Genomic DNA, 41501 nt, shown 5'->3' on the forward strand with positions numbered 1-41501 from the left:
CATCCACTGGCAGTTCACTGCAAAGGATGCACGCCACCGACTTCGCCATCTTTACCCTTCAATTTCAGCGTGACTGAGTACTAGCGCGGGTTCCAGTATTCTCCCCGTAGTCTCCAGCTTATCCATCGTATCGCCCCATACAGTCTCAAACGTGCTGTTGTAGGGTCGAACGATTACACCTTTGGGAAGAGGATGGAGAGCAATTCGACTCAATAGGTGATCGTAACGGTCTTTGCGTTCCTCAATGAGGTATCATCAAAAAGTGTGTAAATGAGTGAAGGCGGCGAGTATCCTTCCTGCTAGCAAGCAACACGAGGAAGGAGGAACTCACCGCTGTGGGAAAGCTAAGCACGGAAAGCCAAGGCGCGTCAAGGGTCACCTGGGACCACTTGGAGGAATGGGTGCGTGAGAAGGTACAGGAGTTGATGCAAGCCCTGCTGGAGGAGGAGGTCACCGAGCTGTTGGGACGCGGCAAATCAGCGCGGCGCCAGGCAGTGGATCCCGACGAGTCGGGCCCAGGCTACCGCAATAGCTATGGCAAAGAGCGGAGGCTGACCTTGAGCTGCGGCGCCATCAAGGTGCGCCGGCCCAGAGTCAGGGGCCTGGAACAGCGCTTTGAGAGCCGGGTGCTGCTCCTCTCCGCCCGGCGCACCCGGGAAGTGGACCAGCTTATCCCGGAGCTTTACCTGCACGGTCTGGCCGCCGGGGACTTCGACCTGGCGCTGCGGGGCCTCCTTGGGGAAGATGCCCCGATATCCGCCAGTACGGTGGCCCGCCTCAAGGAGAAGTGGCAGGGGGAATTGAAGGAGTGGAAGGGAAGGAGCCTGGCTGAGCTGGAGGTGGCCTATCTGTGGGTGGACGGGGTGTACGTGAAGGCCGGGCTGGAAAAGGAGAAGGCAGTCCTGCTGGTGGTGCTGGGGGGACTGAGCGATGGGCGGAAGGTGCTCCTTGCCCTGGAGTCCGGCTATCGGGAGTCCACCGAGAGTTGGCTGGGGGTGCTCAGAGACCTGAAAGGCCGGGGGATGGACCGCCCCAAGTTGGTGGTAGGTGATGGGAACTTAGGGCTGTGGGGGGCCTTGGGGCAAGTATTCCCAGAAGCTTGTGAGCAACGGTGCTGGAACCACAAGATGGTCAATGTGCTGGATAAGCTGCCCAAGAAGGTGCAGTGGGAAGCTAAAGGACAGCTCCAGAAGGTCGCCTATGCTCCAACCCTGGCCCAGGCAGAACAGGGGCGGAAGCAGTTTGTCCAGTGGTGTGCTAAGGGGGACTATAAAGGGGCGGCCGCAACCCTGGAGCGGGACTGGGGGAAAATGGTCAGCTTCTACCAGTTCCCCAAAGACCACTGGAGGCGCCTGAGGACCACCAACCCCATCGAGTCGCCCTTTGCCACCCTGCGGCTAAGGACGGATGCCGCCAAGTGGTTCAAGAAGGTGGAGAACGCTACGGCAGTGATCTTCAAGATGCTGTTGCTGGCGGAGGGCCGGTTCCGCAGGCTTAATGCCCCGGAGCGGATGAAGCAGGTCTACTTGGGGGCCCAGTTCCAGGGCGGGATCGAGGTCAAACAGGAAGTGCTACAGGAGCTCGCTGCCTGAACACGTTTACACACCTACTGACGGAACCTCAAAAATAGTTCCGTCAGTACAAAGCCTTGACATCAACGGATGGCAGTGGTAGTTTTGCGTACGCACCGTATTATGGCATGCAAAATGTTCGATGGTGTCCTTTGCCGCACTCTTGCGCTACCGAAGACTGAATCAGCCTGGCTGCGGTTCTCAGTACCACGGTGCCAGGACGCGGCAAATGTACTCGTCGAAACGACCATCATGGGATAGGGCAAGGCGTGGCGGAATGACTATAATGGCGGCAGACCCCACAGCCCATTGGGCGGCCTGACACCCCAGGAATTCGCGGAAGGTATCGGCCTTGACGCGCCGTAAGGCAGGTTGATAGTATGATGCCGACACACGATCCGCACAAAAGATACTGTTCGCCCGACCGCTTGCGGCGGTCGAACACGCGGATGCAGCAGCCGCCCCGTTAAGGGGCGTTACGTCTCATCGCATAACAGGGAATTCAGAAGATGGATACCAGAAAAGCAATATCGCGAATCGCTGCGTATAGTTTTACCGGTGCTCTACTCTTTTATGTGCTCGTTCACGACCAGCTACTAGCACAGGTTACTACAAATCCATGGTGGGCCAAACTAATTGTTGAGTTCCTTGCCGCCCTAAGCGTTTACTCCATTGCCTTTTCGGTCCTTTTTTCGCTCTATGCAAGATACTTTTTTAGGATATTTGACCGGCGCCTCATGATGGACGGAGATTGGTACCAAATTTTCGCGATAAATGAATGCGATTCCTCGCTTGAAGCTATCAGGCACGGCCCTTGTAGGGTTGTTTCGTCTTACGAAGGGGTGACGATATCAGGAGAAAGCTATCGGGCAAACCAAGAGTTTAGTTCAAGCTGGCAATCACAGGTCTCCATAATCATTGGAGACAGATTAACCCTCATGTATGTAACAAACGGTATTAGGAGGAAAAACTCCATTACAAGGGGAACAATGTCCTATCACATCTCCGGTTCGCCTCCGACTAGATTGGTTGGAAGTTTTGCAGATTCGACACCGGCAACACATTCGGGTCCTATTACTCTTTTCAGAGTCAAATCGGAGTATGAAGCACAACTAGTATCTCTGATCAAGTTGGCTAAAGAGAGAAAAAATACGACCTTACTTGCAGAGGCATTGAAAGATGAAAGCTCTTCTATTTAAACTTTCGAAGCGCATTTACCAAACAAGAATACCCTTATCAGTCACACTCATAGGTGTTTCCAACATCCATGTTGGGAATAATTGCTGGATTGATCCCCTCTGCTATCTCAAGAGTGAAGGACCCGACGGAGTATTACGAATTGGGAATAATGTAGCTGTTAAGAGATATTCGCATATTAGCGCAAAAGGCTCCAAGGTTGAAATAAAGGACTTTAGTTATGTGGGATACAACAACTGGATTGGTGGTCAGGGAAATATCACTATTGGAAGAAACTTCATGTCGGGAATGAACGTTGTTATCATCTCATCCAATCATGATTATTACAACATAAACGTACCTTATCATATGGGAGACGAAATCAAAGGAGATATTCTCATTGGAGCAAACGTTTGGATAGGCGCAAATTCAGTAGTTTTGCCTGGCACTTCGATAGGTGATGGAGCAGTTATCGGAGCTGGCTCTATTGTGACACAGGATATTCCACAATATGTGCTCGTAACTGGCAACCCAGCGATGGTGATAAAGCAAATTCACCGAAAGTCGGGAGAGAGTGCCACCTAACCAGCATGTGCACAGACAATACCTGCACGCCGCTCGTCCCGCTGTGAAGAACTACGCGGGGCCGGGGACCCTCTACTCCAATTTGAAGTGGACCAACGTCTGGTTGGACAAATAAGCCGAAGCCATACACCAGGCTACCAGTGTTGCACGAGTAAAGCACACAATAGCCACCCGTGGCGGAACGGTGGCATGGGAAGAAGGAGTTGGTGTCCACCCGTGCTATGGTGCGGGTGATTCACGGGTTTCCTGTCACGCGGCACGCCCATAAACTGCTTACGGAGGATTGATCCCGCATGGAGTACGCGTCTGTCAGCCGCCAGCTAGCCCGTTTCGTTGACAAGCTCTCGTACAAGGACCTTTCCGTTGGCGTCATGGACCGCGTCAAAGGACGCATTCTTCATGGCGTTTGCACTGCGTTCGCCGGTTATGAACACCCTATGGTGCAGGCGGGCAAGCGTCTTATCCTCAACGAAGAGAAAGGTACGCCTGGCAACACCACCATATTAGGAGCGAACGCGAAGGCGTCCAAGCTCGGCGCTGCCTTCGTCAACAGCATGATGTTTTCCTGTCGAAATCAGCACGACTCTTACCGCATGCTCATCCACCCGAGCGCACAGGTGCTCCCTTCCACTTTCGCCGTGGCGGAGAACAATGGCGTGGCGGGTAAGGACGTGCTCGTGGCGCTGGCCGCCGGCTATGAGGTCCTGACGCGTCTCGCCAGCAACGAAGAGTACGTCCTGGACGCCCATGCCCACGGCTTTCGCGCAAGTCCGCTCTTCGGCGTTTTCGGCGCGGCCGCTGCGACGGGGAAGCTCATGGGCCTGAACGAGGACCAACTGCGGGACGCTCTGGGCTTCGCCGCGACGTTCGCCGCGGGCACGGCGGAGGGACCGCGCAGCGGCTCGGGAGAGAGCATGTTCCAGGACGCGCACGCGACGCGCAGCGGCATCATGGCGAGCCTGATGGCCCGGGAGGGCTTCACGACGACCGAACAGGCGATTGAAGGGGAGGCCGGTTTTTACAACGCGTTCACCGGCAAGTACCAATGGGACTATGGCACGGTCGTGGGGGACTTGGGCAAGCGCTTTGAGCTTCTGAACATTACCTCGAAGAGATATCCCTGCGCTGGTTTCAACCAGCTTCCCATTATGCTGATGGCCCGCCTCGTGAAGGAGCACAAGTTCACCCCAGACCAGATCACGCGGATTGACATCGAGATGAGTCCCTATGAGACTCGCTATCCGCACCCGCAGTTCGCCCGCCGCTGGACGGTCGTGGGCTTGATAGAGTACTTCGTCTCCATCGCCGCCGTCGCCGGAGACTTTCCCCAGGCGCGGCCCTGGCAAAACTATATCATTGGCTCCGTGGTCGCCGGAGGGGGCACGGACGCCGCCGCGTCGCAGGACCTGGCGGTATTCAACACCCTCAAGAAAGTGCAGCTTCACTCCAACATCCATCGCCCTATCTATCATCCCAAGATTACCGTCCGGCTCAAGAACGGCAAGGTCATCGAAGGAGAGAGCGATAAGAAGGAGCTCTTCTGGGGAGTCAAGGAGGAGGAGGAACTCGCCATACGGCTCAAGCCGTTGATGGGCATGAGCGAGAAGCAGTTGGGCAGCGTTCAGGGCGCAGTCCGCGGATTTGAAAAACTGAAGGGCGCCGGAGACTTCCTGGGACTGGTCGCAAGGCGGGAAGCTGCCCGGAAGACATAACCTGGGAGCACATCCGTGAAAGCCGTAGTGCACGCTTCCCTCGTCCAGTTCAACCCCCGATGGCTCGACCGGGAGCGCAACGCTGACCGGATGCGCGCCTTCGCGGAGGACGAAGCGCGCGAGGGCGCCGACCTTATCCTGTTCCCGGAGCTTGCCAACATTGGCTACATTCCGCCGCGCCCTCGCGCCTCCGGAGCGACCGCGGAGGAGGTGGACGCCGCCGTCCAGTACGTCCGCGCCGCGGAGACCATACCTGGCCCGACCACCCTGGCTCTGTCCGACGTGGCGGCTCGTTTCCATACCCACATAGTAGTGGGCATAGCGGAGCGCCATCCGACTATTCCGGGCACGCTGTACAACTCGGCGGCGTTGATAGGCCCGTCGGGTATCGTGGGCGTCCATCGCAAGGTGCACCTCGGCAGGGACGAGAAGCAGTACTTTTACGCGGGCAACAGCGCACAGGTCTTTGATACGGATATCGGTCGGCTTGGCCTGCTCATCTGCTATGACAGTCGCTTTCCCGAGATCGTCCGCGCCCAGGCGCTCAAAGGGGCGGAGATCGTCTGCTCTGTCTGGGCCAATCCGCGCATAGGCAACAGCAAGGGGCCGCACCGCTTGCACATGTTCTCCTATGTGCGCGCCCTGGAGAACGCCAACTTCTTCCTCTCTTGCGGACGCGTGGGAGAGGAAGGCGGCGTCCATTTCAGCGGGCACAGCGCGGCCGGATCACCGGGCGGCGAGTTGCTGGCGGCGTCTGATACGGAAGACGAGGAAGTCGTGCGGGTGACGCTTCAGGAGAAAGACTTACTGAAGGCGCGGACCATCTTTCCGTACTTTCGGGACCGCAGGCCGGATGTCTATGGCATCCTGGTGGAGCCTCTCGCGCCCGAAGAGCCTCGACGGGCTGCGGCGGAAGGCGCTGTGTTCCGCCCGCCTACGCGCGGCGAAGGCGTGGGTCCAGGACGTCCCGCAGGGCATCCCCCAGCAGGCTGAACCCAAATACGGTGAGGCTCAGCGCGACGCCGGGAGAGATGGCAATCCACGGTGACGTCTCCAGATGCTGGCGTCCGGCGCCGGAGAGCATGGCCCCCCAGGACGGGGTCGGCGGCGGCGCGCCCACTCCCAGGAAGTTGAGAGTGGCCTCCACCGTAATCGCCCAGCCAATGGCCGCCGTCGCCACGATGATGTAAGGCGCCATGCACTGGGGCAGCACATGGCGGAGCAGGACGCGCGTATTGCTGCACCCGATGGCGCGCGCCGCCTCGATGTACGGGTTCTCCTTCACCGACAGCGCCGCGGAGCGGAGCACCCGTGCGCCACGTGGGATGAGCACCACGGATACAGCGATCACGACGTTGTTCAGGGACGGTCCCAGGACGGCCACTATGGCCAGCGCCAGAATGAGCGTGGGGAACGCCATCACCGTATCAATAATGCGCTGCAGCAAGATGTCAACTTTCTTGCCCATGTAGCCGCTGACAACTCCCACACCTGCCCCAATCGTGGTGCCCAGTAACACCGACACAAGCCCCACGTAGAGGGAGAGGCGGGTTCCGTAGAGGACGCGACTGAGCACGTCGCGGCCCAGCTCGTCGGCGCCCAGCCAGAACCGCAGGCTGGGCGGAGCGAAAGACACGCCTCGATGGGTCTCCAGCGGACTGTACGGCGCAATGACCTCCGCGAACACCGCGACCAGGACCATGAGCAGCACGAGCGCGGCGCCAATGACGCCCAGCGGCTGGTCGCGCCAGAACTTGGACGCCATGCCCCAGAAGCCGCGACGCCCTTGCCGGACGGTCGCCGTTCCCCGCGCTAATGCCGACCCTTGCGCGCTCATTTTGGTCCCTGGTCTCCCCGGTCACGCATACCGGATTCGAGGGTCAAGCCATGCATAGCACAGGTCAACAACAAGGTTGATAACCAGGTACGAGAGGGCCATCATCAGGATGATGGCCTGCAGCACGGGATAGTCGCGGGCGCGAATGGACTCCACGATGTAGCTGCCGACGCCCGGCAACACGAAAATCGTCTCCATCACAACGGTGCCCCCCAACAGCACGCCGAACTCAAGCCCCGCAATGGTCACTACCGGCAACAGAGCGTTCTGCAGCGCGTGGCGGACTACTACAAGGCGCTCTTCCAGGCCCTTGGCCCATGCCGTCCTTACGTAGTCCTGACGCAGTACCTCAAGCATCTGAGACCGGGTCATGCGGCTGATGACCGCCCCGTGGTAGAAGGCCAGCATCACGGCGGGCCAGATAAGTTGTGTCAGGTTCTCGACAGGGTTGTTGAACAGTCCCACCAGCTCAATGGGCGGCAGCCAGCGGAAAGAGGTGACCAGCCAGAGGATAAGCAGCGTGGCGGTGAAGAACGTCGGGATGGTCAACCCCGCCACGCTGACGACGCGCAAGAGATAGTCCAGCCATGTATTCTGACGAATGGCGGACACGACGCCCGCGGGCACGGCGATCAGCATCGTCATGATAATAGCGAGGAACGCAAGCTCGACGGTGATGGGCAGGCGCTGGGAAAGCTCCGTAACGACTGTCCGGCTGCTGGCGTACGAAGTCCCCAGATTCAGTTGGACGACGTCCTTCAGCCACGCGACGTACTGGACAAAGAGAGGCTGGTCAAGGCCCAGGTCCGCGCGCAGTTTGGCGAGGGCCTCCGGCGACGCCTGGCCCTCACCGCCCGGGCCCACCAGAATCATGACGGCTACGTCGCCGGGAAGCACCCGCATCAGCGCGAAGATGAGCACCGACGCCGCCATGAGCACGGGAACGAACATCAGGAGCCGGCGGAGGATGTACGCGCGCACGAGCACCTACCTCCAGTCCGGCGGCACAGGCCTGTCCCCGCGGGCGTACCGGCGCCTTACTGGTCCAGCCATGCCCAGTCAAGACGGTGGGAGTTGTACACGTCGTGCGGGAAGTAGCCCTGGACTTCTTTCCACATCCCGACAATGTATTTGCCCGGAGAGACCTCGAATCCCGCCACCTTGTCTATAAGAATGCGTTCGGCTTTCTGCACCAACTCAAGCCGCTTCGGCTGGGACAACTCAGCGGACTGGGCGTCCAGCAGCTTGTCCACCTCTGGGTCGCTGAACTTGCCATAGTTGCGGGAGCCGTTTGTCTTCCAGTAGGGCAGGAGCAGCATGTTGGGGTCGCCAACAGCCTCGGAGATGGAGAGGAAGCCCAGGCCCCAGTCGCGGCGCTCCATGGAATCGTAAAAGGCGGCGTCGTCCATGGGTCGGAGCTGCGCGTCCACACCGATGCGCGCTAGCTGCTGCTGGAGCACCTGGCTTATCTTGATCTCTATTTCAAAGGAGCGCAGGGGCATGACGGTCTTGATGCCGTCCTTGTACCCCGCCTCGGCCAGAAGCCTCTTCGCTTCTGTCAGGTCCGCCGGGGATGGCTTGCGGTAACCGGGCAGCTTCATCAGCTCAGCGCGGGGCATGCCCCATTCGTCCACTGACATGACGCCAATGACCTTGCCCTGTCCTTCCACAGCGGTGTCTATGACTTCCTGGGGGTCCATCGCCAGCGCCAGCGCCTTGCGGACCCGCAGGTCATTGAAGGGAGGTTGCGTGTGATTAATGACAACGCCTTGCCCCCGCGTGGAGAAATAGTAGAAAAGTTTAATGGGGAGTTTCTCTCGATTGATCACTTGCTCTTCGGCGGGCGACAGGCCGCGGCTCCCCTGGCCGGTGATTAAGACGCGCTTGGTCCGGAGCGCCGCGAACTGCGTCGCCGAGTCTCGAATGGTCAGGAACTTCGCCCCGTCCAGGTAAGGCAAGCCCTTGACGAAATAGTCGGGGTTCTTCACCGACTCGGTCACGACGCCGGGCTCGTACTTGATGACCTTGAAAGGTCCTGTGCCAACAGCCTTTGTCTTCAGAGCGCCCGGGTCCTTCTCCAGGATATGCTTGGGCATCAGCTTGAAGAAGCCGCTTGCGATGATGGGGATGAAGGCGGCGTTCACGGACGAGAGGGTGACCTTCAGGGTGTTCGGGTCGGGCGTGTCCATCTTCTGGATGCCTTCGATGGAGCTGGCGCGCGGGCTGGCGATGCCCTTCGGCGGGTTGGCAATGCGGTCCAGCGTGAACTTGGCGTCCTCGGCTGTGAAGGGAACGCCGTCATGCCACTTGACGCCCTTGGCGAAGGTGAAGGTGAACGTCTTGCCGTCCGGAGTGACCTCCCACTTCTCCGCCATGTCCGGCACGATTTGCCAGCTCCCCTGGTAGTCGTACTGCAGCATCTGGTTGTAGGAGCTGCCCGCGATGGAAAGCACCTGCAGGGACGACGCCGAGTGCATGTCTATGTTCTGGATAACGGTCTGGTGATAGCCGGTAAGGACGCCGCCGCGCTTGATCTGCTGGGCCTGCGGCGTCGGCGTGGGCGCCGTCCCTGGCGCCAGGACAGGTGGCGCAACTGGCGCTCTGCCGGGAAGGGGCGTCGGACGCGCCTGCTCTGGGGTGGGTGACGCGGGTGGGGAGGTGACGCCCGCGGCAGGCGCGGGCGCGGAAGGTGGTGGGGGAGCCGCTGGCGCGCACGCTGCCGCAATCAACACGAAGGCTGCTGAGACCGAGATGAGCAGGCGACCAATCGAACGGATCATGGCACTCTCCTTCGGCTCCTTTGGCCAGCTTAGTAATAGGCGCAGGGCACGGCCCCTCCGTCGACAGCGATGGTCTGTCCGGTTATGGCGGACGCTTGCCGGGACGCCAGGAAGACGACCAGCGCCGCTATATCCTCCGGCTGAATAAACCGCCCGATGGGTATGTCTTCCAGCATATGTTTTCGGATGGCGTCCTCGCTTGTCTTCGCCGCCCGCGCTCGCGCTGCAATGTTCAAGCCGAGGCGCTTGGTTGCGGTAGCCCCTGGATGGATTGCGTTGACCGTGACTCCGTATGGCGCGGCTGTTGTGGACAGCACCTTCGTAAAGTTGACCAGCGCAGCGTTGAACGCGCCATTCAATAAAGAGGTGGCCCTGGGCAGGCGCGCCGCCACGCCCGCGATATTGACAATGCGACCCCATCCCTGGGCCTGCATCAGCGGCAGAACAAGGCGGCAGCACCGGACGTAGCCCATGACCTTCACGTCGAAGTATCGACACCAGTCGTCGTCATGCAAGGTCTCAAACGTACCGTACAGAGGGATGGTCGCGTTGTTCACCAGCACAGCCGGAGGGCCAAGCTGGTCCCGAGCGGCCTGTACGTAACGCTCCACATCCTCTGGCTTCGTCACGTCGGCCACCCAGGGCAAGACCTTCGCGCCGGTGCTTTTCGCAATAGCGTCAGCGGCTTCTTCGAGCTTTGACAGAGTGCGTCCACAGATTGCGACCTTCGCGCCCTCCGCAGCGAGAGCGTGCGCCACCGCTCTGCCGATGCCCTCGCCGGCGCCTGTCACCAGGGCAACCTTCCCGTCTAACGCTAGATTCATGCTCATAGTATTTTAGGCTGTTGTTGCACTTTGACTCCGCACTGAAATGGCCGTGGAGAGCGCGCGACCACATGACCCTTGATGCCAAGCCAAGAACGACGCCAGCCAGACGCCCGTACTTGTAGTGACGCCACTATACCCTGCATGTTCGCGGTCGTCAAGGCAGCGGATATCGCTCCCAGACTCCGAATAATGATGGCAAAAGGATTGCTGCTGTCGTTAGCAGTGTATCCGCGTCGCCCAGCCACGCCTCCAGGCCCTGGTTGCAACTTGTTCAGCCGCGCCTGGTCACTGTCAGGGGTTCTCTTGCCCTTGGGTTGATCGTCCGCCATATGCGTAGGGGAAAGGATGACCATTCAACCAGAACGCAAGCCGCTTCGTCCCATGCGACGGCACGGGAACGCCGAGACGTACGAGCCTCAGGAAAGCAGCCGTGCCCGCCCGTGGTTGACAAACGCTTAGATGCCTGCTAAAAGTAACGCAGTAGAGCAGGCATCTAAGAAGAAAGACCGCGGAGGTGCGCCATGGCTTTGCGGGTGGACGTGCGGATTCCTGCGTGTCGGCCAATACCTCAGGTAGTGGATTTCGTACGTCAGTGCGACAGCGCTGGGCTGGACGGCATCGGCCTGCTTGACTCTCAACTGATTGTCCGCGACACCTTTGTCACTATGGGCGTCCTGGCTCGTGAGACTCACCGCATCAAGCTCACCGCGTCCGTCACCAACCCGGTGACCCGCCATCCGTCCGTCCTCGCGTCGGCGATGGCCACCGTCGCGGAACTGGCCCCGGGCCGCGTGGAGTTCGTCCTGGGAACGGGGTACAGCGCGGTACGCACCATAGGACTTCCCCTCGCTACCAGCGCCCATATGCGTGAGACCGTGCTCACTATCCGCCGCCTCTTGCGTGGCGAAAAAGTGCAATGGGGCGGCTCCACAAGCCATCTCGCCTTTGCCCCCTCATTCCCTGTCCCGGTGTACATAGCGGCTACAAGCCCTCGCATGATTGAAGTCGCTGCGGAAGTGGCCGACGGCGTGCTCTTGCATATTGGGATGAGTCCCGGCATCCTGGCCACGGCGTACCACCATATCGAGGAGGGCGCGCGCCGTGCCAAACGCAACCCTGCTGACCTGCACGTGGCGGTCTGTCTGCGCACGGCCCTGGCGACAGACGAAAAAGTTGCCCTGGAGCAAAGCCGTCCTGTCTGCGCCAACTGGGTGCTGGAGAAGCATCGGGCGCGCTGGCTCAAGGCCGGAGGTCTCCGTATACCGGAGTTCGCCGAAATCCCGCCAGAGGTGCGCGCCATTTATCCCGACCTGTCGCATCCCGAGGACCCCGTGGCTGCCCGCAAGGCTACATCCTTTCTCAGCGACGACTTGCTGCGGTCTGTCTGCAACGTTCTGGGCGTGCTGGGCCCTCATGAGGCCCTGTTCCGTAAACTTAAGGAGGCCGAAGAGTGGGGTGTCCGCCATGCTTATCTGATGACGTCAGCCACCTACGACTTTCCTCACGAGGTGCTGGAGGCGTTCAAACGCCGGGCCCCGGCAACGTAGCCTCCGTCGTCTCCTGTGAGTCGCATGGCTAAGCGCGAGGAAAACAAGCGTATGGGTTTAGACGGGCTGAAAGAGAAGGTAGCTATCGTCACCGGCGGTGGCCGGGGCATAGGCCGGGAGATAGCGCTGCGCCTCGCGGCGGAAAAGGCGTGCGTGGTCCTTTCCGCGCGCACACGCAAGGAGATTGAATCAGTAGCAGGCGAGATACGCGCTGCCGGCGGCGTGGCCCTGGCGGCGCCCGCGGACGTGGGCTATGGCAAAGAGGTGGATGCGCTGTTTCGGCAGGCCGTCTCCACATTCGGTAAGGTGGACATCCTGGTCAACAATGCAGGAGCCTACCCTATTGGTCCGGTCGCGGACTTCCTGGAAGACGCATGGGACGCGGCAATGCGGGTGAACCTGAAGTCCTTTTATCTCTGCTCCCGGGCCGCCCTCACCATCGGGAAGATGCTAGAGCGTCGGAGCGGACATATCATCAACATAGCGTCCATCATGGTCCGCCGCGAGGCCCCCAATCTGGCCGTCCACGCTTCCTTTAAGCACGGCGTCCTCGGCTTCTCGGAATCTCTGCGCCGCGAGGTGTCGCCCGCCGGCGTTCGCGTGTCGCTCGTGTGCCCCGGCCCCGTAGACACGGCGCTATTGCGCTCCGCGGAGGCCCGGGAGATGGTGCAGCGGCGCGAGCGCTGGATTATGCCCGGAGACGTGGCCGACCTGGTCTTGCACGTTGCCACGCTGCCGGAAAACATCAATATCAGCGAGGTCCATGTCATGGGGACGTGAGCCGCATTTCCGGAGAGGCGCCGAGAAAACCTCCCCGCCTTGACGGGCATCGTTTTCCGGCGCTAGACTGATGCTGGTTTCGTCGAGATAACCCCCCGGCGGTTTTCAGAGCGACCTCCACCACCCTTCGACGAGCACCAGGAAGGCGACATGACGTACGAAACGCTCCTCTATGCCAGGGACAAAGGCGTCGGCCTCGTCACCCTGAGCCGCCCCAAGGCCCTGAACGCCCTCTCATCCCAGCTTCTTGCCGAGTTGGACAATCTGCTTACCGCCGTCGAGTCCGACGAGGAGACGCGCGTCCTGGTGATTACCGGCGCGCGCCGGCCCGACAACCGGCCCTGCTTCTCCGCGGGTGCCGACCTCAAGGAAATCGCGGAGAAGGGTCCGCTCACCCTCAAGCGGAAAGGCATGGTCGCGGCGGTGGAGGCGATGGCGACGCTGGACCCGGTGGAGAATCAGGTCCAGTCCCTCTGCGACCGCGTGGAGAGCTTCGGCAAGCCCGTCATCGCCGCCATTGACGGCGTGTGCACGGCGGGCGGCCTTGAGCTGGCGCTCTCCTGCGATATCCTCATCGCCGCGGAGACCGCCCAGATAAGCGACCTGCACATCAAGAACCTGGGCGTCCTGGGCGGCGCCGGCGTCACCACGCGCCTGGCGCGGGCCGTGGGTCCCGCCAAGGCGAAGGAGATCGTTTTCACCGGCGACCCCATAGACGGCCGGGAGGCGTGGCGTATCGGCTTGGTCAACCGCGTCGTGCCGCAGGCGCAACTCCTGCCGGAGGCTACGGCCCTGGGCCAGAAGCTGGCGACCATGCGCGCGGACGCCCTGCGGCTGGCGAAGGCGTCCATCAACGCGACCATGGACATGGACTTCCGCCAGGCGCTGCGCTATTCTTACCTTTGCTGGACCGCTCTGGGCGACACGTCGGCGGGGGCGAAGGCTTTCGCCGAGCGAAGCGGAAAGGGCCCCAGCCGGTAGGCTTCGGCGCCCGTCAGACAACACTTTGCGAATTGCTCCGCCGCCTCAGTCGAGGCGGCGGCACGACACAGGAGGTCGCAACCGATGGCGAACGGCATGGGCAAAAGCCCGACCCCCCCGGCGACCAACGAGGTCCTTGTCCTGGAAGGTCTCTTCCACCGCTCCTCCGGGCCCGGCGACAAGGCCTATCTCATAGGGAGCACGTGCAGCGCGTGCGGGTACGTGGCATTCCCGAAGCGAGTCGTGTGTCCCGCGTGCGTCCGCGAGAATACCATGAAGGAGACCCCTCTCAGCACCCGCGCCAGGGTATTCAGCTTCACCGTCGCGCGCGTCGCGCCTCCCGGCTTCACCGCCCCTTATCTTCAGGCGTGGGTGGATGTGGAGAAGGGGCCTCGCATCTTCTCACTCATCGCGGGCGTGGAGCCGAAGGACGACGCTCTGGTTGAAGGACAAGATGTCGAGCTGGTCATCGAGAAGATACGCACAGACGAGGGCGGGAACGACGTCATCGGGTACAAGTTCCGGCCCGTCAGCAAGGGAGGCAAGCCATGAGAGACGTGGTTGTCGTCGGCGTCGGCATGCATCCTTTCGGCAAGTTCCTGGACAAGAGTCTCAAGGAGCTTGCTCGCACCGCCATTTGGAACGCACTGAAGGACGCGGGCATGGGGCCCAAAGACATCCAGGTGGCCTATATTGGTAACTCGCTGGCTGGCCTGATCACCGGTCAGGAGGGCGTGCGGGGCCAGACGGTCATGCGGGACGCAGGATTCAGCGGCATCCCGGTCATCAACGTAGAGAACGCCTGCGCCAGCGCCACCACGGCCTTCCGTGGCGCCTGGCTGGAGGTGGCGTCCGGCAACGCGGACGTGGCCCTGGCCGTGGGCATGGAAAAGATGTTCCTGAACGACACCTCCAAGTCCCTCCAGGCCCTCATCGCGGACTCGGAGGTCGAGCTCGCCAAGATGGGCATCCAGTTCACGGCCTACTATGCCATCTCTCCGGAATATAATCTGAAAAAATATATGAAGGACTATGATGTGACCGCCGAACATTTCGCCAAGGTGACGGTCAAGAACAGCCACAACGGCTCATTGAATCCCTACGCCCAGCACCGGAAGCCCCTGACCGTGCAGGACGTGCTGAATTCCAGGATGATCGCCTATCCGCTCACGCTCTACATGTGCTCGTCCATGGGAGACGGCGCCGCCGCCGCCATCCTCTGCACCCCAGAGGTGGCGCGGCGCTTTTCCTCCAAGCCGCAGGTCCACGTGGCCGCCTGCGCCCTGCGCTCCGGGATGTTCCGGCGCCCCGACGACGTGGAGACGCCCAGCTCGGTGTCGCTGGTATCCCGCCAGGCGTACGAGAAGGCGGGCATCGGGCCGGAAGACGTGGACGTGGCGGAGGTCCACGACGCCATGGCCCCCGCCGAGCTTCTTATCTACGAGGAGCTGGGCTTCTGCAAGAAGGGCGAAGCCAAACACCTGATTGATACAGGCGTCACCGCTCTGCATGGTTCGAAGCCGGTGAACCCGAGCGGCGGCCTCGCCGCCAAGGGCCATCCCGTCGGCGCGACCGGCCTCGCCCAGATCAGCGAGATCGTCTGGCAACTGCGCGGAGAAGCAGGCCCCCGGCAGGTGGCGAACCCCAAGGTCGGGTTGACGGAGAACGTGGGGGGCGTTGTTGACAATGAGTCGGCGGCCTTCACGACTACCATCCTCAAGCGATAGAACTTCAGAGCGTATGGACTGGAGGGAAGAGTACCGCCGCAAGACGGTCACTCCGGAGCAGGCGGTCGGCCACGTCAAGTCGGGTGACCGCGTGGTCTTTCCCGTGGGCCGCGAGCCGCTGGCGCTTGGCATGGCTCTCATGGCCCGCAAGGACGACCTGCGCGACGTCCGCGTCTTCCTCCAGACGCCGCACCGCGACTTCCCCTGGTACGAGCCCGGATGGGAGGACTCCTTCCTCATCTCCATCGGCTTCGTGATGCCCGTCGTGAGCCAGATGATGCAGGAGCGGCGCTGCGACTTCACCGTGGGCTTCCTGGACTTCTCCTTCGGCCCCGGCGCCCAGGAGATTGACGTGCTCATGATGGAGGTCTCCCCTCCCGACGAGCATGGCTTCTGCAGCCTGGGCGTCTCCATCTGGAACAAGAAGCAGCAGGCGGAGCGGGCCAAGCTCGTGCTCGCTGAGGTCAACAAGAACGTCATCCGCACGTTCGGCGACAACTTCATCCATGTCTCCCAGATAGACTATTTCGTCGAGCACACGCCCTCCGGCAGGCAGGTGCAGAGCCATGACCTGCTGGGCCGGGGCGAAGAGGGCAACGCCGTTGACGACAGGATGAAGCGCATGGCCGGCTACGTGAACGCCTTCGTGCGCGACGGCGACACGGTGCAGGTGGGAGCGGGGCGCTTCTCGGAAGGCCTGGTCATGGGCGGCGTCTTCGACGGCAAGAGCGACCTGGGCTGGCACTCGGAAGCGACGCCGCGCGGGGTCATTCCCCTCATCCGCCAGGGAGTCATCAACGGCTCCCGCAAGACGCTGCACCGGGGCAAGGCCGTCGCCACCGCCTTCGGCGGAGGCTCGCCGGAGGACATCCAGTTCATTCACATGAACCCCATCTTCGAGCTTTACAGCGTGGAGTACGTGGACAGCGTCCTCACCATCGCCGCTCACGACAACATGCTGGCGATGAACCAGGCGCTCATGGTGGACCTGACGGGGCAGGTGAACTCGGAGTCGTTCGGCCCCGCCATGTACAGTGGGGCTGGCGGCCAGACCGCCTTCGCCATCGGCGCGGTGCTCGCGAAGGGCGGGCGCAACGTGACGGTGCTGCCGTCCACGGCCAAGGGGGACAAGGTGTCCCGCATCGTCCCCATGCTGCCGGAAGGCTCCATCGTCACGGTCCCGCGCAATGCCGTGGACATCGTGGTCACGGAGTGGGGCGCCGTCCAGTTGCGCGGCAAGACCCAGCGCCAGCGCGCCGAGGAGCTGATAGCCGTCGCGCACCCGGACTTCCGCGCGGAGCTTCGCAAGGCGGCGCGAAAGCTCTACTGGCCGTAGCGCGGAGCGCCCGCTCCGCCATTCTGTGCGAACGAGAACGAGGCAGACATGAAGATTCCCCACGTTGGCACGCGCACCCGCGCGGAGCGTCGCGCGCCCGCCGCGAGAGCCGGGGCTACTTTCCCAGGAGGTGCCTGCTGATCACCATCCGCAGCACCTCGTTGGGGCCCTCGCCAATCCTCCGGATTCGGGACTCCCTGTACCAGCGCTCCAGGGGAAGCTCCCTGCTCACCCCGTAGGCGCCGTATATCTGAATAGCCCTGTCCACCACGCGGCCCAACATTTCCGAAGAGTAGATTTTGGCCACCGCCGCCGCGTGGGTGAAGTCCTCCCCCCTGTCGAACACCCAGGCCGCATCCCACACCAGCCAGCGGCACGCGCGCATCTCAATGTCCGAGTCCACCAGCATCCATTGGATGGCCTGGCGTTGAGACAAAGGCAGCCCGAACGTGTTCCGCTGAGGGGCGTAGGCCAGGGCCAGCTTCTGGGCGGCGACGGACACGCCGAGGCTCGCCGCCGAGTAGGGGATGCGCTCGCGGGCCAGAAACTTGTTCGCCAGGATGCTCCAGCCGCCGTTGACCTCTCCCAGAACGTTGCGGGCGGGCACACGCACGTCCTGGAGCAAAAGGTGGGCCGGATAAAAGGGGCGCAGGACGGGCATCGGCTGGACTGACACCCCCTTCGAGGACTTCTCCACGATGAAGCACGTCAGGCCCTGGCGGCCCCGCGCCGGGTCCGTCCGCGCGAAGACGAGGCCGTAGTCGGCCTGCAGCCCGCTCGTCACGAACACCTTCTCGCCGTTCAACACCCAGTCGTCCCCGTCGCGGCGCGCCGACGTCTGGATGGCGCGAGCGGGGTCCGAGCCGCCCGAAGGCTCCGTGATGGCGATGAAGGAGCGGCGAGTCCCCGCGACGGTCGGTCTCGCATAGCGCTCAATCTGGTCGGGAGTCCCCTCGTAGAGAACGGGAGGCGGCGGCAGGCCGAACGTGCCGTAGCCAGAGCCGTACAGCCCGCTCCGGTGCTGGACCATCTCCTCGTGCGCCACGGTGTAGCTGAAACAGTCCAGTCCGCCCCCGCCAAGCTCACGGGGGGAATCCATGCACCAGAGGCCGTTCTTGCGCGTGAACGCGCTGAGACGCTCGTAGTGCGCGCGGGGCAACTCGAAGGCGTCCGTCTCGAGCTCCCGCTCCAGCGGGACGATATGCTGCTGAACGTAGTCGCGCACCGTGGCCTGAAGCAGACGCAGGTGGTCGGGAATCTGGTAACCGGAGGGAAGCATGCCGCACCTCCAGCACGAAAGTCGCCGCCATTCTAGCGCGGGGGACGACGTTGCGCCACTCCCCGCGGTGTTTGACATGCGCTTCTTTCGCTCCTACACTGGGGCCATCTCGGGTTGGGAGCGTCCGCATGGACAGCGCCGCCACAGCGGAGTTGGGCCAGCTTGTGGCGCGCGTGCGCCGGTTTGTCGCCGAAGAGGTGTTGCCCGTAGCCAGCGCCTTTGAGAAGCGGGATGAATATCCCACCCACCTCGTCCAGCGCATGCGCGAGCTAGGCCTCTTCGCCATGACCATTCCCCGTGAATACGGCGGGCTGGGCATCAACACGACGACATACGCAACGGTCGTGGAAGAGCTTTGCCGCGGCTGGATGAGCCTGAGCGGCATGCTCCACTCGCCGGGATGCACTCACCTCCTGATTCACTACGGCACGGAGGACCAGAAGCGGCGTTGGCTTCCCCGCATGGCCGCCGGGGAGATTATCGGTGTGCTGGCGCTTACAGAGCCCAACGCGGGGAGCGATGTCCAGGCCCTGCAGGCCACCGCCGTTCGACACGGTGATTCCTACACCATGAACGGCACCAAGCAATTCATAACTAACGCCGTTCATGGAGGACTCTTCGCCACGCTGGTCAAGACGGATACCGCGGCTCGACCTCCGTACAGGGGGATCAGTTGCTTCATGCTGGAAAAGGACACGCCCGGTTTCACGGTGGGGCGCAGCCTTCAGAAGCTGGGGTACAAGGGAGTGAGCACGTGCGAGCTCCACTTCCAGGACGCGCAGGTTGCAGTCAAAAACCTCCTGGGCGACAAGGAGGGTGAGGGCTTCCTGCAACTCATGAGCGGCCTTGAGCTGTCGCGCATCCACGTCTCGGCGCGGGCGCTTGGCGAGGCGCAGGCGGCGCTGGAGGCGGCGCTCCGGTTTGCGTCCCAGCGTCAGGCGTTCGGGAAACCCATCGCTCAGCATCAGGCAATTCTGGTCAAACTAGCGGACATGGCGACTCGACTGCAGGCGGCGCGCTATCTGGTCTCCGCCGCGGCGGCCAAAAAGGACATGGGAGAGCGGTGCGACCTGGAGGCGGGAATGGCCAAGCTGTTCGCCACCGAGGCCTGCGCGGAGATCGCCATCGAGTCCATGCGCATCCACGGGGGCCGTGGCTATCTCACGGAGTATCCCGTTGAGCGCTTCTACAGGGACGCCCCCTTCATGGTGATCGCCGATGGAACAAGCGATGTCCTGAAGCTAGTCATTGCACGCAACCTGTATAAGAAGTATCCTGTCTGACCAATGGTTCCAGGGTTCGCCCCAAGCTCGCGCACGCAGTAGGCACAGTACAACTTTCGACTTCGACAAGGAGGAGCCGCATGATCCTGGGGACTGCTTCAACATTGACTCCGGTGGACTATCACCTTCCTTCCAAACAGTGGCGCGCTGCTTTCCGCTGGGACTGGAACGAGCAGTGGGAGCAGAACATGCATCGCGACTACGCCAAGCAGTTCGGTTACAAGGGCGGGTTGGTTGAGGGCGACGTCGTCTTCGAGCACATCATTGACATCCTCATCCAGTTCTTCGGCGAGCCCTGGTACGGAGAAGGCGAGATTGAGGTCAAGGTGCTGCCTATCTACGAGGGCGAACTCCTGACCACGGGGGCCGTCGTCAAAGAGCGCACGGAGGAAGAACGCGGCGTGCGCCTCGGCCTCGAAGTATGGATGGCGAAGGAGGACGGAAAGCCTGGCGTCATCGGCAAGGCGAGCTGCCTCGTCCCACGGCCGTCCGCGCCCGCGCACAAGGTCCCGTCCGTGAAGTTGAGTCACGACGGCATCTGGACGCGCAAGGAGCCCAAGTACGGTCCCGGCCGGCTGCCGGAGGAATACACGCCTATCACCTATGACGCCGCGGTCGTGGGCGAGATCATGGGGCCCATTGACTTCACCATCAGCGAGGCGAGCCACAAGAAGCACACAGCGTTCCAGGGGATATACCACCGCTGGTTCACCGAGGAATCACCCTGGGGAGGGCCACTGCTGTACCCCTTCGAGACGTGGTGCCAGGCCCGTGTCCACTCGCGATGGAAGTATGGCCGCATCAATGAGGCCCTTTACGCCTTCGCCAAATGGAAGTTCTACAAACCCATTGAACTCGGCCAACCTCTCTCCGGCTGGATGCGCGTGGTGGACAAGTACATGAAGCGCGGCAAGCCCTATATCCTGACCGATAGCTGGACGGAGGACGCGGAAGGAAACGTCATCATGCACGCGCGGGAGGAGCTTGTGCTGATGCATGAAATCAAGGGGATGAAGATTCGATAGTCCGGCGCGCCTTGCGCCGCGCTACCCCCACGAGAGGAGGCCTGACGAAACAACCTATGATTGTTCGCATGCCGGAACGCTTCTACTTCGCGCTCGCCAACTGCACGGACCCCGCGCGGGAGGCCGAGTTCAACGCGTGGTACGACAGGACGCTGATCCCCACAATCATGGCCGTCCCCGGCGTCCGCGCCGCCTGGCGCTATGCCAGCGCCCACCAGCGTCCCGGGGAGCCCAAGTACGTCGCCATGTACGACATTGACCAGGACATCCGCCAGGTCGTTCTCAACCTTCGGGCCAACAGGGAGCGCGTCGGGCGGGAAGGGAAGTGGATTGACTGCATTGACATCCCCTTCACCAGCACGTTCCGGCGCATCCGCACAGACGTGCCTGCCGGGCAGCAGGCGCCGGCCCAGTCCGGCCCCGCTATGATGCCCCACGCCATCCTGCTCGTCCTGTCGCGGTGCACCGACCCCGCGCGGGAGGCCGAATTCAACCAGTGGTACAACGACACGCACATTCCAGATATCTTGCAGGCGCCGGGTATTCTCTCGTGCTTTCGCTATGAGAACACCCACCGTAAAGAGGGGGAGCCCGACTACATGGCGCTGTATGAGTTCGCATCGGACGATACCAGGACAATCATGAGGGGCCTCAATGGAATAATGGAGGCAAAGCGCCGTGAAGGGCGGATCAGCGGCTGCTATGAGCGATGGCTGAATAATACGTTCGCGCGCATCTATCCCCGGTGAGGGCCTTGACGGGGGGTAGGAAATCTGGCATTATCAGGCCACCTCGCGGGTATGCGACCCGTATATGACTTGACGGCTTTCGTCCCAAGAAAGGGCACATTAGCAGGACGGCGCTATAGCACGCTCTTTTGATTCGGGGATTGGCTTCAGGCGGTGGAAGTAGTGAGGACACGCGGTTTCAGGCACAACGCGAAGGAGGAAGCTATGGTCATCACACGACCCCGGTATTTCCTGGCCCTGCCGCTTGCAGCAATCCTGGTGCTGGCGAGTTGCGCGCCCGCGGCGGCGCCGGCGCCCGCGCCCCAGGCTCCAGCCGTGGCACAACCCACCGCGCCCGCTCCTCGAGCTCCAGCGCCGGCGCAACCCACCGCGGCGCCCGCCCGTCCGGCGGCGACGCCCGCCCCCGCGCCCGCAGCAGCCGCGCCTGCGCAGCCCGCAGAGCAGCCGCAGGCAGGCGGGACGCTCGTCTCCTGGATATCTGGAGAGCCCAGCACATTGGACCCTCATCAGGAGACCTCTTTTATCGGCATTCAGATGGCCACGCCTCCCCGCAGCACGCTGATGCAGTGGGACTCCAATGAACCGGCCGACCAGAAGATCATCCCGGACCTGGCGGAGAAATGGGACTCCTCCGGAGATGGGCTGACGTGGACGTTCACCCTGCGGAAGGGAGTCAAGTTCCACGACGGCCAGCCCGTGACGTCCGCGGACGTCAAATTCAGCTTTGAGCGGATCATGAGTCCCCCTGAGGGCATCACGACCCCGTGGAAGATCCTGTGGACGGGCGTCAAGAGCGTAGAGGCGCCGGACCCCAACACGGTGCGCGTCACCCTGTCCCAGCCAAAGCCGCTCTTTGCCAAGCTGGTGACCTGGTACTACAGCGGGATTCTACCAAAACACATCGTGGAGAAAGACCCCCAGTCCGCGACTTCCAAGCCCGTCGGAAGCGGCCCGTGGGTCTTCGGCGAATGGCGCAAGGGCGTGTCCATTGAGTTCAAAAAGAACAAGGACTACTACCGGCAGGGCCGGCCCTACATGGACAGCATGAAGTTCCTCGTCATCAGGGACGCCACCACGGCTTTTGCGGCTATGCGGACGCATCAGGTCACCATCGCGGGCCTGGGTACCCTGGGCATCACCAAGAGCCAGGCGGATACCCTCAAGCAGCAGGAACCGAAGATGCAGGTCTGGCGGTACGATTGCGGCTGCATGGGGCGGCTCGTCTTCAACACCCAGAGAAAGCCTTTTGACGATGAGCGCGTGCGGCGCGCCGCGGCCCTGGTAGTGGACACCCAGAAGGTCATTGACCTGGGCTACGAGGGCGTGGGGCGTAAGGGCGGGTTCATGGCTCCCGGCCCGTGGAGCGTCCCGGACGCCGAGCTTACGGAGAAGTGGCCGCCCTTCCGGGGCCCCACTGATAAAGATATTGAAGCGGCCAAGAAGATCCTGGCGGACGCGGGGTATGGCGGCGGTATCAAGGCTACCTTCCTCCAGGCCACCCTCGCCCGCTACGAGGAGCAGCAGATCGCCATCACGTCTCAGTTGCGCAAGATTGGCATTGAGTCAACGATACGCGTCCTCAATTACCCGGCTACCTTCTTCGACGCTGGCCGCCGCGGTGATTTCGACCTGATGGACATGCCCACGGTCTCCCCTATCGACGACCCGGATGTGTATCTGTCCTTCTACGTGACCGGGAACTCGGAAAACTACGGCAAGTTCAGCGACAAGCAGGTAGACGATCTGTATGCCCGGCAGTCGCGGGAAGTGGACACTGTCAAGCGCAAGGATTTGGCCTTCCAGCTCCAGCGAAGACTTATGGAATTGGCGCCCGCAGTGGTGCATTTGCACCGCCAATACCCGGGCGCGGCATGGCCCGAGTTGCGCGGTTACAAAGGGCCAGGCAAGCTGTATGACAACTACAAGTACGAGGATGTCTGGCTGGCTCGCTAGACCATGTGTGTAGTCCCGTCCTCACGCGCGGCGCCACGCGTGAGGACGGGACTTTCTTACTGAGGGCACGTTATGCGGCTGTACGTCATTCGACGGCTCCTCCAGTTCGTCCCCGTCATGATCGCCGTCTCGATTATCATCTTCGCCATCATGCGGGTGCTTCCTGGAGACGTGGCCTCGCTGGTCATCTCGGGACCGGGTGGAACTGCCGCGGGCGCTACGCCAGCGGACATTGAGCGGGTCCGAAAGGAGTTGGGGCTGGACAGACCCTTGCCGGAGCAATACTTGACCTGGATTTCCGGCTTCGTGCGGCTGGACGCGGGGAACTCGATATGGACACACAGCCCCGTCTTCGATGAAATCAGCCGCCGGTTGCCGCTGACCCTGGAGTTGGCGGTCCTCACCCTTTTGTTCTCCCTTCTATTCGCATTGCCCGCGGGTATTCTTTCCGCCATGCGCCAGGATACATGGGTGGACTACTTCTTCCGCTTTTTCAGCGTGGGGGGGCTTACCTTACCCACCTTCTGGACGGGCACTCTGGTGATTCTGGCGCTGGTGCTCGTGTTTCGGTGGATACCTCCCATTGGCTTTGTGAATTTCTGGGAGGACCCTTTCAAGAACCTGCAGCAGATGGTCTGGCCAGCGGCGGTATTGGGATACTACTTCTCCGCGGTGGTCAGTCGGATGACCCGCTCCAGCATGCTGGAAGTACTCCGCCAGGACTACGTCCGGACGGCGTGGGCCAAGGGGCTCAAAGAAAAAGTCGTCGTCATGCGCCACGCCATGGCCAACGCCCTGTTGCCCGTCATCACCATCAGCGGCATGCAGTTTGGGCAGCTCCTGGGGGGTACTGTCGTAACCGAGACGATCTTCTCTCTGCCAGGTATGGGCAGCCAGCTTATTGATGCCCTCGTCTTCAGGGACTACCCTATTGTCCAAACGGTGATCCTGATAATGTCTTTGTGGTTTCTTGTTGTGAACCTCGTGGTGGATCTCCTCTATGGATTGCTGGACCCTCGAATTCGCTATAGCTAAAGAGGTCCCCGTGGCAAAGAGGTTTCCGCATCCAGGATGCACCCGATGAGCGCGTCTCAGGCGCACGTCGCGGAAGAGCAGGCTCTTCGCCCTCTCCATCGGAGGGGACTCCCCATCATGGCGCTCGTCCGCTTCGCTCAGCGCAAGCCTCTGGGCGCCCTCGGCGCCTTGCTGCTGCTGATGATGGTGTTCATTGCGGTGGCCGCACCGGTTATCTCACCCTACGACCCTATTGACGTCTTTGCGGACAAGCGTTTCACCCCCCCTGGACGAGAGTTTCTCTTGGGAACGGACCACGTGGGGAGAGACATCTTGAGCCGCATTTTCTACGGGGCGCAGGTCTCGCTTTACGTGGGTGTTCTCTCAGTCGCTATAGGCACCACCGCGGGATGCATCACTGGCCTGATCAGCGGCTACTTTGGTAAGCACGTGGACGCGATTATCCAGCGCGCCGTGGATACTATCATGGCCTTCCCCATTCTGGTTCTCGCTCTCCTGGTCGTCACAGTGCTGGGATCCTCCGCCGAAAACGTCGTCATAGCGGTGAGCGTCGTGCTCTTTCCTCAAGGCGCACGAGTAGTGCGTTCCGCGGTGCTGGCTGTCAAGGGAAGTGAGTACGTAACAGCCGCGCGAGCCGTAGGGGCCACGGACACGCGCATCATGTTCCTGCACATTCTGCCTCAGTGCGTGGCGCCTTACATCGTGCTGGCCACAGCCCAACTCGGCTGGGCCATTGTCGTGGAAGCCACGCTGAGTTTCCTGGGGGTGGGTACGCCGCCGCCCTGGCCGTCCTGGGGGAACATGCTCTCAGGCCTGGCCCGCACGTATATCGAACAGACCCCCTGGCTCGCCGTTTTTCCCGGTGTGGCCCTGAGCCTGAGCGTGTTCGGCGTGAACCTCCTGGGCGACGCCCTGCGCGACGTTCTGGACCCGCGTCTCAAGCGCGCGTGATCCCATCCGGGCGACTCACTTCACCGGCGTGGACCGCGGAATAGACATGCGTGTGCAGCACCTGCGCGCCATGGCGGCGGTGGTGGGGGTGGGCAAAAGCGTCATCGGACGCAACTTGGAAGTGGACGCCCTGACCCTGATGTCGCACGCCTTCAAGGCCGCGCTGGAGGACAGCGGGCTGAAGAAGGAAGAAGTGGACGGACTCATCGTCAACACGGGCGGCGCGGAGTGCGACCGTCTCCCGCAGCTCCTGGGCATTGACGTCCAGTGGAGCAGCCAGACCTGGTCGCACGGCCGGATGTCGGGTATCATTCTTGAGTGGGCGGCCATGGTAGTGCACGCGGGACTGGCCCGCAACGTCCTGTGCATCGCGGGCTACAGCTCGCACGCCGTCAGGACCCGCACCGTGCGCGGCGGCAGCGGCGAGGCCTACCGCGCCGGAGGAGGGCCACACTGGGAGGCCCCGGAGTACGGCATCATCCACCCGGGGACGCTGCCCGCACTGGCTTTCCAGCGCTATTGCCATCTCTACGGCTACAAACCGGAGCTGCTGGGCGCCGTGCCGGTGGCGCAGCGCAAGCATGCCTCTCTGAACCCGGACGCCGTTTATCGCCAGCGCATCACCCTGGACGACTACAAGAAGGCGCGCTTCGTGGTCGAGCCTCTGCGGCTCTACGACTTCGCGGTGGTGAACGACGGCGCGGTAGCCCTCATCGTGAGCTCGGCGGACCGGGCGGGCGCCTGCCGCAAGCCGCCGGTGTACCTCTCCGGCATGCAGGGCATGCAGGGGGGCAAGGAATGGGTGATATTCTCGCGCAGCAACATGGGCGTCGCGCAACAGTCGCTGTCCCGCGACGCGCGGCGCGTGAATCGGGCTGTCTACGAGATGGCGGGAGTTGAACCCAAAGACATAGACGTGGTGGAGATCTATGACAGCTTCTCGCCGGAAGTCATATTCGACCTCGAAGACTTCGGCTTCTGCCCGCCGGGCGAGGCGCTGGGCTGGATTCAAGGCGGGCGCATCGAGCCGGGCGGCGACCTGCCGGTGAACACGCATGGAGGTCATCTCTCCGAAGGGATGCTCGGCGGGTTCAACCACCTGGCCGAGGCGGTCAGGCAGGCGCGGGGCGAGTGTGGAGAACGCCAGGCCCCCAACGCCCGTCTGGTCCAGTACACATTGGGTCCCGGCGTATCCATCATCTTTCGCGGCGGATGAGCCAGCCGGAGAATAGCCTGTGACGAACGAACAGCCGCCACTGCCATCCATCACGCCTCTCTACGAGCCGTACTATCGCTATACACGGCAGCATGAGCTGCGGATGCAGCGTTGCCGGGACTGCGGCCACGTGCGCTATCCGTTTGCGGCGCTATGTCCCGTCTGCCACTCGGAAGGCGCCGAGTGGTCCCGCATGAGCGGCCGCGGCGCCGTCGCCTCGTTCGCCATCTGCCATCAGGCGTTCCATCCCTGGTTCCAGAGCCGCCTGCCGTACAACGTGGCGCTGGTGGACCTGGAGGAGGGGCCGCGCGTCCCCACGAACATCGTAGGCGTGCGCAACGAGGACATCCGCATCGGGATGTCGGTGGAGGCGGAGTTCGAGGACGTGACCGACGAGATCACACTGGTGAAGTTCAGACCGAGGGGGCCTGGCGGGAAACAAGATAACCCAGCGCACTAAGAATCATCCCGAAAGTGCGTCCTCACCCTTCGACAAGCTCAGGGTGAGCGGGAAATCCCGCTCGTGGTGAGCTTGTCGAACCATGAGCGGATACCAGCCGCGGGTTTTCGGGATAGCTTGTAGAAAGGGCAGCACATGAACAAGGGCACAATGAAGGCCGCGGTGCTTCGGCAGAAGGGCGGCCCCGAGATACTCCGCGTCGAGGAGTGGCCCATTCCGAAGCCGGGATTCGGCCAGGCGCTGGTGCGTGTGCGGGCATGCGGCGTCTGCAATCACGAGGTCGTCGTCCGCAGCCCGGACCTCACCCACAAGTCCTACCATCCCCCCCAGGTGCTGGGGCACGAGATAGCGGGCGAGGTGGTGGAGCTGGGCGAAAGGGCGCATGAACTGAAGGTCGGCGACCGGGTGACCTGCACGAACAAATCTAGCTGCCGCGTCTGCGAGCGCTGCCGCCGCGACGACGAGATTCACTGCCCGAACGGCGACATGAACGAGGGCGGCTACGGCGAGTTCGCCGCCATCAACGAGGAGAGCCTGGTCAAAATCCCGGAGGGGATGCCCTTCGAGCACGCCGCCATCTGCGGGTGCGCGGTGGGCATCGCGCTGCGCGGCGTCCGGTGGGCCGCCCGCGTGGCCGTCGGGGAGACGGCGCTGGTGACGGGCCCCAGCGGCGGGATAGGCGCGCACTCGGTGCAACTCGCGCGGCTGGCGGGCGCGCGCGTCATCGCCGCGACGACGTCCGAGGATAAAGCGGAGGCGCTGCGGCAACTGGGCGCCGACGAGGTGGTGGTGACCGGCGGCAAGCCCTACCACAAGCAGGTGATGGCGCTGACGGGCGGCCACGGGGTGGACGTCGTCATTGACACCGTCGGGTCGGCGGTGTTCGAGTCGGCCTTCCGCTCGATGGGCTACCATGCGCGCTATGTGCTCATCGGCGAGTTCTACGGCGACACTCTGCCCGTGAGCGCGGCGTGGATGTTCCGCAAGGAGACGACGCTTCAGGGGTCGGGGGCTGCGCACCGGTCTGAGCTGGAGGACTGCCTGTGCCTGCTCCACGAGGGCAAGATCAAGCCCGTCATCGCGAAGACATACCCGCTCGCGCAGATCGCGGACGTCCACCGGGAGATGGAGCGCAAGAAGCACGTTGGGCGGCTGGTGATTACGTACAACCAAGCCTAGTTGCGAAACCAGCCAACACATGCAAGGAAGTGTGCCCGTTGTCACTCGGAGCGTACTATGATTGGATCGAAAGGAGAACGGTCTTCTTGTACGACGGCCTCATCATGCAATAGGAGGCGGCAAAATGGCGAGCAAATGCAGCGCATGTGGTAAACCTTTGGGTTTCATCGAAGGCCGCATCTTTGCCCGTATTCTCTGTAACCAATGCGCAGCCCAAAAAGCAGCACGAGAACAAGCTCAAAAAGAACAAGAAAAGCGCCTTGTTCAAATTGCAAAAGAGAAATACAGTGCGATCCCGAAGCAACTTTGGACTGGTGAGATAGGCCGAGAGGAGGCTGCAAGCCTGCTGCGCACGTGGGCTACGGAAGCCAAACTCACTGATGGAGAGCAACGATTAATCTGCGACAGCGCCTTCCATGACTTTACCCTGCAATTATTGGCAGACGATGTTCTTACACAGGATGAGGAAAACAAGCTCTCGACTATAGCTCCTATTCTTGGAGTAACTCAGGAACGCATTGAGAAGGACTTCCGTGATCTGTTGTTTCGGTTAACGATAGGACGAATGAACGATGGGAGAATGCCCATTCTGAATAAGGCTTCGCTTCTCTTGAAAAAAGGCGAGGTCGGCCACATAGAAATGGTTGCTGCACTTTTGAAGCAAGTTGCAATCCGAGAGTATCAGGGAAGCTACTCTGGTTTTTCCTTTAGAATCGTCAAAGGCGTTCGTTACCACGTCGGTGGAACAAAGGGCAGGAGCGTCGTTGTGGGGACGGAGTGGCAGACACAAGACCAGGGCACATTGTCTGTTACTTCCCATCGCGTTGTGTTCTTAGGTTCGAAGCGCAGTGTTGAAATGCCCTACAAGAGGTTGCTCCAAGTCGAGGTCTTCTCCGATGGAATTCGGTTGCATCTGGCGAACCGCGTTAGTACGCCGACCTTCGTAGTGGAGAACGGAGACGTGGTTGCGTGCGCCATCAATACTGCAATTCAAAGGTTCTCTGAGTAGCCTTTTGCTCCAGAAGACACGCATGGACAAATAGGCCAACACTTTGCATGAGTCGCTGTTGTCCCCTTGCAATCGCATCGGGGAGCGCGAGTTCGGGCGCATCGTGGTGGGCCCGCCGCTTCGTGCGGCGGGCCTTTCCCTTTAGCGCGAAAGTCGGCTACTTGCCCTTGAGCGGCACGAAGTAGAAATCGGTCAGGCGGCCCTCGCGCTTCTCGCGGAAGACGGCGCGCACGCGCAGCCCCGGCTTCACCGCGCCGATGCGGACCGGCCCGACAAAGACGGTGTTGTAGATGCACGTATCCGCGCCGTCAAGCTGAATCAACGCCAGGACGTAGGGCATGTCCACGTGCTGGTGCAAGGAATAGTTCGAGGGCACGTAGAAGACCTCGATGGCGCCCCGCACGGTGCCCGTGCCCGGCAGGTCCACCCAGGCGGTCTTGCTGTAGCAATCGCTGCAATCAATACGCGGAGGGCACCACACCTTGCCGCACGTGGCGCAGCGCGTGCCTGTCAGCTTGGCGTCATCCTTGAGCGTTCGGAAGAAGGGAGAGATGCCCCCATAGCTATAGAGGTAGTCGTTATAGATGCGGTCCCGGACTTCAAACGGTTCCATGTTCATGGCGGGTATCACCTTTCCAGAACGATGACCGCGCCCAAAGAGGCGGATGGGCCGCCCACGCTCTCCACGACGCCCCGGCCCTTGCGTAAGCGCACCTGCCGCTTTCCCGCGTCCTCGCGCAACTGGAGCGCCACTTCGCCGACGCTGTACACCTCGGACGGCCCCGCGATGTGCCCGCAGGCCACCCGTCCGCCGCTGGGGTTCACGGGCAGCGGCCCCGTCATCTCGGTGAACCCTTCGTCCACCAGTCGCCCGCCCTCGCCCACCTTGCAGAAGCCCAATTCCTCGTACGCCAGAATCTCCAGGCCGCTGTAGAGGTCGTGGACCTCCGCCACGTCGAACTCCTGCGCCGGCTTGCGGACGCGCGCCATCCTGTACGCCTGGCGGGCGGCGCCGCTGATGGCGAGGGTGCGTCCCAAGTTGCGCGCGCTCATGTCAGGCGTGGATGCCTCATGGCTGGTGCCGACGCCCGTTATCCAGACCGGCTTCTTGGTGAGGGCGCGCGCCCTGTCCTCGCTGGCTATGACAAGAGCAGCCGCGCCTTCGCTGAACAGACAGCACATGTACATGGTGCTGGGCCAGGCGATGATGCGGGAGTTCAGCACGTCATCCACGGTCATGTGGAGCCGGAGCTGGGCGTTCGGATTGTTGAAGGCGTTCTCGTGGTTCTTGACCGAGACTTTCGCCATCTGTTCGGGCGTAGGGCCGCCGTAGCGCTTCATGTGCGCCGTCAGGATGATTCCCCACGCCGCGGGCGGCATGGGCGTATAGGGGTGCTGCCACACCACGTCGTGGGTGATGGACTCGGACATCATCACGCCCTCGCCGCGATGCATGTTCGCGGGATTGACCAGGTCCGCGGACTTCTGGACGCCCACCACCACCACCACGTCAGACAGGCCCGACGCGACCTCCGCGAAGGCCGCTCGGACGGCATAGCAGCCGGTGGAGGCGCCCGCAGTCACCCGCAGGCCCGGCTTTCCCCGCAGGCCCAGGTAGTCATGCACCATGTTGTCGCTGGTCATCTGGTGCATGAGCATGTCGCTGTAGATGCCGTAGACGGCGCTATCTATGTCCTTGGTGGTGAGCCTGGCGTCCTCCAGGGCATTCTTGGTGGCGGCGAACGCCAGCTCCTGGTAGTTGAGGTCCGGATAGCGGGCCTTGAATGGTATCTGCCCCACGCCGACAATAGCAACACGTCGCACGGCTACCTCCGGGCACGAGCCGCGAGGGCGATGCGGCTCAGGTTGATGAGTTCGATGTAGCTGCCCCGAACGACGCGCAGGTCGCCCTGCGCGATGGGATGCGTGATGTCCACCTCGCCGGAGAGCACACGAATGAGGGCGGTCCCCTGACCCGCCACGACAAAGTCAGGCTTCACATGCTGTCCCTCTCCGGCGGTCAGCTTGCCCTGGCTAACGATCAGATGCAGAGGCTGTCGCTCCCCGGCGACCTCGAACTGCACGACGGCGGACCACGTCTCGGCGGCGCGCTGCGCACGCGGGTTTGCGGCCACGGCAGCCGCCAGACCGCTAAGGGCTTGTGCGACTTTCCCCATGTGCTGGTGACCTCCTGAGAGGGCTTGCTGCTTCCGCGGCTAAGAGTGCAGGTCCTCACAAACGAATTGGGTCAGATTGTCGATCATATCGTAGAACCGGGTGTCCGCCTCTATCTCTTTCTCCTGAGGGGAGGCGAAGGCCGCCCGCAACGCATCCATGTTGTCGAACCACATCTCGCTTACGCGGTAGTAGGGGAGGGGTTTCTTCTTGGAGGGCCGTATGCGTCCGCTCTCGAACTTCCGCAGGCCGGGCAGCTTCCGCACCAGGGGGAAATGGGCCTCGTTCAGGTACTTCTCCACTTCCTCCACGGTACGGCCCTCTTTGACGTTGTACAGGGCGACAAACTTGAGCATGAACAACCTCCGTAAAATGTCGCTGGAGACGGCGCGCTGCTATTTGATTACACTGGCCTTGCGCAGCCGGGCCACCCGCGTGGGACTGAGCCCGGCCCACTCCAGGATGCTATCCGTGTGCTGGCCCAGCAGGGGCGGCGGCAGACGGATGGAACCGGGCGTGGCGTCCATATGCCACGGGATTTTGGGCATCTTGACCGCGCCGGCCTTCGGGTGCTGGACCTCCACAAAAGGATCGAGCGCCTGAATATGGGGATGGCGCATGAGGGATTCGTAGGTGTTCACCGGCACGGCCTCGCCGTTGTGGCCTCGGATAAGCGCGATCAACTCATCGTTGGTCTTGTCCTTGAAACCCCGCTCCCAGATGTGCTTCACGAGATAGGCCCACTTTCCTGTCCCCGTCGCGTTGCGCCCCGCCTGCTGGAAGCGCGGGTCCGTGAACGCCTCCTCCACGCCCAGGTCCAGCGCCAGCTTGTCGAAGTCCTCCTGGGAGCCGCGCCGGAGCATGAAGTAGATGCGACCGTCCTTGGTCTTGTAGCCCTGCTCCGGCGGCTTGATATACGTGTCGCAGTGGAAGCCGATCCACTCGTCCGGGTCGCTGATGGCGGCCCAGATGATACCGCGCATGTGCAGCAGCGCCCCCAGCATGCTGACGGAGACGCGCTGGCCCTCTCCGGTCATCTCGCGATGGTACAGGGCTGCGAGGATGGCCTCGAAGGCGAAGGTGCCGGCGTTGACGCTGGCGATGTCCGCGCCGACGCGGATGGGCGGCTGGCCGATGACCCCCAGCGATCCCCAGTAGTCGGACATGGCTTGCACGGGCAACTCGGCGCCAGCCATGCCCGCCAGGGGGCCTTCGTCGCCGAACGCCGTAATCTCGCAATAGATGACTCCCGGCTTCTTGCGCCGGAGTGACCGGTAGCTGACGCCCAGGTCCTTCGCGCTGCCCGCGCCGATGTCCTCCACCACAACGACGTCGGCCTTCTGCGCCAGGGCCTGAAGGACGCGCCGTCCCTGAGCCGCGGCGATGTCCAGGGCAATGCTCTCCTTGTTGCGGTTGAGTGAAAGGAACGCAGGGCTTTCGCCGTTCACGAACGGCGGGCCGTAGCCGCGGGCGCAGTCTCCAGAGAGAGGCTCCACCTTGATGATTTTGGCGCCCGCGTCGCCCATCTGCATCGTGCAGGAAGGGCCGCAAAGGCCCTGCGTCAGGTCAAGGACTACGAACCCGTCCAGCGCTCCCATGTAGCCTTCCTTGCTCCGGAGGATGAAGGATTCACGGTCAGGCGAGAGGCCCCTATTTGGCGGAGGTCACCCGCACCGGCTCAGCGGTAGGCGACGAGAGGTCAAATCCCAGGCTGCGCGCTACCTCTTCCGTGGCCCCGCCGGGCGTCGTGCCCTTGAAAAAGGACGCGGGCGTCTTCCCGAAGCTCCACGGAACGCCGCCCATGTACATAGTGCCCCAGGGTGTGTCCATAGGGACGATCAGCCCGTTCCGCAGCACCTGCCGATGCTCCAGCAGGGCCTGATAGTCCAGGAACTGTCCATGAGGGACTCTGGCCTCGGTGAGGCGATAGACCCACCAGGCGGTTGGCTTTGTGGCGAAGGTCTCGGCGAGCTGCGGGACCAGGACGTCGCGGTTCTGCACGCGCTGTGGATTGGTGGCGAAGCGCGGGTCCCCGGCCAGGTCCTCTCGGCCTATCGCCCGGCACAGGCGCGGCCACTGGCTGTCCTCCACCACCGCGACTGCCAGATACTTGCCCTCCTGACACCGAAAGGCCTCGCTGGGAACAATGGTCGGGCAGGCGGTGCCCATCGGCGGCGGCTGCTTGCCCGTCGCGAAGTACTCCGCCAGGCGCGTCCCCTGGAGGGCAAGGGAGCACTCCGCCATCGAAAGATGGAGACGCTGGCCCTGGCCGGTGCGCGCGCGGTGGATGAGCGCCTGGAGGATGCCGGCCACTATATGAGAACTGGTGTTGATGTCCTTATGGGCGTAGTAGCGGAGGATTTCGCCAGGCCCACCGGGAGGGCCTTGCGTAGAGGCCCAGCCTGTGAACGCTTGAGTGGTGGGATCGTTCCCTCCCCACTTCGTCATGGGGCCGATATAACCGTACGCGTTGGACGAACAGTAGATGATGCGCGGGTTCAGGCGGGATACTACCTCATAGCTGAAACCCAGTTCCGCCGCCGTGCCTTGCGTCATGTTCTCAACGAGGATGTCGCACGTCTTGACGAGCTCCAGTGCGACGGCTCGCTGGTCTTCCCGCTTGAGGTTCAGGACGACGCCCTTCTTGTTGATGTTGCATTGGGCATAGACAACACTCATCTTTTTCTTGTTCGGGAGGACGCTGCGAATCATGTCCCCCGGCTCTGGCGCCTCGATCTTGATGACCTCCGCGCCGAGAGCGCCCAAAAGCATGGTCGCCCAGGGGCCGGCCGCGGCAATGGTCATATCGAAGACGCGGACGCCTTTGAGGGGGCCGGTCGGAGTCGTTTTGCGGGCCATATCGCTTTGCCTTTACGAAACGGAATGGGCGAACGCCACGGCAAGTGTAGCTACGGGGCTGGGGATTGTCAAGACCAAGTCGAAACGTGCGCTCGTTAACGAATGGAGTGCGCTCAGGTGAGCTACGAGCTTCGTCCGCCCACGCAGAATGCCGCATTGCAATATCAGGCGCTTGGGCTATAATGTACGCGGTCTGAAGGGAGGGCGAAAGCGAGCCGGCATGTCCCTCGTTAAATACGAATCCCAAGGGCGCATGGTGCTGGTCACCCTCAACCGGCCGGACAAGCTCAACGCCATCAACCTGGCGATGCTGGAGGAGATGGCCGCCACGTGGACGCGGCTTGACCAGGACATGGAGGCGCGGGTCGCGGTGCTCACCGGCGCCGGGCGCGCATTCTGCGTGGGCCTGGATATGAAGGAGATGGTGGAGGGAAAGATAGCCCCCACGACCCTCCAGACCATGGTCCCCAACCGCTTCTCTCCGCGTGCGCAGTCGAAGCCTGTGGTAGCCGCCATCAACGGCCCAGCCGTGGGCGCGGGCCTCGACTTTGTCGCGATGGACTGTGACATTCTCGTAGCGGCGGAGAGCGCCACCTTCGGGATGCCGGAGGTGATCGTAGGCATGGCGTCGCTGGGTTCGCCTTTCGCCGCGGCCAATGTCCCCCGCGCCATAGCGATGGAGATGTTTCTCACCGGCGACCCGATCACGGCGCGGCGGGCGTACGAGACCGGTTTTGTCAACCGCGTCGTGCCGGACGACCAGGTGCTGGAGGCAGCGATGGAAATCGCAGGTCGGATTGCCCAGAACGCGCCCAACGCCGTACAACAGTCGCGGAGGAACCTCCTTGACGCCTGCCAGGCCAGCGAGGCATCCCGCATCAGCGAGACCTTCGCCGCCCACCGTTCTGACATGCGCCAGTCCGCCGCTCGTGGGGTGGACGCCTTCTCCAAGAAGCAGCGTCCCTCCTGGTAGCTTTGACGCTCTACCGCTGGTGTAGTGCTTCCTAACGCTTCGTTACGGAAGAGGTTCGTCTGGAATCTCCAGCACGAGGGAGCCCAGTCCTTCCCTGGAAGGATTGACGGGGGCACTGGGGGTCACCCCCAGCATCCCTTATTCCCCTTCCAGGAAAGGAAGGGGGACCGAGGGGGATAGTCGTAAGTCTCAGTAGCGCGTCTCACCTTTTGCGGCTATACTCTGCCGCAGTCCCACCGCAGGAGGCGCTCCATGCCTGACGCCTGTCCCCATCTCTGCACTTGCGCGGCACGTCGTCGCGACGCGCTACGACGCCATCCCGCGCGCCGCCCGGTTCGCCCAGCCGATCTCCACTGCCTCCCGGCCCGATATGATCGTCCCGGTGCGATAGCATAGCTCGGCAGCCTTTTTCGGCCCGACACGCCACGCCCACGCCGCTTCCGTTAGCGGTTTATCCGCGAGCGGCCCTCCGGGCTATTTTCTCGTATCCTCGAACGCCTTCCAGAGCTGGTCCTTCTTATGGAAGGCGTCTCGGGCGCCCGTCTCGCGCCGGGACTTGAAGTAGTTCCACTCGCCCTCTTCGAAACGGAGGTTTGTGAACATGGTGTGCATGATGTACCCCTGGGACAGTCCGCTGGTCACGCCCAGGCTGTCATAGATCATATGGAGATGCGCTTTGCCGATGGCGATGCCGTCTTTGGGCAGTGTGCAGAGGGCGTTTACAACGGTGTCCACACGCTCCTGCAGCTTGTCTCGCTTGACGACCTCCTGCACCAGGCCCATCTGCAGTGCCTCGTCGGCGCCGAAACGGTAGCCCGTCAGCATCATGTAGCGCATGCGCTTCAACCCTATCGTGAGCGCCAGGAATTGTATGTCCGGCTCGCCGCTGCCCGCGAAGCCGAGCCGCTGGCCCGGAAAACCGAAGATGGAATCATCCGCCGCGATAGTGACGTCGCAGAACATGGCGAGGACGAGGCCGGCCTCCAGACAATACCCGTGCACCTGGGCCACGGTCAGCTTGGGGTGCAGCAGGATGCGGAACAGCCCCTCAAATCCCTTGCGGTCCAGCCGCAGCCGCGCCCTTTGGCTGGGCCGCCGCTCCCCCGCCTTGCCCGTGCCGAAGCCGTACACGAAGCCCACCTGCGAGAGGTCCTGACCCGAGCAGAACGCGCGGCCCGCGCCCTTGAGGACCACAACCTTTACGTCGTCGTCCTCCGCCGCCTCGTCCAGGGCCCGCATCAGGTCCTGATAGTCCTCGCCGTAGCCAAGCATCACGATGGCGTTGAGCTTTTCCGGACGGTTCAACGTGATGGTGGCGACGTTCCCTTCCTTCTCGTAGATGACGTACTTGTACTTGCCCATGAGTCCTCCTTCACATTGTCCTGTATCCGCAGCGTTCGCTGAGCAGTTTACACGTGTCTACCGGTGCGCGCCTCCACGGGCGTCATGACGCTACGTCAGCACCTTTTGCTCCGCCAATTGTTGGACCGCGTCGCCGCCCATGCCCAGGATTTCTCCGAACACATACCCGTTGTGCTGACCCAGCAATGGCGCGGGTGTCCGGACGTCCGTCGGCGCGCCGCTCATTTTCCAGGGGATGCCGTAGATGATATCCGTGCCCGTGGCGGGGTGCTCAACCTCCACGTGGACGCCCCGCGCCTGGAGCTGAGGGTCGAAGTAGCGCTCGCCGGTATCCAGCACGGGACTCGCGGCCACGCCGGCGCGCTGGAGTATTTCCGTCACTTCGTACGGTTCCCTGTCGCGCGTCCACGCGGCGATTATGGCGTCGAGTTCACCGCGGTGGCGCAGTCGCTGGAAGGGGTCCGCAAAGCGCTTGTCCGCCGCCAGGTCAGGCTGGCCGATGGTCTCGCACAGTCGCCGCCATTCGTGGTCAGATGCTACCACAATGGCGACCCACTTGTCATCGCCCTTGCACCGGTACGTGTTGTGCGGCGCCATACGGGGATGGAGGTTCCCCAGCGCCGTCGGGCTGCGGCCCGTCATCGTGTATTCCATGATGGCCTCGCCAGTCACGCTTATCGACGTCTCCCACTGCGCCAGGTCAATGTACTGGCCCTGGCCGGTGCGGTTGCGGTGCCGGAGCGCCGCGAGGACCGCGAAGGCCGCGTGAGCGGCTGCGCTGGGGTCGCAGTAGACGCCCTGGGTGCCGAGCGCCCGCTCGCCTGGATAGCCCGCCAGAGCGTCCAGCCCCGCAAGCGCGCCCACGGTCGGCCCATACGTCGGCAGGTCGCGCAGCGGACCGTATTGGCCTGCGCCGGACAGGGAGATCATGACAAGGTCTGGCCGGTAGCGCCGCAGAGCCAGGTAGTCCAGGCCGAGCCTGGACAGGACTCGAGGCGAGAAGTTCTCGATGACGACGTCGCTCACAGCCACGAGGTGACGAAGGATGTCCTGTCCCCTTGGATTCGCCATGTCCACCGTGACGCACATCTTGTTGCGGTTGATGGTGTGGTACATGGGGTCTTTTTCCGGATCTTTCGCGACGTTGTCCGCGCTCATCCGGAGGGCGTCCAGACGGCTGGAGGTCTCCACTTTGACGACCTCCGCGCCCATGTCTCCGAGGATGCGCGCGGCCAGAGGCCCGGCGATGACCGTGCCGAAGTCTATGACCCGGAATCGCTTCAAGGGGTACTTATCCGCGGACAACCTTCTGGTCTCTCCTTTTGCTAGATGACACCGGCGCGACGGAGTCCCACCAGGTCTGGCGGGGACAGGCCGATTTCGCCGAATACCTCGGCGTTGTGCTCGCCGAGCTGGGGGGCAGGGCGCGTGTACGCGCAGGGAGTTTCCGACAGCTTGTACGGCGCGCCCGGGTAGATGAGAGGGCCTGTATCTTCCCTCGACATCTTAACAAAATAGCGACGGGCTTGCAGATGGGAGTGGTTGACTACCTCATCAACGGTGTACAACGGAGCGAACGGGATGCGGCGCTCAAGACACATCTGAAAGAGCTCTTCCTTGGTGTGCTCCATGAGAAATGGCGCCTGTAGCTGATCCATCTCGTCGGCGTACTTTCGGCTGATTTCCAGGCGGTCCTGGAAGCGCGGGTCACGGGCGTACCAGTCCGGCACGCTCCCGCCGCCCATGAGCTCCAGAAAACGCTTCCACTGGTAGCCCTGGACGGCGATCTCGCTGATGAAGCCGTCTTTGCACGGGAGGACGCACCAGGGATAGAAGCCCATTGTGCGGTGGCCGGTGCGCATCTTGACGCGGCCCTCGTACAGGAAAGCCATGAGGCCGCCGCCGCCGTGATAGCTGGCCCATACGTCAGCCTCAGCGATGTCAACGTGCTGGCCGCCGCCTTCGAAGTCGCGCTGCAGCACAGCGACCAGCGTCGCCGCCGCCGCGTGGACCGCGGCCTGATAGTGTCCTTGAAACAGCGGATAGGCGAGAGGCTCCCGGTCCGGCTCGCCGACGGTGCAGACACCGCCCACCGCGGAGGCGTTGAGGTGGTAGGCCACATAGCCGCTGTAAGGACCGGTCTGGCCGAAGGGGCTGATGGAGGTCATGATGAGTTCGGGGTTGAGCTTCCGCAGCCGCTCATAGTCCAGGCCACGCCCCACAAGGAACCCGGGCCGCCAGTTCTCCACCAGGATATCGGCTTTGCCGACCAACTCACCCAGGAGCGTCCGGCCTGTGGGCGTCGCGGTGTCGAGGGTCACGCTCCGCTTGTTCAGATTGAGGTACAGGAAGAGGCCGCTGCGCTCCGGGTGCGGCTGGTCCTGAAGAAAGGGGCCATGTCGCCGCGCCTCGTCGCCACCGTCGGGGTGCTCAATCTTGACGACGTCAGCGCCCAGGTCCGCCATCAGCTTGCAGCAATATGCCGCGGATATGAAGGAACCGTATTCGATAACGCGGAGTCCTTCCAGGGCTTTTCTCGTCATCTTTCTCTGTCGCTGCGCGCGGGCACGCTAGTGTCCCGTTTCTGAAATACGCTTATGATTTGTCATTGCGAGGACTCCGGCAAGCCGGAGGACGAAGCAATCTGGAGGAAGGGTGTGCCCCGCAGCCAGATTGCCACGGCCCTCCTTCGTCGGGCCTCGCAATGACATTGACGGCGAATTTTGGGAACACCACACCAGGGGCCAGAACTCCGCCGCTTCACAGGCCCAGAAAGCGCCGGGGGTTGTCCTCCCTGATTTTCTTCTTGACCTCCGGTTTCAGCGGCAGCTCCTCGAACTCCTTGACCATCTTGGCGGTAGGGAACACGGGATAGTCGTGGGCGAAGAGGACTTTGTCCTGAATCACCGTGTTCATCATGGTGACCACCGCCGGCGACAGGTACTTGAGGCGGATGGCGTTGATGTCCAGATACACGTTGGGCTTGTTCCAGGCGATGGCGGCGGCGACATCGGCCCAGGGCCAGCCCATGTGGGCTATGCAGAGGCGGAGCTTGGGGAAGTTGTAGGCGATGCGGTCAATATGCACCGGGTTCGCCTGATCAATGGGGTAACCGGGGGAGTTGCCCGTATGGAATACCACCGGGATGTCCAACTCCTGACATCGGTCATACAGAGGGAAGTATTTCGCGTCGGAGGGGATGAAGTCCTGTTTGGTGCCGTCCATTTCGCCCAGCCCCTTCAGGCCAAGCACCTTGATGCTGCGCTCCAGCTCGCGGATGGCCTCCTGGCCCATGTGGGGGTCAACGCAGCAGAAGCCAATCAGGCGATCGGGGTGCTTGCGGACTAACGCGGCAATGTGGTCGTTGGGAACGTAGCCGTCACCGGTGGAGCGCATGTCCAGGGGCAGGAGCACCGACTTCTCGATGTCAAAGGCGTCCATGTCCGCGATAACGTCTTCAATGACAATAGGCTTGAGGTAATGTGACTCGGCCCGCAGGCCGCCCGCCATCTTGTGCAACGACTTGGCGATTCCCTCAATGAACTCCTTGGTGCTCGCATGCAGGTGCGTAGTGATCGTGCCCATGGCGCCTCCTGAAGGTCTTGGTTCCAGTGTAGTGGTTTCGACATCTCGTTACCTGCGAGACTCTGCAACGCCGAGCGCTCGCCGTGCCGTGCACCGGCGCTGCGGTGCGCTGCGGCGGGGAACCCTATGACCCCGTCAAGCGGGACGTCCACGTCTCAGAGCGCCCCGACTTCTATGTCATGGGCTATTCCTACGACGCGCTCAGGAATACGACGGTGCTCACCGTTCGTATCTCCGGCTCCTACATGAGACTGCACATCGACGTGGGGGCGCCCTTCTCTCGCCTGTCCAAGAACAAGCGGAGAAAGGTATGCCGCTATGGAGCGGGTGTCCCCGTTCCTGCCCAGAAGCTGATTGGCGAGAAGGTGAAGCAAGCAGTCCAGTTGTACCGGAAAGTCTAGTTGGAGTTCATCTTCCCCCAGCTCACCCCCGCGGGTGGGCTGGGGGCTTTTCGTTTCCCTCTTGCGCTGTCGTCTTCTCCTAAGGTGCGGAGTCTCGTATGTGAGGTTTTTCTAGGGCACTCTTATAGCGGCTGCGGGGCTCCGACCTCCACAAAGCCCGTCGGCATCGGGTGGAGAGTATAGCACTTTCCCCCACGATTACCAATACTCACGCACCGGCCCACGCACCGGCCCCCGAACAAAAAACCAATGTGATTGAGTACGGTCTGGCACCAGGAGTAGGATGGTGCCATGGACCTGCAAAGCTATGAACAGCTTGTGAAGAGCGAGTCAACAGCGAAAAAGTATGTGTTGGGATTTTGCTGGAAAAACCATCAGCGGTTTTGCCCCCGATGTACGTCCAGGAGGCTGTACAGCCTCCTGGACGCGCGGCGACGCTGCGCCCGCTGTGGCTATACGTTTCACGACCGTACCGGCCGATGGATCAACACGGGGAGCCTCACCCATGGCCAATGGCTGCGCTTAGTGAAGCTCTTTGAGTTGGAGGTTTCCACCCGCAAGGCGGCCACTCAACTGGGGCTGACCTACAAGACCGTCTACAAAGCTATTGCTACCCTGCGCTTGGCCATCCTGGCCCATGCCCCTGATGGCGGCCAGTTCCTGAGTGGTGAGATAGAGTTGGACGAGGCCTATTTTGGCGGAAGGCGCAAAGGCAAGCGCGGCAGGGGCGCAGCAGGCAAAGTACCGGTCTTTGGTATCCTGGAACGGGACGGGCAGGTCTCGGTGAGTGTGGTACCCAACGTCCGCGCGGAAACCCTCCTGGACTTGACGGTCAAGAAGGTCCGCCGGGGGAGCATCGTGTACACGGACAAATACCAGGTCTATGATGCCCTCATGTTTTGTGGCTACCGGCATCTGAAGATTGACCATGGTACGCACTTCGCCCAAGGGCGGGTCTCCATCAATGGCTTGGAGGGATTCTGGAGCTACGCCAAAGAGAGGCTGGCCAAGCATCATGGGGTGTCTCCCCAACGCTTCCCTTTGTACCTCAAGGAACTGGAGTTCCGCTACAATCATCGCCAGGAGGACATCTTCCCTCGGTTAGTTCAGTACCTCTGCGATTTTGTGCCAAACCTTACCTAATCACC

General features: G+C 62.2%; 39 protein-coding genes. 24 read left to right on the top strand and 15 right to left on the bottom strand.

The window, feature by feature from the left end:
- The first annotated feature begins 335 nt into the window (after nt 1-335).
- From Q7T26_03440 to Q7T26_03460, 5 genes are all read left to right on the top strand, one after another.
- On the top strand, nt 336-1592 hold the full coding sequence (locus tag Q7T26_03440) for an IS256 family transposase (protein ID MDO8531211.1): 1257 nt from the start codon (nt 336-338) through the stop codon (nt 1590-1592).
- A gap of 488 nt (nt 1593-2080) precedes the next feature.
- Nucleotides 2081-2770 carry a hypothetical protein gene (locus Q7T26_03445; GenBank protein ID MDO8531212.1) on the top strand — a complete coding sequence of 230 codons (690 nt, stop codon included), beginning with the start codon at nt 2081-2083 and terminating at the stop codon, nt 2768-2770.
- Nucleotides 2751-3332: an acyltransferase gene (locus Q7T26_03450; protein MDO8531213.1), complete on the top strand. Its 582-nt coding sequence runs from the start codon at nt 2751-2753 to the stop codon at nt 3330-3332. The genes Q7T26_03445 and Q7T26_03450 overlap by 20 nt, the downstream gene beginning before the upstream one ends.
- A gap of 293 nt (nt 3333-3625) precedes the next feature.
- Entirely contained in the window at nt 3626-5044 is a 1419-nt protein-coding gene (locus Q7T26_03455; protein MDO8531214.1) for an MmgE/PrpD family protein, read from the top strand.
- Between the two features lie 15 nt (nt 5045-5059).
- The gene (locus Q7T26_03460; GenBank protein MDO8531215.1) at nt 5060-6037 is read left to right on the top strand and encodes a carbon-nitrogen hydrolase family protein; all 978 of its coding nucleotides are present in this window, start codon (nt 5060-5062) and stop codon (nt 6035-6037) included.
- Here the strand turns inward: Q7T26_03460 and Q7T26_03465 are convergent.
- The 4 genes from Q7T26_03465 to Q7T26_03480 are packed head-to-tail and all read right to left on the bottom strand — an operon-like array spanning nt 5979 to nt 10485.
- On the bottom strand, nt 5979-6881 hold the full coding sequence (locus Q7T26_03465) for an ABC transporter permease (GenBank protein ID MDO8531216.1): 903 nt from the start codon (nt 6879-6881) through the stop codon (nt 5979-5981). The two genes, Q7T26_03460 and Q7T26_03465, sit on opposite strands and share 59 nt — an antisense overlap.
- 21 nt (nt 6882-6902) lie before the next feature.
- Nucleotides 6903-7862: an ABC transporter permease gene (locus Q7T26_03470; GenBank protein MDO8531217.1), complete on the bottom strand. Its 960-nt coding sequence runs from the start codon at nt 7860-7862 to the stop codon at nt 6903-6905.
- A 56-nt stretch (nt 7863-7918) separates the two neighbouring features.
- Nucleotides 7919-9661: an ABC transporter substrate-binding protein gene (locus Q7T26_03475; protein MDO8531218.1), complete on the bottom strand. Its 1743-nt coding sequence runs from the start codon at nt 9659-9661 to the stop codon at nt 7919-7921.
- Between the two features lie 29 nt (nt 9662-9690).
- On the bottom strand, nt 9691-10485 hold the full coding sequence (locus Q7T26_03480) for an SDR family oxidoreductase (protein MDO8531219.1): 795 nt from the start codon (nt 10483-10485) through the stop codon (nt 9691-9693).
- A 524-nt stretch (nt 10486-11009) separates the two neighbouring features.
- On the opposite strand from Q7T26_03480, the gene Q7T26_03485 reads away from it, so the two are divergent.
- From Q7T26_03485 to Q7T26_03510, 6 genes are all read left to right on the top strand, one after another.
- Nucleotides 11010-12035 carry an LLM class flavin-dependent oxidoreductase gene (locus Q7T26_03485; GenBank protein MDO8531220.1) on the top strand — a complete coding sequence of 342 codons (1026 nt, stop codon included), beginning with the start codon at nt 11010-11012 and terminating at the stop codon, nt 12033-12035.
- Between the two features lie 51 nt (nt 12036-12086).
- Nucleotides 12087-12815: an SDR family oxidoreductase gene (locus Q7T26_03490; GenBank protein MDO8531221.1), complete on the top strand. Its 729-nt coding sequence runs from the start codon at nt 12087-12089 to the stop codon at nt 12813-12815.
- A 150-nt stretch (nt 12816-12965) separates the two neighbouring features.
- Complete coding sequence (locus Q7T26_03495; GenBank protein ID MDO8531222.1) at nt 12966-13796, top strand: enoyl-CoA hydratase/isomerase family protein; 831 nt, start codon at nt 12966-12968, stop codon at nt 13794-13796.
- Between the two features lie 84 nt (nt 13797-13880).
- Nucleotides 13881-14348 (top strand): Zn-ribbon domain-containing OB-fold protein, encoded by a 468-nt coding sequence (locus Q7T26_03500; GenBank protein MDO8531223.1) that lies wholly within the window; start codon nt 13881-13883, stop codon nt 14346-14348.
- Nucleotides 14345-15523 (top strand): beta-ketoacyl synthase N-terminal-like domain-containing protein, encoded by a 1179-nt coding sequence (locus tag Q7T26_03505; protein ID MDO8531224.1) that lies wholly within the window; start codon nt 14345-14347, stop codon nt 15521-15523. Before Q7T26_03500 ends, Q7T26_03505 begins: the two co-directional genes overlap by 4 nt.
- 13 nt (nt 15524-15536) lie before the next feature.
- Complete coding sequence (locus tag Q7T26_03510; GenBank protein MDO8531225.1) at nt 15537-16859, top strand: acetyl-CoA hydrolase/transferase C-terminal domain-containing protein; 1323 nt, start codon at nt 15537-15539, stop codon at nt 16857-16859.
- Nucleotides 16860-16974: 115 nt separating this feature from the next.
- On the opposite strand, the gene Q7T26_03515 is transcribed toward Q7T26_03510, so the two are convergent.
- On the bottom strand, nt 16975-18138 hold the full coding sequence (locus Q7T26_03515; protein MDO8531226.1) for an acyl-CoA dehydrogenase family protein: 1164 nt from the start codon (nt 18136-18138) through the stop codon (nt 16975-16977).
- A 128-nt stretch (nt 18139-18266) separates the two neighbouring features.
- Here Q7T26_03515 and Q7T26_03520 point away from each other — a divergent pair, with 128 nt between their 5' ends.
- The 10 genes from Q7T26_03520 to Q7T26_03565 all read left to right on the top strand — a co-directional run bounded on the left by Q7T26_03520 (nt 18267) and on the right by Q7T26_03565 (nt 28998).
- A complete protein-coding gene (locus tag Q7T26_03520; protein MDO8531227.1) occupies nt 18267-19421 on the top strand; it encodes an acyl-CoA dehydrogenase family protein in 1155 nt (384 codons plus the stop codon).
- 80 nt (nt 19422-19501) lie between these two features.
- Entirely contained in the window at nt 19502-20446 is a 945-nt protein-coding gene (locus Q7T26_03525) for a hypothetical protein (protein ID MDO8531228.1), read from the top strand.
- A 56-nt stretch (nt 20447-20502) separates the two neighbouring features.
- Nucleotides 20503-21195 carry a hypothetical protein gene (locus Q7T26_03530; protein MDO8531229.1) on the top strand — a complete coding sequence of 231 codons (693 nt, stop codon included), beginning with the start codon at nt 20503-20505 and terminating at the stop codon, nt 21193-21195.
- A 204-nt stretch (nt 21196-21399) separates the two neighbouring features.
- Nucleotides 21400-23148, top strand: coding sequence for an ABC transporter substrate-binding protein (locus Q7T26_03535; protein ID MDO8531230.1), 1749 nt, complete (start codon nt 21400-21402; stop codon nt 23146-23148).
- A gap of 72 nt (nt 23149-23220) precedes the next feature.
- Complete coding sequence (locus Q7T26_03540; GenBank protein ID MDO8531231.1) at nt 23221-24183, top strand: ABC transporter permease; 963 nt, start codon at nt 23221-23223, stop codon at nt 24181-24183.
- Nucleotides 24184-24228: 45 nt separating this feature from the next.
- Nucleotides 24229-25134, top strand: coding sequence for an ABC transporter permease (locus Q7T26_03545; protein ID MDO8531232.1), 906 nt, complete (start codon nt 24229-24231; stop codon nt 25132-25134).
- A 46-nt stretch (nt 25135-25180) separates the two neighbouring features.
- Nucleotides 25181-26350, top strand: a complete 1170-nt coding sequence (locus Q7T26_03550) for a thiolase family protein (GenBank protein MDO8531233.1) — start codon at nt 25181-25183, stop codon at nt 26348-26350.
- A 19-nt stretch (nt 26351-26369) separates the two neighbouring features.
- A complete protein-coding gene (locus tag Q7T26_03555) occupies nt 26370-26810 on the top strand; it encodes a Zn-ribbon domain-containing OB-fold protein (protein MDO8531234.1) in 441 nt (146 codons plus the stop codon).
- 135 nt (nt 26811-26945) lie between these two features.
- Nucleotides 26946-27989 (top strand): zinc-binding dehydrogenase, encoded by a 1044-nt coding sequence (locus tag Q7T26_03560; protein ID MDO8531235.1) that lies wholly within the window; start codon nt 26946-26948, stop codon nt 27987-27989.
- Nucleotides 27990-28113: 124 nt separating this feature from the next.
- Nucleotides 28114-28998: a hypothetical protein gene (locus tag Q7T26_03565; GenBank protein ID MDO8531236.1), complete on the top strand. Its 885-nt coding sequence runs from the start codon at nt 28114-28116 to the stop codon at nt 28996-28998.
- A 157-nt stretch (nt 28999-29155) separates the two neighbouring features.
- Here the strand turns inward: Q7T26_03565 and Q7T26_03570 are convergent, their stop codons facing one another.
- From Q7T26_03570 to Q7T26_03595, 6 genes are read right to left on the bottom strand one after another with little or no spacing between them, the layout of a single operon-like run.
- Entirely contained in the window at nt 29156-29617 is a 462-nt protein-coding gene (locus tag Q7T26_03570; protein ID MDO8531237.1) for a Zn-ribbon domain-containing OB-fold protein, read from the bottom strand.
- Between the two features lie 8 nt (nt 29618-29625).
- A complete protein-coding gene (locus tag Q7T26_03575) occupies nt 29626-30822 on the bottom strand; it encodes a thiolase family protein (GenBank protein ID MDO8531238.1) in 1197 nt (398 codons plus the stop codon).
- A 2-nt stretch (nt 30823-30824) separates the two neighbouring features.
- Complete coding sequence (locus Q7T26_03580) at nt 30825-31175, bottom strand: SCP2 sterol-binding domain-containing protein (GenBank protein MDO8531239.1); 351 nt, start codon at nt 31173-31175, stop codon at nt 30825-30827.
- A gap of 39 nt (nt 31176-31214) precedes the next feature.
- Complete coding sequence (locus Q7T26_03585) at nt 31215-31529, bottom strand: EthD family reductase (protein MDO8531240.1); 315 nt, start codon at nt 31527-31529, stop codon at nt 31215-31217.
- Between the two features lie 39 nt (nt 31530-31568).
- Complete coding sequence (locus tag Q7T26_03590; protein MDO8531241.1) at nt 31569-32771, bottom strand: CoA transferase; 1203 nt, start codon at nt 32769-32771, stop codon at nt 31569-31571.
- 52 nt (nt 32772-32823) lie between these two features.
- A complete protein-coding gene (locus Q7T26_03595; protein ID MDO8531242.1) occupies nt 32824-34032 on the bottom strand; it encodes a CoA transferase in 1209 nt (402 codons plus the stop codon).
- A 220-nt stretch (nt 34033-34252) separates the two neighbouring features.
- Between Q7T26_03595 and Q7T26_03600 the strand changes: the two genes are divergently transcribed.
- Nucleotides 34253-35005: an enoyl-CoA hydratase/isomerase family protein gene (locus tag Q7T26_03600; GenBank protein ID MDO8531243.1), complete on the top strand. Its 753-nt coding sequence runs from the start codon at nt 34253-34255 to the stop codon at nt 35003-35005.
- A gap of 474 nt (nt 35006-35479) precedes the next feature.
- On the opposite strand, the gene Q7T26_03605 is transcribed toward Q7T26_03600, so the two are convergent.
- The 4 genes from Q7T26_03605 to Q7T26_03620 all read right to left on the bottom strand — a co-directional run bounded on the left by Q7T26_03605 (nt 35480) and on the right by Q7T26_03620 (nt 39952).
- Nucleotides 35480-36367 (bottom strand): enoyl-CoA hydratase/isomerase family protein, encoded by an 888-nt coding sequence (locus tag Q7T26_03605; protein MDO8531244.1) that lies wholly within the window; start codon nt 36365-36367, stop codon nt 35480-35482.
- A gap of 90 nt (nt 36368-36457) precedes the next feature.
- Nucleotides 36458-37651 carry a CoA transferase gene (locus Q7T26_03610; GenBank protein ID MDO8531245.1) on the bottom strand — a complete coding sequence of 398 codons (1194 nt, stop codon included), beginning with the start codon at nt 37649-37651 and terminating at the stop codon, nt 36458-36460.
- A 41-nt stretch (nt 37652-37692) separates the two neighbouring features.
- Nucleotides 37693-38910, bottom strand: a complete 1218-nt coding sequence (locus Q7T26_03615) for a CoA transferase (GenBank protein ID MDO8531246.1) — start codon at nt 38908-38910, stop codon at nt 37693-37695.
- A gap of 217 nt (nt 38911-39127) precedes the next feature.
- Nucleotides 39128-39952 (bottom strand): amidohydrolase family protein, encoded by an 825-nt coding sequence (locus Q7T26_03620; GenBank protein ID MDO8531247.1) that lies wholly within the window; start codon nt 39950-39952, stop codon nt 39128-39130.
- Between the two features lie 83 nt (nt 39953-40035).
- Between Q7T26_03620 and Q7T26_03625 the strand changes: the two genes are divergently transcribed.
- Nucleotides 40036-40353: a hypothetical protein gene (locus Q7T26_03625; protein MDO8531248.1), complete on the top strand. Its 318-nt coding sequence runs from the start codon at nt 40036-40038 to the stop codon at nt 40351-40353.
- 291 nt (nt 40354-40644) lie between these two features.
- Nucleotides 40645-41496: an IS1595 family transposase gene (locus tag Q7T26_03630; GenBank protein MDO8531249.1), complete on the top strand. Its 852-nt coding sequence runs from the start codon at nt 40645-40647 to the stop codon at nt 41494-41496.
- Nucleotides 41497-41501 lie beyond the last annotated feature (5 nt).

The sequence above is a fragment of the Dehalococcoidia bacterium genome, from assembly GCA_030648205.1.
Lineage (GTDB): Bacteria > Chloroflexota > Dehalococcoidia > JAUSIH01 > JAUSIH01 > JAUSIH01.

Excerpts from the sequence above, each read along its gene's own strand:
- Q7T26_03465 (MDO8531216.1), bottom strand. The coding sequence starts at position 6,881 with ATGAGCGCGCAAGGGTCGGCATTAGCGCGGGGAACGGCGACCGTCCGG.
- Q7T26_03490 (MDO8531221.1), top strand. The coding sequence starts at position 12,087 with ATGGGTTTAGACGGGCTGAAAGAGAAGGTAGCTATCGTCACCGGCGGT.
- Q7T26_03570 (MDO8531237.1), bottom strand. The coding sequence starts at position 29,617 with ATGAACATGGAACCGTTTGAAGTCCGGGACCGCATCTATAACGACTAC.
- Q7T26_03605 (MDO8531244.1), bottom strand. The coding sequence starts at position 36,367 with ATGGGCAAGTACAAGTACGTCATCTACGAGAAGGAAGGGAACGTCGCC.
- Q7T26_03485 (MDO8531220.1), top strand. The coding sequence starts at position 11,010 with ATGGCTTTGCGGGTGGACGTGCGGATTCCTGCGTGTCGGCCAATACCT.
- Q7T26_03540 (MDO8531231.1), top strand. The coding sequence starts at position 23,221 with ATGCGGCTGTACGTCATTCGACGGCTCCTCCAGTTCGTCCCCGTCATG.
- Q7T26_03505 (MDO8531224.1), top strand. The coding sequence starts at position 14,345 with ATGAGAGACGTGGTTGTCGTCGGCGTCGGCATGCATCCTTTCGGCAAG.
- Q7T26_03510 (MDO8531225.1), top strand. The coding sequence starts at position 15,537 with ATGGACTGGAGGGAAGAGTACCGCCGCAAGACGGTCACTCCGGAGCAG.
- Q7T26_03550 (MDO8531233.1), top strand. The coding sequence starts at position 25,181 with ATGCGTGTGCAGCACCTGCGCGCCATGGCGGCGGTGGTGGGGGTGGGC.
- Q7T26_03450 (MDO8531213.1), top strand. The coding sequence starts at position 2,751 with ATGAAAGCTCTTCTATTTAAACTTTCGAAGCGCATTTACCAAACAAGA.
- Q7T26_03495 (MDO8531222.1), top strand. The coding sequence starts at position 12,966 with ATGACGTACGAAACGCTCCTCTATGCCAGGGACAAAGGCGTCGGCCTC.
- Q7T26_03515 (MDO8531226.1), bottom strand. The coding sequence starts at position 18,138 with ATGCTTCCCTCCGGTTACCAGATTCCCGACCACCTGCGTCTGCTTCAG.
- Q7T26_03590 (MDO8531241.1), bottom strand. The coding sequence starts at position 32,771 with ATGGGAGCGCTGGACGGGTTCGTAGTCCTTGACCTGACGCAGGGCCTT.
- Q7T26_03545 (MDO8531232.1), top strand. The coding sequence starts at position 24,229 with ATGAGCGCGTCTCAGGCGCACGTCGCGGAAGAGCAGGCTCTTCGCCCT.
- Q7T26_03585 (MDO8531240.1), bottom strand. The coding sequence starts at position 31,529 with ATGCTCAAGTTTGTCGCCCTGTACAACGTCAAAGAGGGCCGTACCGTG.
- Q7T26_03615 (MDO8531246.1), bottom strand. The coding sequence starts at position 38,910 with ATGACGAGAAAAGCCCTGGAAGGACTCCGCGTTATCGAATACGGTTCC.
- Q7T26_03620 (MDO8531247.1), bottom strand. The coding sequence starts at position 39,952 with ATGGGCACGATCACTACGCACCTGCATGCGAGCACCAAGGAGTTCATT.
- Q7T26_03500 (MDO8531223.1), top strand. The coding sequence starts at position 13,881 with ATGGCGAACGGCATGGGCAAAAGCCCGACCCCCCCGGCGACCAACGAG.
- Q7T26_03565 (MDO8531236.1), top strand. The coding sequence starts at position 28,114 with ATGGCGAGCAAATGCAGCGCATGTGGTAAACCTTTGGGTTTCATCGAA.
- Q7T26_03455 (MDO8531214.1), top strand. The coding sequence starts at position 3,626 with ATGGAGTACGCGTCTGTCAGCCGCCAGCTAGCCCGTTTCGTTGACAAG.
- Q7T26_03480 (MDO8531219.1), bottom strand. The coding sequence starts at position 10,485 with ATGAATCTAGCGTTAGACGGGAAGGTTGCCCTGGTGACAGGCGCCGGC.
- Q7T26_03475 (MDO8531218.1), bottom strand. The coding sequence starts at position 9,661 with ATGATCCGTTCGATTGGTCGCCTGCTCATCTCGGTCTCAGCAGCCTTC.
- Q7T26_03580 (MDO8531239.1), bottom strand. The coding sequence starts at position 31,175 with ATGGGGAAAGTCGCACAAGCCCTTAGCGGTCTGGCGGCTGCCGTGGCC.
- Q7T26_03535 (MDO8531230.1), top strand. The coding sequence starts at position 21,400 with ATGGTCATCACACGACCCCGGTATTTCCTGGCCCTGCCGCTTGCAGCA.
- Q7T26_03595 (MDO8531242.1), bottom strand. The coding sequence starts at position 34,032 with ATGGCCCGCAAAACGACTCCGACCGGCCCCCTCAAAGGCGTCCGCGTC.
- Q7T26_03600 (MDO8531243.1), top strand. The coding sequence starts at position 34,253 with ATGTCCCTCGTTAAATACGAATCCCAAGGGCGCATGGTGCTGGTCACC.
- Q7T26_03530 (MDO8531229.1), top strand. The coding sequence starts at position 20,503 with ATGATTGTTCGCATGCCGGAACGCTTCTACTTCGCGCTCGCCAACTGC.
- Q7T26_03560 (MDO8531235.1), top strand. The coding sequence starts at position 26,946 with ATGAACAAGGGCACAATGAAGGCCGCGGTGCTTCGGCAGAAGGGCGGC.
- Q7T26_03445 (MDO8531212.1), top strand. The coding sequence starts at position 2,081 with ATGGATACCAGAAAAGCAATATCGCGAATCGCTGCGTATAGTTTTACC.
- Q7T26_03520 (MDO8531227.1), top strand. The coding sequence starts at position 18,267 with ATGGACAGCGCCGCCACAGCGGAGTTGGGCCAGCTTGTGGCGCGCGTG.
- Q7T26_03525 (MDO8531228.1), top strand. The coding sequence starts at position 19,502 with ATGATCCTGGGGACTGCTTCAACATTGACTCCGGTGGACTATCACCTT.
- Q7T26_03630 (MDO8531249.1), top strand. The coding sequence starts at position 40,645 with ATGGACCTGCAAAGCTATGAACAGCTTGTGAAGAGCGAGTCAACAGCG.